Here is a 57,671-nt window from a genome sequence, read left to right as displayed (position 1 = left end):
TGAGGTAATCTTTCACAATTTAATGCTGGTATATGGAGGGCTGGTTGTTAGTAGAATGGATACAGTGCTTTTAAAATCATATGAAGTTAATGATCTCCGGATGTCATTATTTGCAAACAGCGTTAACTCAAGATTTAAAGGTTCGTACGATGGAACTTCCAGTCCGTTTAATGGTTTAGCCACTGATGAGATGTACCTAATAAGATCGGAGTGTAAAGCAAGATTAGGTGATGTATCAGGTGCAATGGCCGATCTTAATGCTCTACTTGTAAAAAGATGGAAAACCGGATTATTTGTTCCGGTTGTAGCTAATTCTACAGATGAAGCTTTGGTAAAGATATTAAGTGAACGAAGAAAAGAATTATGTTTTAGAGGGTTGAGATGGACCGACCTCAAAAGATTAAACAGGGAGCCTAAATTTGCCAAAACCCTAACCCGTGTGGTGGATACCCAGGTGTATACTTTACCGCCGAACGATCCGAGATATGTATTGCCAATCCCATTAACAGAAATCAGGATTAGCGGAATTGAACAAAATCCCAGATAGCATTATAGTTGTGAGCCGTCATCCTGTTTTATCTGACCTATTTCTAAATAAAATTTAACCAGACATGTATCGATTCTTGAAAAATGTTTTGATTTTGATTGTTTTGATTGTCTGTACTTTTTTAAATGTAAAAGCTCAGAAAAATAAGGTAATTATTTCAGGAAAGTTTATTGGTAATAATAATTCAGCCGACTCACTTACGCTTTGTTATTGGGATAACGTTATATCCAATCAAAAAAAAGATTTTACCATTAAACGGCAGTATAGTAGTAAAGTGGTCAATCATTCATTTAGTTTTGAAATTGACAGCATTTATGATTTGTCCTATATTACAATTGGGAGAAATAAATTCAGGGGTGTACCTATTCCTCTATTAGACTTAATGATAGTTTCGCCCGGCGACAATGTTCATGTGGAAATAGGTGCAGCTGAGATAAATGAGCAGGAGAAACAATGGCTTACTGATGATAATGGGGAAAAGCTTTGTACTAATTGTGATATGTTTAGATTCTCTGGTAAATCGGCCGCTACTTATTCAGTTCAATACCAGTTGTGGGAGGAAACAAAAAGGTTGCAAGCAATTTGGGATACTACTTCTATTGCTAATAGCCGTGTCAGAGACCTGGTGGAACAATCGAGGAGATTGTATAGTAATATGAATTATGTTTTAACAGGAGGATTAAAATATTTGGAAATATTAAGACACTCTGTCTCTTCAAGCGTTTTCGGATTATTGACAGCTGATCTGCAGGGACGAATACAGGAGCTTTATTTTAGAGGAATGAATTATCATTTGAAGTTCACTAAACGGATGGGCGCTGCCAACGAGGTGTACCTTTTTCGCGATGAATATAACAGCATAAGAGATAATTTTAAAGTTATTGAAAGGCCTGAGGTACAGGCGAAATCAAATATATTGCCCTCTACTATTTTATTTAAGTTAGCCTTGGAAAGTACCCTTTTTGAAGAAAATGACATTTATAGTTTGATAAAAGATAAATATAGCGGGATATTGCAGGAGCGGTTGCTTACTAGTTATTTACTCAATAATACTAATCTTCCGAAAATTGATAGTTTGTTGGGAGAAGCTGTATTATTAGTGAATGATAAGAGATATAAGGAGGTGTTGTCTTCTACTCTGGAAAATCAGAAGATTGGCAGTGGTTTTTTCAATTATCCGCTTTTGGATACTTCTGGGAAAGTTTTTCAACTCTCTTGTTTAAAGGGTAAGATAATTTTTATAGATTTTTGGTTTACAGGCTGTGGTGGTTGTATGCAATACTATAAACAACATGTTTCGAAGGCGGAAAATAAATTTGAAAATAACGAAGACGTGGTATTTGTAACTATATCGATTGATGGGAATAAAGATAAATGGTTGCAAGGATTGCGTAGCGGTGAATATACTTCAGCCAAAGCAATTAACCTTTATACAAATGGGCAGGGAGTGGCTCATCCTATCATTAAACGGTTAAACATTATCGCATATCCTTTTTCAATAATTCTCGATAGAGAAGGTAAATTACTGATAAGTGATAGTGAAAAACTTAGAAAAGGTGGGGTTGAGAAATTAATTCTTACCATCAATGAGGCAATAAGCAAGCGATAAAAGCCATTGATCATCGATCAATGGCTTTACATATAATTAGAAACTACTATTGGTAGCTGCCATTTGTGTCATGGCTAACAAAAGTGCCAGTTGGTTGGCTATTAACTGCAGGAGCACTTATTTGATTCCAAGAAGCCAAACAAGTTTTTGTTGAACTGCTAAGACACTCTCCACCATCGTTGGGTTGAAACTTATAATCGGCTGGATTTGTGCTGCGATCAACTCCAGATACTCTTGTGAACTGATAGTTAGTGCTAGGTGAAGTTTTGAAAGCGCTAGCTGCTACAATCACTACAGCAAGGATAGCTGCTGTCATTTGCATCTTTTTCATAAAATAAAATTTGTTAATAAAGTTAATGATTACTTACTCTTTTATACAGGTTTTCAGTTGCCCCTGATATGCGCATATTTCTATTAAAATATTTTCATCTAAGCTAAATTTTGTGTCGGTGTATTTCTTTGATAGGGGAGTCGATCGGTATCGTGGGCTTTGTCTTTTCTCATTATAATAATTCCAAAGATCGCAATGCAGACGAAAAATAAATTTAAGATCGAATGCTGTGTCCAAGTTAAGTTTTTAATTATTCCTCCACAAGAGCATGGAACTTTATCAAAAACCTTAAATAAAACCAATGTTGTATAGATCGTGAATAATGACATTAAAATTAGTGAGCCATATAAGCCTTTGAGCCGGGTTTTATTAAAAATCAGCATTACAGCTAAACCTATTTCAACCGCTGGTACCGCCCAAACCAATATACCTGATAACCATTTCGGGAATGGTTGGTTGTTCATGTCATATATGAAGCCTTTGAAATCCGTAAACTTGCTCAGGCTAGCATATAAAAATAAGAATACAAGAGCTGATGAAAATATATTTACGAGCTGTTCTTTTTTCATGAATTAGTATTTAATGATCTATAACTTATGATTATTCGTCAATGTATTCGCCATCAGTAGCAATCGATTGAAATTTGGCAGTAATGTCTGGATGTGCGTATAAGTTGGGAATAGTATTTTGTGACCAATAAGCCGCGCAGGTTATATTTACCGCGGCAGTACAAGAGCCATACGGAGCATAATAATAATCATTTGGATTCGTCGATCGTGGCGGTCCTGTTACTTTGTGAAAGATAAAATGCGATTTCTTATTGAAACTGCTTGTGATTATTATAAACAGAATAGCCATGCATGCCGATAAAATTGAGATCTCTGATATTTTAAATTTCTTCATATGCAATATTTATGTGTTGCTGGAATGCCTATACGTACACTACCAAGAATCAAACGAGTTAAAGTTTATCTAGTACCAGCAGAGTCTGAATAGGAGAAATTATATTGTCGTATTTTTTATGGTCGGTCTTGTCTTTTTGGGGTGTGAGTCCTTTTAATCTGTATGCAAGATAACTCACCATCTTTATCGCATTTGCACTTTTTTTTACCATTTTCTCACTTTTTATTTGTGTAGGTATCACCGTTATAAAATAGCATGTTGCTTTTGCTTACTGCAGGGTGCCTTAATTAAAGAAAAAAGGCAGCACAGCAAGCCACTGTTAAAAACCTTCTATAATAGATCAGGAAAGGCCGTTGTAGTTGTTACCTGGTACCAGAATCCCATTGCCGGGCCCTGGGGTTCAGAATGTTTCCCTGTTGTCAGGTTGCCTGAATTAATTTCCCGGTAACTGGTAACCGATAACTCAACATTCATCTTAGCGTATCTTCGGTTTCAACCGCTTCTTCAAATATCTGATGCAATTTACACTCCCTTATTTTCGCTGTTTGCATTTTTTTTATACAAAATCACACTTTTACTTCTTCTGTTTGCACGCCTTGGTTGAAATGCCTGTGCGTACTGGGTTTCGTGCGATGACGCGTTCAACGTTATTATAAAAAGGTTAGTCACGCAATGTGTTTTGTATAACTGTGCATCACCGTGCATCAGCAATGTTTACTGTATAACTGCTGCAGGCAAACGTACTGTTCACTGGCAACCGGTCAACGAGTTAACTCGTCAACAAGTCAACTCGTCAACTACCATCAACCTGCCTGCAACAGTTCATTAACATCAATAAATAACGAAGTAAAACTTCAACTAACATGCTTCCTGCAACGGCAGGGGCACATAACGGCTTCGCCATTGTCCGGGAGTAATGCCATGTACATCTTTAAACGCCCGTACAAACGAACTTTGCGCACTGTAACCGCATTTCGCGGTTATCTCCTGCATGGTCAGGTCATCCTGCATTAGCAGATTGGCCGCGGCCTCCAGGCGTTTCCTTATCTCGTATTCCTTGATACGGGTGCCGAATAACTGCCTGAATCCCTGGTGCAGCAAATTGATACCAATTTGTGAATGTGTCTGGTGAATGAGCGTTGAGATCGTTTTAATTTCCAGCGGATGCTGATCGATGTAGTCTTTAATGGATTGAATAGCTTCCAGATAAGGTCTCCTCAAACGTTTCTGGTTCATAAGATAATTTTAAGATAAAGGTTTATATTGATGCATATTGTACACTGATGCATGAGATCCGTACACGTATACCATTGTAAATACCAGTTGCATTATGTTTGCCGGGACGGATAAAAATTTCGCAGGGGAGGAGTCGCTATTACCAAATGTAATTTTTTTTTCCGGAACGCTCAAGGTCAATTTTTAAACAAAACATTAAATCTGGTCCTGTACTACATGGATATGCTTCACCGGTATATTTAAATTTATCATTTTCAATAAAGTAATCCACGGCCGTTTTCGGTAAAACATTATTGCACATTTTCACGTTTTGCATTTTCTGCAATTACCGTTAGTCCTTTTTCGCAGTTTTGTTTTGTAATTGCCTGAGTGAATGTTGCAACAGTGTAGATCAACAGGAAAAGAAAAGCATTGCTTTATTCCAAACAGTAGCTTATTGATTTGTGCCGTACACATACTATTGGCCTTTGTAATGCGAATCGCATTTCTTGTAACTTCTACTGTGCCCACGATAATGAGTTTAATTGATTAAAGAAACAGGTATCCGGGTGTTTTGAAATGACCATGGTCAATAAAACACATTCTGGTAAGAGAAGCGATATTGGAATTTGGTATAATTTATACCTTTGTGTTGGAAAGAAAGTGAAAATAGTATAGTAGTTTACATTTTTACCGGTTAGAGTAAGCTAATTGTAAAGGTTTACAATTTGTTGTCCGATCAATGCGGTTGGCCGCTTTTTTTGATCGGGATCAAGTGAATTTAGCTCTAAGGTCGAAACTTAATGTGTTGTCGTTTTGAATTATAAATCTAATGGATCATAACCTGGCTCAAAGACTTAAGGCGTTCCGGGAAAGAACAAAAATTAAAATGCCTGCCATTGCCCTTCTTACCGGCATAGCAAAGGAAACCTTATACAAATGGGAAAAGGGAACCAAACCCAGTGATCTAAACGATTATTTCAGGTTAAAAGCGTACCTCGATGAAATGGAGAACAAATTCCATGAGGAGCAGCTTGAAAGGGATACTCAAAAACCCGCTACGCTCAGGTTGCCGCTGAACCTGAACCTGTTGCCTGTTCCTCAAACTGATGGCAAAGCTGCTGCCGGTACCATTACCTTTTTTAATGATGAACCTGAACTTATTGTCGACCGCATCAATGCACCTTTTCTGGGGCCTGTAGATGGCGTTATTGAAGTAACGGGTGAAAGCATGGCGCCTACCTTCGGCAATGGCTGCCGTATAGGCATTATCAGGCTGAACGACTCAAGAATACTTAACTGGGGGCTGCATTACTACATAATTGATAAAAACTGGCAGGGAATCATTCGTCGGGTATACAAAGGCGAAACAGAGAACAGTCTCCTGCTTGTTTCAGACAATCCCAATCAACACCTCTTTCCGCCAATTCAGCGTACCTGGGAGCAAATTGAAGCTGTATTTAAAATAATTGCCGGCATATTAAGATATTAAAATATATAATATTTTCTTAAAGCGGCGTTATTCCTGCCTTTTTAGCCGTTTTATATAATTTTTTTTTACTTCAGTTTAGTACAGCAAGATTGCTTAATTGTTTTAAGTAATAGAAAAATCAAACATATGGTTAACTGCTACCATTGCTCTGGTAAAGTGTAAGTGCGTTCTTCCTTTATTACAATTGTAATGTGATTAATAAAACAGGTTCAATGAAAATTTTGAACCTGTTTTATTCATTAGAGCCGGAAAGTGGAAAATAGTATAAAATCACCTGTAGGGTATGGATTGTGAAATAGCTTATTCTGAAATAACCCTTTTTGTATAATTTCTTAACGTTTTTCTACTTCCAGGATCTCTTCGTCGGGCAAGCCGGTTACTTCTCTAATTACCTGTAAAGCAGCTGCTTTAGTAAGGTTATCGCTGTTCTTCTGAATGTATCTGGCTATGGTAAACTCTGTACAGCCAAGAACATCCATCAAGCGGCGGCGGGTAACTGGATTGTTGATCGCCTTTAATGCTTTTTGGCTGAGTTTCATTATTTCTTAATTTGGTACAGTAATTTTGCTACATAAAGATAATGGAAAATGTTCCATTTTATATAAAACATTAGTGTAATTCTTTACTTCTTTTCACTTAATTGATTGATATCAATGGAAATTGGCAAAAGGTTAAAGGAGTTCCGGAAAAAGAAGAAAATTAAGATGCCTGCCATTGCAGCAGCTACCGGTATTTCTAAAGAAAACCTGTACAAGTGGGAGAAAGGTACAAAGCCCAGCGACTTTGGATTATATAACAAGCTGGTTGAGTATCTCAATGAAATGGAGAATGTGCCCGACCAGGTTTCTGAAGATCCAAAATTGAATGGTAACAGAAAAACAAGATCATCTGCTGCCGCTTTTTTAACCGGTATTTTTCTTGCGCAGGATGAAGAACCATTATTGTTGTTCGATAACAATATTGCTCCCGGCAACATTGTAACCATAAGCGAACAACCTGTTCTCATTACAGCACGTATAGAGGCGCCCGTTATCGGTGATGTTGATGGCGTTATACCGGTTACCGGCGATAGCATGGAACCAAAATTCCGAAGCGGCAACTGGATCGCCATAAAAAAACTACGCTTCACAAAGATCCTCAATGCCGGCTTCTTTTATTATATAGTCGACAAAAACCTCAAAGGCATCATAAGAAGGGTAAGGCCCGGCGGCGAAAATAACAGCATCATTCTCTCTGCCGAAAACGCAAATGATTATCCTGAAACCACCCGAAAAATGGATGATATACTGGCCATCTTCAGCATAGAAGCCGTAATATTCAAATAAGTGCTTTTTCTCATTTGTACAACCCCTATCTGGCGCTGCATTTTCCTCATATCGGTCTGCCTTAGTAGTTACATAATGCTCCGCTACAGGTAAACCTGTAACAACATTTTATTGAATCGTCATATACAGGAATAACCACCATTCCGCACGTTATTTTGTATTGCTACCATCCAAATCTTATTATATGAATAAAACTATTCTTGTAGTTGACGACTCCGATTTCGTAGTGCAAATGCTCCGGTTCACCCTCGAACAGGAAGGATATACCACCCTGGCCGGCATCGATGGGGAAGATGCCTTAAAACATTTCGACGGCCAGCATATCGATATGGTAATAACCGATCTGAATATGCCAAAGCTCGACGGACTGGGCCTTATCAATTCCATTCGCCTGAATGCCGGTTACCAGCACATTCCCATCGTATTATTCGATTCCTATCATTTGAACGATGCCGACTACCTGAAAAGCACGGGCGCTAACGCATTGATGTCGAAAGATATGATGGGCGAACAATTGATCCCTACCGTTAAACAATGGATCGGGTAATTGCAAAAAAAAGCTCTCCCACCTTTAACTCCCACACAGGGGAGGGCAGGAGAGCCGGCCTTCGCAAACAACCTTTGATTGTAACACTAGTTTTTCAATGGTATCGAAACGTTACCCGGTGTATTGAAATCAAGTTCATTCTGGGGAACATCCCAATAATCCATATAGTTATACTCCATAAAACACGGAGTAGGTATTGAACCGGTTTGTGGCGGCGTTAATAAATTGCCGGGAATGATCACAATGGCATTGGCCCTGCCTCCGCCTTGTGAAGCCGGTTTGGTTACACCCCAGCGCCGTGCATCGTAAAAAGCGGTTCCCCACAAAAAGAGCGCTACCCTTCTTTCCCGTCTGAACTCTTCCAGCGCCGCGTCAGCATTTAAACCCGTGCCCGCTACATGCGCAAGCCCTGAGTTTTGAAAATCCCTAACGGCATCAACCAGTTGCAAACCGGCTTCTATGCTTCCGGTGCGTATCAATGCTTCCGCCTTCATCAACTGGTTTTCTTCATAGCTGCACACCAACGGCACCAGGCCCCTGTTATCGCCGGTTGCATACAGTCCGCCATCTTCAATGAATACCGGGTTCCAGCGGGTACCAAACTGCAGGCCGCGGCCCCGTTCATTTACTTTTGGTACTGAAAAAGGAACAAACCCTTTTTGCAAGCGGGTATCATTGGGTTTGAACTCCTGTATAAACCGCTCGCTCACAAACGTGAACTGATTTACTTCGCCAATAAATGCATAAGGATGAAAGAAACCCAGCGATACGTCATTGGCTCCGCTGGGGTCCATACCAAACCGGAAGATCACATCTGTAGCCTGTATGCCCTGGTTGGCTAGTGTAATTATTTGCTGCCACTGGGCGGCCGTCATTTCAGTGATCTTTGTATTGGCCATCAGGTTGCGTGCCTGTAATGAATATACCTGCCGCTTCCACATAGCCGGCGTTACTATCTTCTTGTTGTCGTTAAAAGATGCAACAATGGCCTGCATAATATTGGTATACTCTGCTGATTCAGTAACGGCGTTCAGGGTTGTCAAGCATTCGTTCAGCACCTTGTCGGCCTCTGCAAGAATGGCGGTATGGTCAACAAATTCGCCATTGGTGACGCCGGCCTTTGTGGGTATTACGCCTGCCAGGTACATAGAGCCTATGCGTGAGAATGCATATCCCTTCCACCATAAGGCCCATGCTTTGAACGTATTCTTTTTATTTTCCGCATCACCGGATAAAACCAATTCCGGGTTGTCCAATGCTTCCAGTAATTGATTGGCCTGTGCTATGATGTAATAATTCACCGCCCATTCATACTGAAATGCATTCAGTTCGCCGGCGCCGCGTGAATCAAAACCCTGCAGCTGTGTTTTTTGATCAACGCCATTGGGGTTGGTTATTACCGTGCCGTTTGGCAGGGTGATCCTGAATACCTGGTCAACCCAGCGGAAGCCGTAATTGCCATAAGGGCAATACGCCTCATCGCCCATAATGCTGTGGTTGGTAAGGGCAATATGGAAAATATTGGTATTGCCTTCATCGGGCACATTGGCCATCATTTTTTGCAGAATGCCCAATGAAAAATTCTTCAACCCCGCTTCGGTTATCAGTGATAGTTCGGGTGTTGGTTTATTGGGATCATTCAGTTCGAGGGATGATTTCCTGCAGGCTCCCCCGGCTATAATTATAATCAGAATATATATAAGATGTCGTTTCATAAAAATCAGATTTACGTTAGAATTGAAGGTTTACGCCAAGCTGAAATGAACGCAGGTTGGGAATGGAAAAATAATCAGCTCCAATATTCGATCCTGCGCCTACAGAACGGTTACCCTGGCTGTCCTGGGCCGATGTGGCTTCGGGATCAAGTCCTTCGTAATCTGTGATGGTTAACAGGTTCCTGCCTGAAGCGGTAATGGCAATGCCCTTTACCCATGGTACGTTCAATGCGCTGCCTAACTGGTAGGTAAATGTGAGGTCGCGCATTCTCCAGAACGAACCATCTTCTACAAACCATCCTGTACGCTGAACGCTATTGTATAAACTGTTATAGAAATTTACAAAAGCGCCTGTTTGTCCGTTGACGGTGATCGACTTGTCGAAATCCTTTTGCAGTCTGTCGCGGTACATCCATTGTTTGGTCAGGTTGTAGATCTCATTGCCACGGTACCAGTCCCACTGCATGGAAATATTCAATTTGTTCCAAAGCGTAACATTGTTGATGAACGACATGGTAAAATCAGGATAAGCATTGCCCGAGATAGCCTGGTCGGTTGCATCGGTAAGCCGTACCCGCTTGGTGGTTTTGTTCACGACAACACCGTTTACCACTTCGTAATCTCCGGCTTCGTTTTCCGGGATGTACCTTGTTTTATCGGCAGTGCGGGTTTGATCGATGCTTGTCAGTGGATTTTGCGTGTAAAAATTACCCAGCGATTCGCCTTCTTTTACAATGAACAATCCGTTTACAAAATCGCGGCCATTGGCTACTTTATCAACTTTTGTTTTGAACGTACCGAACCGGACACCCAACTGCCAGTCGACGTTTTTGTTGGTATACATAGAAGCGTCTAAACTAACATCTGCACCTTTTACGGTCAATTCAATCAGGTTGTCCCTTATCTGCTGGGCGCCGCTTGAAGGCGGCAGGTCTACGTATTGAATATTGTTCCTGTTGTTCTTGTTCCAGTAAGTGAACGACAGGCTTATCCTGTTTAACCACTCTTTTGCCGATGGGGTAATGATGATATCGGTTCCAACTTCCAGTTCGCGCACTTCCTGCACTCTCAGGTTCCGGTTACCCAAAATGTTCGGCAGATACAACCCTACACCTTCGCCTAATTGTATCGAGCCCAGTGTTGTCTGGCGCGAATAATATTCGCCGTCAAATTCATTGGGTGGAATACCGGCGGCGCCATAAGCTGCCCTTATTTTCCATTCGGTTAGCCGGGTTACATCCAGCAGTTCTACCGGCCGGAAATAAACCGTTCCGCGGCCGAAGGTGAATGGTTCACTCTGGTCGCCGAATTGGGAGTTATAGTCTGAGCGGAAACCGCCGGTAACGCCGAATAAGTTGCCGAAGTCGATGGTTTGATTTACCAGGTAGCCGAACGTAATGTATTCAAACCGGCCGTCGCCGCTGGTTTTTAGTGCTGCTGCGGAAATATTCGTGGGCGGATATTGCGGCAGGTTCAACCCCTGTGAAAAGAAGGAATTGTATTCGAGTTTGCGCCAGTCGTATGAAAGTTGGGTAGTGGTGGTAATGGGCACATCTATTTTAAAGTCTTTCCTGAAATCCGTTCTGAAATATACGGTCGACAGTGCATTCTGATAAGTTGATTTCGCATAATCGTTCCGTATGCTGCCCTGTGCGGTATTTCCCCAGAAACCCAACGCCACCTGTGGCGCCGCTTCCTGGTTTTTGTACAGGTCCTGGAACTCCGAATTCCATAATTCTATTCCATACTTGAAATCAAGTTCCAAAAAGCGCGGGAACTTGTAGTTCAGGTTGCTGTTATTGATAATGCGGGTATCCTTGCTGTAGCGCGAATGCCAGTCTTTTTCCGACAATACGTTCACCTGGTTTTCATCCCTTGGCCGCACAACGGTTAAACTGGTGCCGGGGTAGGTCGATGTAAAATCTATCCACGGATACGAGTTGATCATTTCAAACCGGTTGTTATTCGTGCCTTCAAACAAGGCGTCTACATTATACTTTATACGCGAGGTTACGTTGTAAGTGCCCGAAATCAGGTCTTCATCCTGCAGTATTACCTGTGTACTGTTGCGGGCGGTAAAACCTTTGAATATTTCAAAGCCAAGGTTGGCCGACATATTCGTACGCCTGAACCGGTTGGCCAGTACATTCTCCTGGTTAAGATGCGTAAGCGTAAATGAATAATCTGTTTTGTTTCCGCCGCCTGATATACCTAGTGAATTGGTGGTTGAAACAGCCGTTTGATACGCCTGCTCGAGGTGGTTGTACATGGCGAGGTTCGACGGATAGGTTTTGTCATTCTTCAAATCGAAATCGGTATTGAAATCGTCTTCCGCCGGTTCGGGCCACATGCCTAAACTGTCGGGCCTTAAAATATCACCGTTACGATCGAGGATATTCCCGTTGGCATCCTGGGTGAAGTGATGGTATTTGGCGCTTAAGGTTTTGTCTTTACCAAGTATAACCTTGTCGATACTTACTTTCGACAGCAGGCTTATACTTATTGCCTTATTGCGGCTGCCCTTTTTCGTGAATATCTGTATAACGCCATTGGCGCCCTGTGCGCCATACAGCATACCGGCTGCCGGCCCTTTGGCGATCTCTACCTTTTCTACATTCGCTACATCGAGCCCGTTTATATCGGTTACCTGTACACCATCGACCAATATAATGGGGTTCGATGAACCGAGGGAATTGATACCGCGTAAAATGATATTGGCCTTTTGCCCCGGTTCACCCGAAGTGGTTTGTATTTGTGCACCGGCCACTTTACCTATCAATGCCTGATCAATAGAAATAATAGCCGATTTGGCAAGGTCTTTATTGCCAACACTGGCAACGTCTATCGACAGCTTTTTCTTTTCCGTAGCAACACCCGTACCGGTCACTACGATCTCGCTAAGCGCTTTTATTTCTGTTATTAACTGTACATCGAGTACTGTGCGGTTTCGAATGCTCATTTCTGTGGCTTCATAGCCTACACCCGAAAATACAAGGATGGCATTTTCGGGAGCGTTTAATTTAAACGATCCGTCGGCAGCCGTGGTGGTGCCCGATAGGGTGCCCTTGATGGTTACAGATATGCCCTGTAAGGGTGCGCCGCTGGCGTCGGTAATTTTTCCGGTAACTGATTTTGTTTGCGCAAAGGCCGTAAGCAGTATACTGGTTGTTATAAGAAGTGCTAACAGTTTCTTCATAGTCTCATGTTATAGGTTTAAAAAACAAGTATCCCCTGCAATGAAAAAGCGGTGAGAATAGCTTTCCCATTACTTAAGCCCTGTTATTTTCCGGGTATGATTGCGATGGGCAGGATTGAAATGGAAGTTGTTTGTATTAGGCCCTAATACCTGATTAGTGAAGTTGGAATACTTTTAGACTAATAGATTTTCTGCTCGTGTTAGCGAAGGTCTTCGTTAATATGACAAACAGTTGTTCGCAACTGCTGCATTTATGGCAGTCGTGTTGAGCGTGATCAGGAAAATAAATGAGAACTCAGGCGGGATATAATTGCTGCAGGTACTTTACCGAGGTGGTAATAAGTTTGGCAAGTACTTCAATATTAATGTCCTGCAGCTTCTTTATGTATACGCAGCCCACACCGCTGCGGTGTTTGCCCAGTTGTTGCAGTAATTTTTCTCTTTCAGTAAAATCCTGGTACAGGTAAAGGGAGATCTCTTTAGCGCGGGGCGAGAAGCCGACCAATGGCGCATCGCCTTCCCGCCCGCTGGCATATTTATAATGGTATGTTCCAAAACCTACTATAGAAGGGCCCCACATCCTGGCTTCAAAACCACTGTGTTTTTGCATCAATGCTTTCAACTGAAAGCAATCGTTGCGTTTGGTTTCATCGGCAACGGCATTCAGAAAATCATCAACGCTGTTTTGTGTTTCGGTTGTTTTGTTGGTTGATTTAGCCACTTTTGATTTTTGTTGAAGATAAATCAAAAATAGGAATAACGGCTATTGGCTGGTGGTAAATGCCCGCCCGGATGAACCGTTCGGACGGGGCTGGTGTCACTTTCTTCGAAACCCGAGTTTATATTATGCTGCCTGTATTCCCCACCAGCCACTTGCCGGTAACCACTCGCCTTTATATATAACTCAACCACCACTTCGTTCTGTTCATTCGTTTGTATGCATCATACCGTTTGCACAACGGGTACACGCCAATGATCATGATGATCCATAATAAAAAAACAAACACCAGGCTGTAACCATAGCCCTGCAGTTGCGTGTTCATGCTAACCCAGCCCGTGAGCACCATATCGCTCCATTGGTAACCCGAAACAGCCGCCGCGATGACCGCCAGAAAGTGAATCAGATAAATGTGCAATATATAAAAGAACATAGGCACCCGGCCAAAGACAACAAACTTTTCGGTAAGCCGGTTCAGCGGTTTTTCTGCAAATGCGAGGAACAACAGGGCCGGTCCTAACGTCATCAACGTATATAATAAGGAAGGCGGGTACTTCGTCGTATTCAGAAACGATAAAAATGTAAACACTGGTGTTTTTTGTGACGACCAGGGCCGCGGATCGCCGTATGCATTTATAAATCGAATGATAACGAACAGGGCAACTGCGCTCAGCCCCAGCCAAAGCAGTGCCTTTTTTCTTTTTACGTTATCATATGTTGGCAGGTACAGCTGGCCAAACGCATAACCGGTAAGCATAATGCCTATCCATGGGGTTACCGGGTAGCCAAGCATAACCGAGAACGGCTTCATAAAAAAGATATGTTGTTTGTGCAGAACGGCCATCAGGAACGAAGTAGGCTGTTCGCCTGGTGTTTGCGCCAGGTCGAGCAGGTTATGACCGAAGATGAGCGCAAGCCCTGTAACTAATATTATTGTCAGCGGCAGGTAAATAAGGGCAGACAGTACCATCATACTAACGCCCAACGCCCAGATAACCTGTAAGATCAGTACGGGGTACTGCGGGTTGAAGGTCCAGCCGAGGGTAATGATCAGTACCTCGGCAATCACCAGCCAAAGCCCTCTTGTAAAGAGAAAAATGGATAATTCCTTTTTAGTCTTTTTTGTTCCGTTCAAAAATGCGGATGTTCCGGCGAGGAATGTAAATACCGGGGCGCAAAAATGGGTGATCCACCGGGTAAAAAATAAAGGAACATCGGTTCGCGAAAGATCGGTAGGATCGAACTGGAAAGCGCCGGCATGAAAATAATCACGCACATGATCGAGCGCCATAATGATCATAACGATGCCCCGCAGCATATCTATGGAATGAATACGTTTGCTTTTCACCGGGGTGGCCGGCAAAGCTGTTGGTTGTATGTTCATAATGGTTAATATGTATGATTGCGAAGAGGGTGGAACCGGGAATCTCTTCGGGATAGTGTTCTGTAAAGATAGTTTTAGTTAGAATAAAATTCAGAAAAAATTATACACTTTAGAATATTGTTCGTTGTGAATGGTCGATAGGGAATGATTACCGGTTACCGGTTACCCTGATCCCGGGCCTAATACGGAATGCCCGCGAACTGATAACCAGCCCATTGCCAAATCACGATTGTCGAATTATTGCTTACCTGCGCAATCCAGCGCTAAATTGTACGTTACTAAGTCATTAAAACCAATTGGCAATTGACAATTGGCAGGTGCCGCCGATAGTCGGGCGCTCTGCATAACGGCAATCTTTGTCTATTGCCTGTTGTCTATTGCCAATTGATTTGTCTATTGAATTAAAAATCCAACCTTGTGAGAAGACTAGTACCCTTTTTAGCCCTGGCCTTTGGCCTTAAGCAGGCAACAGCCCAGACGAGCCATGTAAGCGATACTGGAAAGTTAGTAGCGCAAAAGGATAATATCATTACGGCCAGTACGATCATCAAGATCGAGAACCTGGGCGTTAACATCAACTCCGATCTGGGAGAGTTGCGACCGACCGTGTCGGCAGATGGCAATCTGTTATTTTTTATTTGTGAGAACCATCCGGCCAATACCAAGTATAATTCTGTGCCCAATTCACAGGACATCTGGTATTCCGAACGCGATTCAAATGGTGTATGGCAGGAAGCCCGCCATTTAAAATATCCCCTCAATACATCTCAGTATAATGCCGTGTATTGGATCTCGCCCGATAAGAACCGCATTTTGATCCGCGGTGCTTTTGGTAACGGCGGCGCCTACTTCGGAAAAGGCGTAAGTCTTTGTACGCGCCAGGCCGATGGCCGTTGGGGCGAACCCGAAATGCTGTATATAAAAAAATACAACAAATACGACCGCGGACAGGTTTCAGGAGCTACCCTTTCACCAGATATGAAAGCGTTGGTATTGTATATGTCGCCCGATCCCGGCAGCCCTAACAACGACCTCTTTGTTTGTTTCCGCGAACCGGATGGCAGTTGGACGGAGCCCAAGAGCCTCGGTAAACAGATTAATTTCCCCGGTAATGAAATGACGCCCTATATAGCGTCTGATGGCGTTACCATGTATTTTAGCAGCGACAAACCTGGTGGTATAGGTGATAACGACATTTATATGACCAAGCGGCTCGATAAAACCTGGACCAAATGGAGCACGCCGGTAAACCTCGGTGAGCCTATCAATACCGAAGGCTGGGATGCCTTTTTTACCCTCGATGCCGGTGGTGAATATGCGTATCTCACCAGCAATAAAGATACCTATGGCGAAAGCGATATCGTTCGCGTAAAACTGTTAGAGCGTGAAAAGCCAGACCCGGTGATCCTGGTGAGCGGCAACGTGTATAACGCCAAAACAAAAGAACCGCTCAGCGCTTCGCTTATCTATGAAACGCTGCCCGATGGGGTAGAAGCGGGTAATGGAATTTCCAACCCAACTGATGGCGCTTTCAAAATTGTGCTGCCTTACGATAAGAACTACAGTATTCGCGCCAGCGCCGATAAATTCTTCGCCATTTCCGAAAACCTGAACCTCGACTCCATGATTAAGGCAGGTTATAAAGAGATACATAAAGACCTGTACCTGGTGCCCATCGAGATCGGACAGGTGGTTCGCCTTAACAACGTATTCTTCGACTTCGATAAATGGGACCTGCGCCCTGAATCGTTTGTTGAACTCGACCGCGTAGTGAAATTGTTGAAAGAGAATCCGAAGATAGAAATTGAAATGAGCGCGCACACCGACAGCAAAGGTTCAGACGAGTATAACTTCAGGCTCTCTGACAACCGTGCCAGATCGGTTATGGAGTACATCCTGTCTAAAGGCATAGACGCAGGCAGAATTACTTCGAAAGGTTATGGTGAAAGCATGCCGGTATCTGAGAACGAAACCGATGAGGGCAGGCAGCTGAACCGCCGCGTGGAGTTTAAGATCTTGAAGAACTAGTATAACCAATGTGCCAGTTAGCCAATTGGCTAACTGGCTGATGAAGGTGGGTTGTTCGCCAACAGGCGGATGCCTCACCTTTTCTTATGTAATGTGGAGCCCCGCCTGCTGTGCGGGAAAGAATATACCCGCCATATTTACGATAAGTGAAAAATGCAAATCATTGATTATCATTCGGAGGATGCTGATGCTGCGACCGTTTTGTAATTACAAATGGGTCAATTAAAATCACGTAAGAGTCTGTTCAATAAACTGTGCAAAGCATATAATTAGAAGCATGGTTGCTGAACCCGGGATGGTGCGGGTTACCGGTATAATTAATGATCATTATCTTTATCCGCGACGATTGTTAAAAATCAATAGCTTGCTAACTAACTGCTAAAAGTACGGGTGTTCATGCGCACTGACCACACATTAAATCCTGATAGCAATGATGCACTGATGCTTGTCATAAAAGACGATGGAGCTGCCTTTGAACAATTCTTCAAACAACACTTCGCATCCTTATGTGCCTGGTGCCGGCATAAATACGGCTTCGATACCGACATCGCCAAAGAAGTGGTGCATACCGCTTTTATAAAATTATGGAAGAACCGCGGTGCGTTATCCCCCGATATGCCCATAAAGGCCTTTCTGCACAAGGTGATCATGAATACCAGTCATGATATTCTCCGGCATGCCAAAGTGCGGGAGCGGTTCGAACGGTTCGTGCAGCAGCGGCATGAAAGCGAGACCTCAACCCCACAGCAGAACTTCGAAGCCAAAAAATTAAAGGCCGATATCGACAGCGCCGTGTCGGAACTGCCCGATCAGATGCGCACCATTTTTGAACTGAGCCGGTACGGGGGATTGAAGTATGCCGAAATAGCACGGCAGCTGAATGTTTCGGTAAACACCGTGGAAACGCAAATGAGCCGCGCTTTGAAAAAATTACGCATAAAACTCGCCGGCTACCTCACACTTTTTTTCATAATAATGATTATCAATAAAATAATACCGTAAAAATATTTTGTGCGCTTGTCACGGTAAGTGTTTGTTCAACCGTAATATTATCAGAACATGAGCAACAGCGAGCAATTAGACGATTTAATTACGCGACATTTTTGCAACGAACTGAACAGCGATGAGCAGGCCGCACTGTTGCAATGGTTAAGTGCCAGTGAGGAAAACAGGCAATATTATGAAGCATTGAAAAACACCTGGCAGTTGATGAACGACAAACAGGCTCCCGATGAAATAAATGCAGCAGCAGAGTGGGCTTACTTTCAAAAAATTGTGGAACAGGATGCCCCGCGCTGGAGCGGGAGTGAAAGAGATTATACCGGTGAATCACGAAAAAAAGGTACTGTTCGCCGTATATTGATAGCTACGGCTGCAGCCGCTTCCGTATTATTGATCATTGCCATTGGCTTTAAGTGGCGCGATACAGAGAAAAGGAATGGTCATGTTGCAGTGGCGACCGTTGAAAAAAATAAAACAGCAAACGTTGTAACCCGGTATGAGATCAATACCACCAACAAAGCAAAACGATTTGTTTTGCCAGATAGCTCGGTAGTAATGCTCGACCCCCTGAGCGAAATAAAATGGAGCGAACCTTTCCCCGGTAACAAACGGGATATTGTGCTGAAAGGAAGGGCGCGGTTTATCGTGGCAAAAGATAAAACAAGGCCCTTTACCGTTATCAGTGGCCGGCTGGCAACCACCGCGCTGGGAACGGAATTTTCGGTAACGGCATTTGAACGCCACGAATTCATTACCGTACAATTATATGAAGGCAGGGTAGTGGTGAAAGAAACGGACGGCATCGATGCAAAAATGAAAAGGGATTTCTTCCTGGCGCCGGGCGAAGAGTTGCTGTATAGCAATAAACAGTATACGGCCAGTGTGCGACGGTTCACCTTAAATAATGAAGTTGCCAAAAAAGAAGTTCAGGAAGAACACGAGGCGCCGGAACCTTCTGTGCCTGCCGATAAAGGTTCCTGGTACATGTTCAATAACCAGCCGCTGGCGCAGGTGTTTAAGCAACTCGAAGAAATGTACGGTGTTGAAATAAGGTATTCGAAAACCGATCTTGAAAAAATGTATTTCATTGGGAAATTCAGTAAAACGGATTCAGTTGATAATATATTAAAGCAAATCGCAACGCTTAATAACCTAACGGTAACAAGGCAGAACAGTACTTATATTATAAGCAAATAGTTTAATCGGTCATGCGCCTTTGAATTGCCTGAAGCGTTACCGGCCTAAAGCCCAAAGCTTAAGGCATAAAGTAAAGGCAAAAAATGGAATTGCTTTAGGCTTTTGGCCTTCAGCTTTCGGCCTGTATTCTTTTTACACAAAACGATACGCCATATGAGATTTAATGTATTTAAGTCGGGGCCATGCTATGCCCTTATCCTGCTACTTCATCTCCTGCTCTCCCAACTGCTGTATGCACAGGAAAATTCAAGTATTGTAAAAGGAATTGTTCAAAACGCCAATGGTGATGCCCTGCCGGGTGTTTCGGTCATCATCCGCAACACCGCAAATAATTTCACTTCGGGCACCAGTACCGATAGCGCCGGTATATTTACATTCACCCGCATCCCGGCCGGTGGCCCGTATAAGTTCACCTTTTCCATTGTAGGGTATGAAAGCCAAACCCTCTCAGGCTATAATATAAAGAACGATATCACGCTTTCGCTCGTGGTTAAAATGAAAGACGTGGCCGGTTCGCTCGACCAGGTGATCGTAATAGGTTATGGTTCGCAACGCAAACGGGCGGTTACCGGTTCGGTAGTATCGGTATCGGCAGAACAGTTCAAAGACCGCTCATCGAGCAACGTGGCGCAATCCATTGAAGGAACGGTGCCCGGTGTAAATATCTCTACCACGCAGGGCGCGCCGGGATTTGGCCCCACCATTCGGGTAAGAGGCATCAATTCTATTACAGCCGGTACAAACCCCTTATATGTGGTTGATGGTATGGCCATGGAAAATTTCGACCTGAATATCATCAATGCTCAGGACATTCAATCTATTGAAATACTAAAAGACGCGGCCTCTGCGGCTATTTATGGATCGCGTGGCGCAAATGGCGTAATTATCGTTACCACCAAACTGGGCAAGGCCGGTAAACCACAGGTAAACCTGGCGTATGAACTGGGTTTGCAGAAAGTGAACCGCAAGGTCGATCTTATGGATGCCCAGCAATGGATCAAATATTATATCGATGCGCGCAACAATGCCTGGGTAGCATCGGGCCCCGGCCGGTCGGCAGCCGACCCCAACAGCGCCCGCGGCGGCAGTAAGACCTACCTGATACCGCCCGACTTTTTAACCAACCCGCAACAGTTCGGCAAAGGTACCGACTGGCAGGATGTGATTTTCAGAACCGCACAGTCGCAAAACATACAGGCATCAGTAAGCGGCGGAACCGACAGGGCGCAATACCTTTTCTCTGCGGGCTTTCTCGACCAGGACGCCGTAGTGATCGATAATTTCTACAAAAGGCTTTCGCTGCGTATGAACATCAGGCAAAAGATCACCGGGAAAGTGACCGCCGGTTTAAACTTTTCGTTTACCGGTATGCACAGCCGCATAGATGGCGTGGAAGGTAAATCGGATGTGGTAAGCCTTGCCTTGCAAAGCGATCCTATCTTTCCCGTGTATAACGAAAATGGTAATCTCGGTTTCCTCGATCCCAACAGTACCTGGAACCGGTTCACCGCTTATGGCGTACAGTTATGGCATCCGTATTCCATGATAAAGTATGCCGATAAACTGAACAAGGCCTATAATACCATTGCCGGTGCTTATATAGAATATAAACCTGTAAAAGACCTTACCTTCAAAAGCAGCGCCAATGCCATACTCACGCAACGCAACTACAACTGGTTCTGGCAAACCAATGCCGGTTATGGATACAGTACCTTATTACCTGCAGAAGGCCGGTACAACACCTATAGTAACCTGAACTGGCTGAGTGAGAACTCGCTTTCGTATGATAAAGCATTCGGCGATCATACCATTGGCGCCATAGTGGCTTATACCGCGCAAAAGCAACGGGGCGATACTTCGCAACAGCGCTCAACCAATTATCCCAACGACCTGGTGCAAACCCTCAATGCGGCCGGTACCTATAGCTTAAGTACGACCACAGCCGGTGAATGGGCGTTATTGTCGTGGTTGTCGCGTGTAAGCTACAGCTACAGGAACCGGTATTTTTTGAACGGAACCATCAGGCGCGACGGCAGCTCGCGGTTCGGCCAGGATTCACGCTGGGGTTATTTTCCTTCCTTATCGCTGGGCTGGCTCCTCTCCGATGAGTCGTTCATGCAGAACGTATCGGCCATCAATAGTTTGAAATTGCGCGTAAGCTATGGTTCAACCGGTAATAACCAGATCCCGAATTATGGTCCCATCAGTTTGCTCGATGGTTCAAAATACGTGTACAGCGATAATGTGGTGAATGGCATTAGAGTAACCACTATTCCCAATCCTGACCTGAAATGGGAAAAAACAAACCAGTTCAATGTAGGGCTCGATGTAGCCGCGTTGAACAACCGCCTGAACATAACCGCAGAATTTTATAATTCCACCACAAAGGACCTGCTGCTGAATGTACCGGTTCCGATTCTCACCGGCTTCGCAACCCAGTTGACCAATATTGGCAAGGTGCGTAACCGCGGCGTGGAACTGGCCATTTCTTCAAAGAACAGTGTGAACAGCGATCTTAAATGGAGCACCGATTTCAATATTGCTGCCAACAGGAATAAAGTGCTGCAATTAGGGCCTAACAATGCACCCGTGATCGTGGAAGAGTGGGGCAGCCGTTTTGTAACAGAGGTAGGCCAGCCCATCAGTAATTTTGTGGGTTATATTTTCGACGGGGTATATAATAACCAGAATGAAATTGATAAAGGCCCTAAATATCCATCCGGTGTAATAGTAACACCCGGCGATCCCATAGTGCGCGATGTAACCGGTGATGGAAAGATAGATGCCGGCGACAGAACGGTATTGGGTAATGCCCAACCCGATTTTACGGCCGGCCTTGTGAACACACTTAATTACAAAAACTTCGAGTTCTCCTTTATGTTGCACGGGGTGTTTGGTAACGAGATCGTGAACCAGCAAACCCGCTATAACAAATACTGGAACGACAGCCGCAATGCCTATGCTTCCATCGGCAACTACTGGAAGTCTGAACAGGAGCCCGGTGATGGAAAAACATTCAAACCCAATGCCGAGTACAAAGGTATGCAAACCCAGTTCTCCAGTTTCTGGGTAGAGGATGGCACGTTTGTAAGAATAAAAAATGTTCGTTTATCATATACTTTACCAAAGGCGGTCACCAACAAATTATCGTTCCGAACCATGCGCGTATACGTAAATGCCGAGAACGTGCATGTGTTCAGTAAATACGTTGGGTACGATCCGGAGAACAGCATCTATTCAACCGGAACCGATGCCGCAACCGCCAATACGACCTTCCCGCCCGGATTGATGGTGGGCGCCGATTACGGCAGTTATCCCATTCCCATTACGGTTACCTTCGGGATAAAGGTAGATCTTTAAAAATTTAACCATGGCACGGTTTTAAAAAATGCTTAATTATGAAAACGAAATTCATTCTATTTATATTCTTCATAGCAGCGATAGCAGCCGGTTGTAAGAGATCTTTCCTTGAGCTGGCGCCGGTATCGAACAGCAATGCCAGCAATTTCTTTAAAACAAAAAGCGATTTCGATCTGGCGGTCAATAATGCCTATTCCACCTTATATACCATGTATGGGCCAACCGGGTTGATTTCGTATTGCGGCGAACTGATGAGTGACAATGCCACCATCTTCCAGGTAGCAGGTTCGGGCAGTATAACGGTGGGCGACAGGTGGGCATTCAGGGACTATACCCTCAACCCGGCCAACAATGTAGTGAACCAGCTTTGGAACGACTCGTATACTTCCATGTATAACCTGAATATTGTACTGGAAAAAATACAGGCTGCCACCCTCGACGATGCATACAAAACACAGGTAATGGCAGAAATGCGGTTCCTGCGTGGCCTGTATTATTTCTATATGGTACAGGCCTGGGGCGATGTGCCGCTGGTGACAAAACCTATTACATCGGCCGAAGCTTTTATCACGAACCGCACACCTAAAGCGGAGGTATATAATCAGGTTGTAGATGACCTGAAGTATGCCGGTGACCATTTAACCGCACCCGACAAAGTGCCGGCAGCAGGCCGCGCATCGAATGGTGCAGCATGGACCCTGCTGGGAAAAGTATATTTAACCATGGGTAATAAAGGCGCAGCCATGCAGGTATTACAACAGGTATACAATTCGTATAATGGCAACCAGTATAACCTGTTGCCCGAATTCGGTTCATTATGGGGCGCTACGCCGGCGCAGAAAAATACAAAAGAATCGATCTTCGAAATACAGTATAAGGGCGGCGCCAATAATCCTGCCAGCATCTACTGGCCGGCCTTTTCGCCATTCGAGAATTTTGCCATAACCCGTTTTGGCGGTGGTATGAACCAGGTAACCGATGACCTGTACAATGAATATGAAGCGGGCGATAAAAGAAGGGATACGTCATTTGAGCTGGGTTATTTCAAAGGCGGTAACTGGATCTCTATCAAGTTCCAGAAAAAATGGAAAGACATCGATGCACCCATCGTGAATGCAGCGGAATCGTGCAACAACAACTTCATGGTATTGCGATATGCCGATGTATTGTTGATGCTAACGGAAGTTACCGGCGATCCGCAATACCTGAACCGGGTACGCACCCGGGCCGGGTTGCCCGCATATGGAACGCCTTCTTACCCTTCTGCCAAATATCCCACGCTCGAACTGGCTATAGAACATGAGCGGCGGATGGAGTTTGCAATGGAGTTCCATCGCTGGTTCGATCTGAAGCGTACCGGCCGGGCGGTGGCCGTATTGACCGCTAAGGGCAAACCGGTAAATGAAGACAAATTGTTATTGCCTGTTCCGCAGTTTGCAAGAGACCAGAACCCCGACCTCGGACAAAACAAAGGATATTAAGCACGGCCAAACTATGAGATCGATCATAAAATACCTGCTCTGCATGGCAATGACAGCAGGTGTAAAATCAGCCATGGCACAACAGTATAACATAGTTGACTATGGCGCCAAAAGCGACACGGGCAAATTAAGTACCGAAGCCATTAATAATGCCATCGCAGCGTGTAGCAGTAAAGGCGGCGGAAAAGTAGTGATCCCCGCAGGTAATTACAAAAGCGGCACCATTGTGCTGAAAAGTAATGTAGAGCTGCATTTTGAGAGCGGAGCGGTTTTGTATGCCAGCATCGATACGAATGATATCACCCGGCAGGCACAACCGGCGTACCGGTCGCAGAAAGACCCGGGTGGGTGGTATGCATTGTTATACGCAGAGGGAGAAACAAATATTCGCATAACCGGTTACGGAACGATAGATGGGCAGGGGGCCAGGCAGGTGCCACGGTCACCTTCGGGTGGCGACCTCGATGGCAGGCCTAGAAATCTTTTGCTGATCTCGTGCAGTAACGTGCTGGTAGATGGTATTAGCATGCTGAATTCGGGTATCTGGAATCAGCATTACCTGAATTGTGAAGATGTACAGATAAGTAATATCAGGGTGTATAACCACTGCAACCGTAATAACGACGGGTTGGATATAGACGGTTGCCGCCGGGTAGTGGTAGCGAATTGTATCATCGATTCAGACGATGACGCCATTGTGTTGAAAAGTACGGGAAAAGCGGGTTGTGAAAATGTGGTGATCACCAATTGCATTGCAAGCAGTTTTACCAATGCCATCAAATGCGGTACGGAATCGACAGGCGGGTTCAGGAATATCAATATCGGTAACTGTGTCGTAAAGCGATCGATAAGTAAAGTGCCGCCCGTTTTTGGCAGAACAAATATTGGAATCAGCGGTATTTCACTGGAGATTGTCGATGGCGGCATAATGGAAGGCGTGCAGGTACATGATATTGTGATAGAAGAAACGGAATGCCCGGTGTATGTTCGGTTGGGCAACCGGGCGCGTAAACATATTCCCGACGCGCCTGCCCCGCCATTGGGAATTATGCGGAATGTAAGCATTTCGAACATAACGGCATATAATACGGGCAATTATACGGCGTCGGTAACAGGAGTGCCCGGCGCAAAGATCGAAAATATTTCGTTGAGCCACCTTCGCCTGGTGAACAGGGGTGGCCTGAAGCCAGGCGATTTTATTGCAAAGATCGACAGTGTAGCGGAAGATGAAAAAGGATATCCCGAACCAACCGTTTGGAAGAACTTGCCCGTGTATGGCCTGTTTATACGCCATGTAAAAAATATTTCAGTCACAGATCTTTCGTTGGTTAATATGCAGTCAGACCCACGGCCGGCTTTTGCTGCTATTGATATCGATCACCTGGTAATGACGCGGGTGAAGGTTGAAGGTAGCAGCAACCTGCCCGTGTTGCTGGTAAAAAGCGTTAAAAAGCTGGAAGCTGACAAGGTTAATGTCGTGGCGCAATAATTGCGGCGATATGGTAAAGAACAGATGTATAATTTATCCAACGCTAACGATCTCAGTGCGTTGATCGATGCTGCAGGTGACCGCCTGGTGGTAATGCTTGGAGAAGCTTCGCATGGAACGCACGAATACTACACCTGGCGTTCAGCCATTACAAAAAGATTGATTGAGGAATATGACTTTGATTTTATTGCAGTGGAAGGCGACTGGCCCGATTGCTATAAAATAAACCGTTACATAAAGGGATATAAAGATGCCGGTGATAATATCCGCGACGTATTGCAGGTGTTTGATCGCTGGCCAACCTGGATGTGGGCTAACTGGGAAGTAGCTGCACTGGCCGAATGGTTACGCGAGCACAACAGTCATAAAAGTATCGAAAAAAAGATCGGCTTTTATGGCCTCGACGTTTACAGCCTGTGGGATTCAATGGACACCATGTTGAAATACCTCGATAAAGAAGATCCTGCCGCATCCGCCGCCGTTAAAAAAGCCATCCATTGTTTTGAACCGTTCAGGGAACGCGAGCAATCCTATGCTTATTCATTAAGAGAGCATAATTGCCGCGATACGGTATTGTCGCTGTTGAAAGAAGTGCGCATGAAAGCGCAATACCTCAATGGCGACCGTGAAGCGGCGTTCAATACCGAACAGAACGCATTGATAGCGGTGAATGCCGAAAAGTATTACAGCAGCCTGATCGGGTTCGATAATGAAAGCTGGAACATCAGGGATACCCATATGATGGAAACGCTGGAGCGGTTAAGGTATTTTCACGGGTTGGATTCAAAAGGTATTGTGTGGGAACATAACACGCATATCGGCGACGCCAGGGCAACGGATATGTTGCATGCAGGTATGATCAATATAGGGGAACTGGGCAGAAAACAATATGGCGATGATGATGTATACCTGGTTGGTTTTGGCAGTTATGAAGGAACCGTGATAGCAGGCGAAGCATGGGGCGCGCCAATGGAAGAAATGGATGTGCCGCCGGCCAGAAAAGGAAGCATAGAGGAGGAACTGCACCGGCGGGGCAAAAATAACCGCTATATGCTTTTCGAAGAAGAGATCGAGGCGCTGTATGATGAAGAAATTGATCATCGAGCTATTGGCGTGGTGTATGACCCCGGCAGGGAAAAATATGGTAACTATGTGTCAACGATAATGAGCCAGCGGTACGATGCATTCATTTATCTCGATACAACAAAGGCCTTGCACCCCTTGCATTTACCAACTGGTAATACCATGCCTGATACATTTCCGTTTGGGGTGTAGCAGCGGCAAAACGCAAAACGCCGAACGCAAATACCCTAAACAGGTCTATTTTGCATTCAGCGTTTTTTTTGCGTTCTGCATTCTGCATTTTGCATTTAGCGTTTTGCGTTCAGCGTTTGGCGTTCATTTACGCTGCCTCCGCATTCAAAGCCGGAGCCGCAGGAAAATCAACAGGGATCTTAGTAGCGGCATACAGGTAATTGGTAATGGTTTTGTCACCGATCAATAAGATGGCGTCAACGAGGTGCTCGTTCGTATAACCGGCTTCAAAAAAGTTATTCAATAACTGCGTATCGGCTTTGCCGAAATTCTCAACAAAACTTTTTGCAAGGGCAGCCAGTGCATTGTATTTATGATCGAATGAAACGGCGCCTGATCTTATTTCCAGTATTTGCTGATCTGTAAATCCATTTAATTTAGCAATAGCGGTATGGGCTGCCAAACAGTAATCACATTCGTTTACCTGACTTGTTACCAGGTTCACCACTTCTTTTTCTTTTGAAGTAAGTGAAGAGGGAGCGCCTGACAGGGCGAGGTAAGCACCCAATCCGTTTTGTGAATAAGCCATGGTTGCAAACAGGTTGGGTACTTTACCCAGTTTCTTTTTCAGGGTATCGAAAATGGCCTGGTTATTTGCTGATACTTCTTCTCTGGTTGGAACTGTGAACGTTTTCATTTTATTTATTTTTTTTGATTTGCTTGTCGTTATTGACGATGTAAAATTGCAAATCAAATGGCTGCCTGAGAATAGACACATTTCCCGAAAACTTGTGATTTTTTCCCTAAACCCGGTTTTTTCCTTATTTCACCCTGCTTTTTATATTTAAATAAACAATAGCGCCGAGCATGATGGCCATACCCACCCATTGAATGCCGTGAATGGGTTCGTTCAGTAACAGCGAGGCGCATATAATGGCCACCGGCATTTCGGCTACCATCAGTACCGAGCTGATGGAAGCGCCTACGTTGGGTATGCCTTTGGCAAATAAAAGCGGGGGAATAATGGTGCCGAACAAAGCCAGCAGGCCCGTCCATTTAAAAAAGGAAAAGCTGAGCGGAATACCGTGGCTTAACTGGCAGCAGTTTACAAGAAAGATCGCGATTGCTGCACCCGTGACCATAATGGCGCTTCTTTTTATGGTTGGTATTTCTTTACCGGCCTTGCTATTGGCAACTATGTAAAATGCATAAAATAGCGCAGATGCAAGGGCTACCGAAATACCGGTAAGTGATAGGGATTTGATAGAACCCGGTCCGCCTGAAGCCATAACGGTAGCGCCCAATATACAGACGATCGCGATCAGCAGCATGGCGCCCGGCGCATTTTTCAGCAGGTACCAGTCGAGCAGCACGGTCATCCACGTAAATTGCATAAGTGCAATGATGGCAACGGATGCCGGTATGTATTGAACCGATAAATAATAAAGAAATGTTGTTAAACCTATCGTTGCACCTGTAAGTAATAACAAAAGAATGCTTTTTCCGGAAAGGGGCGATGGCTGTTCGTGGCCGCAACTTCTTTTTTCGTGTATTATCACCATTGCCCAAAGCACCAGTGCGCCCATAAGCGCCTGAACAAATGAAACCTGCGCTGCATTAAATCCTTCCTTGTATGAGAGTTTGGCTAATGTGGAGAGTATACCGTAGCTGCATGCCCCGGTAAACACCATGAGAATATATTTAGACATTGTCTATTCGTTGTTTTGAATGTTGTAAGAGAAATAAATGCAGGTGAGAACAGACAAAACAACTGAGGCCCTGTTACAAGCTGTAAATGGGAAACTTTATTGCAATAATTGCAAATGGAATAATTTAACCGACAGTTTTTTTGCCTGTTAAATTACGGGCGGGGGAAGAATTGAATAACATTTCAGGTCCATACGTGTAAATTGGTAAAGTAAAAATAAGGAAAAAAGCTTACCGTGTAAAAAGGGGTGTGCTATTTACCGTTCCGGTTACGGGAAGGCGAATAGCACACCCTTTCTTGCCTGGCCCCGGGGACCTTTCTTTCGATCTTATATCAATTACATGTTATTTGTATTAAGGATATGCAGGAGAAGGTTGCTGGTTGCCCACATCGAACATTTCTTCAATGGCCCGGGCTGAATCAAGGTGTTTTTTCAGCACCGGTATAGATTCTTGAATAAAGCTTCTCAATGCAGGGTCTTTACAATCTTTGGCTGCCTTTTCAAACTCGTTCAGATCTTTTTTGTGATCGTTAACCATCATTCGCATATACGTTCTGTCAAATTCCCCCTTTTCCTTTTTGTTCAGTCTTTCTATGTTATTCGCGGCCTCGTCGCTCAATGCCTGCGGTAATGTAATATTCTTGGCCGTTGCAATTCTTTTCAGTTCTTCATTCAGCTTCATATGATCAGCGATCATCATCGTTGCAAAATTTTTAACCCGTGCATTGACTGCATGTGTTTTTGCCAAACCGCCCAGCTGAACTTCCATCATACTGCCATTGGCGGCTTCAACGGCAAAGTCGGCATCAACTCTGTCTACAGCCATAGTGGGCCCGGCTTCATCATCACTCATTGCGGTATTACTGTCGCGGGGCAAATTATCTCTGTTTGCTTCTTTGGCAATGCTAACGCTGTCCTCGTCGTTCTGATTGTTTTTACATGCCATTGCGCCGGCAATAAGCAGTAAAAAAAATAAGTGTCTCATAGTTTTACTATTTAAAAATTATCAAAATAGCATTACGATCTTCCTTACATATACCTCAAATGACAGGCCATATGAATGGCGGAACGATGTTCCGCTGGCAGGTTAATTGATGCAGCTATTATAAAAATAGCATTGTATGAAAAAGAATGAAAGCATGCCATCAACAAGTCCTAAAGTGCAAAAAGACAGGCATATGAGACCGGAAAATAAAGACAATCTCGATAGTAGAAAGAACGAAGAACAGGACGTAAAGGGGGATGATGTTACGCATAATAAAAAGGATCACAGGAATGAAAAGCCCGGTCAGCATAAAAAGCATTGAGCCGTATAGGACGGCGGAAAATTCGCCCCGTATTGAGTAATCGTAGCAATTAATAAAAAGTTTATTTGTTAAGGCAGTTGTCCGGTATAAATCCAGATGACTGCCTGCTTTTATTATTTGAGTTGTTTGCTTTCAAATGTAAGCCTGTCGGTTTTGTACCAGTTGCATGGGACATGGTGGTGAACAAATGTCTCAACAAGTATTAACCCGGTTTTTAGGAGGATCCTGTTAGATGCAGTGTTGTTACAATCGGCAATAGCGTATACTTGATTAGCATATAGCTCGTTAAATGCGTAAGTGAGTGAAGCCGCTGCTGCTTCCGATGCATAACCTTTACCCCAATATTTTTTGGAAAGCCGGTAACCGAGATCGAGGTAGTTGATGTGGTTATTGGTTGGTTCAGTAATTAGTTTTAGTCCGGCCCAGCCAACGAATGTATTTGTATTTTTTTCAATGACCGCCCAGCGGCCGATACCATTGTCGATATATTGCTGCCGGATGAACTGAATGGCATTTGCCGCCTGTTCTTTTTGCTGCAGTGGTTGGCTGCCTAAATAAATATGAACATCCGGATCGGAGTCCATTTCAAAAAAACCGTCAACATCAGCAGGCACCAGTTCCCGCAGCCTTAATCTTTCTGTTTCGGCATACACTTTCATGGCGGCAAAGTTACCAGAATTCATTTGATCTGCCGGTTTTTATGACGCAAGCTTTTGCCCGGCCCGTGAATCGGTTGAAACGGCTACCCGGTAATTCAGCGCAGCTGTGGTGCCACAGGTAACATCAACGGTAACGCCGGTGATGCCCGCCGCCATATCAGACGAAAGGAACACCGCTACATTGGCTATATCGGCCATTGGGGGCATTCTTTTCAACATGGTATCGGCTTTCATTTTTGTAAGTATCACCTCCATTTCTTCGGGGGCCTGCGCCATCGCCTCTTTAAATACCCGGGAGTCGGGTGAACCGCCGGAGCGCATATTTACGACACGAACGCCATAAGCGCCTAGTTCTGAAGCCAGGTTTTGCGCCAGCGTTTCAATGGCAACACATGCCGGTGCAAACCCACCTGTATAGGGGTAGCCAATACCACCCGGTGTAGCCGTTAACGACAATATAACGCCGGAGCCCTGGTTCATCATCACTCTGCCGGCGGCAATTGCTGTTATAAACCGGGTTTGCATCATATGGGTAATGGGATCCAGAAAGTCTTTGGTTGACATAGTAGTCAATGGAATATTCTGAACCACATCAATACCGGTGGCATTGAACGATATATCTACCAGGCCTGCGCGCTGCACCATATCTTCCAGGTGACGCTGTACGGCATCTTCATCCATTGCGTCTACTAGCGTTACTTCAGCTTTGCCCCCTGCAGCACGGATCTCACCGGCGATTTTCTCCAGCGGCCCGGCATTGCGGCCCGTAAGGAAAAGAGTAGCGCCGGCGTTGGCAAGCGCTTTGGCAACGGCGCCGCCTAAGGAACCGCCCGCGCCATAGATGACGGCGTTTTTTTGTTGAAGCATGGTGGTAGGTTTTGACTGATTGTTGTAAACCTACAATATAACCGGCTAACCGGCAGGGCAGATCCCGACAATCGCAGGGTGATATTGCGACAAATTGTATTTTTGCAGGCTGGTAAAAGAAAGAATATGAACGGTCAATATAGAAAAGATATTTATCCTGGTCTGGAGGTGGCGATCATCCTAAAAAAAGATCAGCGGAACGGTAAACTCACTTTATGGGGTAGTAAAAGACCTGCTCACCTCTGCTGCCTATCACTCAAGAGGGATAAAAGTGCGGCTGGAAGACGGGCAGGTTGGCCGCGTGGCAGAAATAGATGTGGTTGATCCTGATGGCGAAGATTAACGGCCGGGGGTATTTGCAGCTTGAACCGTCTTTTCTGAATGTGATCTTATATCACTCAAAAAGCACTAAACAGACTGTAATAAATACCCTATTTTTCGCCCATTATTGTCAAACCCTCTATTATGAAAAAAAGTTATCCTGTACTCAAAACGGTAATGTCAGCCGCATTGCTGTTCATATTTGTTTTGCAGGCTTGTAAAAAAGATAAAGATAACGGCGCCGGCGATCCATTGGGTAATGACCCAACAAAACAAAAGCTGGAAGAATTTACTACCAATACGGTGCTCAATATGCGCCTGGCGCTGGATAATTACTTCGATGTTACCGGTGTAACAGGGCGCGAGATCTACCGGTTTTCACCCACGGAACAACGTTATACAACCGATCTGCTGGGCAGTGGTAGTGTTGAGTTAAGCAATAGCCGGTTTTATATTACCGGCCCCTGGCAGGCCCGGTATAAAGTGATAAAGGAATGCCTGCAATTGATAAGAGGAGCCGGCAGATCTACCACCATCACGGATGCAGAACGCAGGGGTTTTGCCGGTGTTGCAAAAACTATTATCGCTCATGAATTGCTGATGAACCTGAACCTGACGGGCGCCAATGGAATATACATCAACCTGGCTGGTGACAACCCTTCTTCGGGATCGGTAGTACCACAGGCGGCTGCACTCGATTCCATCGCCCGTTTGCTCGATGAAGGAAAAGCCGCGCTTACAGGTGCTGCCTTACCGCCATTGCCTTCGGGGTTCGATGAGTACAGCGATGCGCCGGGATTTATAAAATTCAACCGTGCGCTTGCTGCACGGGTGGCTGTTTACCGGGAACAATGGACGGCCGCATTGAGCGCATTGAACGAATCGTTTTTTGATTTGAATGGCAATTTTAATGCTGGTCCCAAACATGCGTTTGCCACCTTTCAGGGCGATATCCTGAACCCGCTCTTTATTAAGAGAAATGAAACCGGCAATGTACGGTTAGCCCATCCGTCTTTTGCATCGAATATTTCTGCCGGTGATAACAGGCTTGCCAAAGCACCGCTACGAACCAGTTCAAAAACCCAGGATGGATTGATTTCCGATCGCGACGTATGGATATATCCGGTGAATGTAACCAGCATACCTGTTATCCGCAATGAAGAGTTGATATTGATCTATGCAGAAGCTAAGATCCGGAACAACAGTTTGGTTGACGGTATTGTTGCCCTTAACAAGATCAGGACAAGCCACAACCTGACCACCTATGCCGGGGGCATCAGCCAGGCTGCGTTGATAAACGATCTGCTGTACCAGCGCCGTTACTCGCTGGCGTTCGAAGGGCATTACTGGGTTGATATGCGCCGGTATTCAAGGCTAAATTCATTGCCTGTTGACCGGCCGGGTGATGATGTATGGGAAAAAATGCCGATACCTGCCGCAAGGTAAATCGTTGCAGAGGCCGTCTCAAACCGATGGCGGCCTTTTCTTGTCAACAGGTTGTAGATTATGCCAGTAGTTCATTTACTGATTTATATAGTTCCGCTTTTGTGAACGGTTTTTTGAGGAATACATCGGCGCCATTTTCAATAGCAACGTCACTTGCGGCAGCGTCTACACCGGAGATCATAATAACTTTTGCAGCAGGATGTTGACTTTTAATATGGCCGATGAAGTCGATACCAAATCCGTCGGGTAAACGATTATCGAGCAATACCAGGGATGGTTTTTCCTGTTGCAGGAATTCTTCCGCTTTGGCCAGGCTTTGAACATGCTCCACTTCCATTCCTTTTCCATCGAGCAAAATGTTTATTAACAGGCAAAGATCGCCTTCATCTTCAATGATCAGGGCCTTTTTGGGGACAGCTTTTGCAGTTTTAGTTTTCATAAAAAAGAATGTGGTTTGTTTTGCTGACAATTAAAAAAGCGTGCCAGGCTGTAACAAGAACGGGGATCCTGCGTCAAATGGGTTGAGCTGAAAACTAAAACGGGCAACACCGCCTGAAAGAATTAGTAAAACTTAGCATATGAAGAAAATATTTATTGCTTTTATGTCGCTGGCTTTTTTGTGCGTTTCCTGTGCAGGTTTTGGGCAGAACCAGGCAGCGCAACTGGATACATTGATGCAGGCTTATACTTCACTGAATAAATTCAACGGTACCTTACTGGTAACAAAGAATGGAAAAGTGCTGCTCAATAAAGGCTATGGTTATCGCAATTTGGCCAACCGTGTATTACATGATAAGAACTCGGTCTTTCAGATAGGTTCGGTTACCAAACAATTTACTACCACTATTATTCTAAAATTACAGGCAGAAAAAAAACTAAGCGTTCAGGACCCCATCAGTAAATATTTTCCACAATACCCAAAGGGTGACAGCATCACTATTGAGAACCTGATGTTGCATACCTCGGGCATTTATAATTATACGAACGACAGAACGTTTATGCAGAATGAGGTAACGAAACCTGCCAATATGGAAAAAATGATGGCTATGTTCAAAGATAATCCGCTTGGTTTTACACCCGGTAAAGGCTGGTCATATTCAAACAGCGCTTATTTATTGCTGGGTTATATTATTGAGTCGGTAACAAAAAAACCTTATGAGCAGATTGTGCATGATTACATCTTTAAGCCGTTGAAAATGACACATAGTGGTTTCGATTTCACGCATCTTCAGGATAAATATAAATCAACCGGTTATTTTGCGGTAACCGAAAAAGATACTATTCCTTCGACGATCGTCGATTCTTCGGTTTCTTTTTCAGCCGGCGCTATCTATTCAACTACAGAAGACCTGTTGCGCTGGCACCAGGGACTGCTTAAGAACATTGTACTTACTAACGCGCAGCAGGAAAAAGCATATACACCTGTAAAAAACCATTACGGGTATGGCTGGAGTATCGACAGCGTTTATGGAAAAAGAGTGCTTTCACATGGCGGCGGTATTCACGGGTTTACCTCCAATTTTTCCCGTTTGCCTGCTGATGATGTATGCATTGTATTGTTGTCGAATGCCTCTTCAGGCGGTTTAAGTAAGATCACGAACGACATATATGCCATCCTGTACAACAAACCGTATGAAGTGCCGAGGGCCAGAAAAGCGATTGTACTGGCTGAGGACAAGCTAAAGCAATACATTGGCGAGTATACGATCAACGAACGATTGAACCTGGTAATCGAATTGAAAGGCAGTGAGCTGATCGCAACGCCAACCAATCAACGCCCGGCAGTATTGCATCCTGAAAAAGAGGACAATTTCTTTGTAAAAGAACCGGATATTCAGCTCAAGTTTACCAGGAACGATAAACAGGAGATAGATGGGTTTATTCTGTTTCAGAACGGTGCCGAAGTAAAATGCCCGAAGATCAAATAGCAATTCGCTGAAACCGCATACATACAAAGCCCCATAGTTGGGGCTTTTTTTATGTGATTATTCTCCCTCCCCTAAATGCCTTATAACCCGGCACGGATTGCCGGCAGCAAATACATCGGCCGGAATATCGCGGGTAACCACACTGCCGGCGCCGATCACACTGCGGTCGCCAATAGTTACACCCGGGCAAATCACCGCACTTCCGCCCACCCAAACATCTTCACCAATGGTAATTGGTTTGGCAAACTCGAGACCAGAAGCCCTCTCCCTGTGATCGACAGGATGTGTGGCCGTATAGATCTGTACATTGGGGCCGAACAAAGTGCGGCTGCCAATGGTAACAAACGTTACATCGAGTACCACACAATTGAAATTGAAAAATACTTTATCGCCCAGTTGTATATTATACCCGTAGTCGCAATAAAATGGCGGCTGCAGCCAAAGCCCTTTTCCTGCATTGGGAATAAGCTCCTGCAGTATGCGCGCGCGCTCCGCTGGCTGATCTTCCCCTGAATCGTTCAATTCTTTGATGAGCAGCCGGGCCTTGAGCCTTTCTTCGGAAAGTTGCGGGTCAAGGGCGTCATACAACTCACCGGCAAGCATTTTTTCTTTTTCTGTTCTCATGCATTTTCAGCCGTAAAAATCATGCCTGTATTACGGTTAACATTTATTTAAGTAATACAACGGTTTTTTTTCGACTAATTCAGGATATTGCCGCAATATCTTCTGCATAAAGCTGTTATTGCAGCAGCATTAAACACCATTTAATTATGAGTTCCCAAACCCCTGTTTATATTACAGCCGCCGGCGCTTATTTGCCCGGGGCGCCCGTTTCAAATGAAGAAGTAGAAGAATATCTCGGTTTCCTGTTTGGAAAACCTTCCCGCACCAGGCAGAAAATGCTCAAACAAAACGGAATTACCTCCCGCTATTACGCCATCGATAAAAACCAGCAAACCACGCATACCGTAAGCGGCATGACGGCCGCTGCCATTCATAGCTGTTTACAAAAAGCAGATAAAGCGAAAAATGAGATCCGGTTCTTATCCGCGGCTACTACGCAGGGCGATCTGCCGGTGCCCGGTTTTGCCAGTATGGTGCATGGCGATGCACAATTGGCCCAATGTGAAGTGGCCAGTCACCAGAGTGTATGCGCTGCCGGTATGATGGCTATAAAGAATGCATGGCTGCATATAAAAGCAGGCGAGGCCGTTAACGCCATTGCCTGTGCCGGTGAGTTGCCAAGCCGTATGTTTAAAGCAAAGCGGTTTGAACAACAGGCGCTGGTAAAGGAAAAAAATACCCTTGACCTTGAAACCGATTTTCTGCGCTGGATGTTGTCAGACGGAGCCGGCGCCCTGTTACTCGAGAACAAACCCTCGCGTAAACAGTTGAGTTTACAAATTGACTGGATAGACCTTCGCTCGAATGCCCATTTGTACGATGTGTGCATGTATGCCGGCACCAACAAGAACAATGGCCATTCAACCGGAAGCTGGATGAATTACAATTCATTCAGCGAGGCTGATAATGATTCTGCCATCAACCTGAAACAGGACCTTAAACTGGTTCAGCATATCGTTCCGCTGGGCGTGCAACATTTCTTTAACCTGATCGATGAAGGACGTATTGACCCTAACCAGCTTGATTGGTTGCTGTGTCACTATTCATCCGAATATTTCAAACCGCAGATCGTAGACCTGATGCAAAAAGGCGGCTGCACCATACCACCCGAAAAATGGTTCACGAATTTGCATACCAAGGGGAATGTGGGCGCTGCTTCCATATTTCTGATGCTGGAAGAGATGCTGTATTCGGGTAAACTCCGGGCCGGACAAAAACTTCTATGTATGGTGCCCGAGAGCGGCCGGTTTATCACTTCCTTTATGCAGTTGACGGTTGTTGCGCCTGAAGATGCTGCGCCTGCAGTTTCAATAAGTACAACCGATGCAATAGAAGCGCCGGTAATTCGCACGGCGGGGCAGCCTGTACAGGAATGGCTGGTGCGGCAGCTTACATCGGTATGGGTAGATTTTGAATCGGAATTGCGCCAGGTTCCCATTGTAAAAAAGATATACAATGGTTCGCTTACCCTCGAAGATTATAAATTATTACTCGTCAATCTGCGGCAGCAGGTAATTGACGGCTCACAATGGATAGCGCGGGCCGCTTCGAATATTACTATCGAATATTTCGATATCCGTTCCGCATTTATTACCCACTCACGCGATGAGCACCGCGATTACCAGATCCTCGAAAAAAATTATCTTGCCTGTGGCGGTACATATGAAGAATTACAAAGAGGCGAAAAGAATATTGGCAGCGAAGCGCTAAGCGCGTTTATGTTCCATAAGGCCAGTCAGCCCAATCCTTTCGATCTGTTGGGCGGCATGTTTATCATAGAAGGTTTGGGTAACAGGCTGGCCGGTAAATGGGGCCGCGCCATACAGGAGCAACTGCGGCTGCACGACGATCAGGTGTCGTTTTTTATCTATCACGAAACCAGCGACGCCAACGATAACCATTTTGAGCGTTTTGAAAAAGCGATACAGAGTGACCTGTTACAGGAAGCAATAGCTGCGCGCATTGTAAAGACAGCTAAAATAACCGCCCGGTTGTATAAAATGCAATTGCATGAGTTAGGCAATTATTGATAGTGAACAACCGTTATTCCAAAACAAATTTTTATGCTACATAAACGCGAATACTTTGAGAACCTGGAAAACAATCCCAGAGACCCCAGTCACTGGCACGCCCTGTTCCTCGATAAAAGCATTCCGTTCAGCCCGGATGCCAAAGCGGCTTTCCTATATGACTCGAGCCGGAAAACAAAACAATTCCTGTACCCTTTTGTAAGGGTGTTCGCACGGTTGGGAATTATGCTGTTACAGATCTTCAAAGCCCTGTTACCGAATGCGATCAATGCGCCGAAAATGCTGCATAGAAGCCTGTATGTGGGGATGAAATATTTTATAACCCCCGAAGCCAATTATCTCATCCTACGCCATTTTGTGCTTGGCTCGGAAGTGTTGCGGTTTATAAAAGATAATGTGAAGAATATTGAGGATATTCCCATGCATCCGTTAAAACCCATGGACCTGAACGCGGTAAAAGACAACCTCTTCCTGCAGCATGATCTCAATTTGTATAATTTCATCATCAACCTCAATAATGCGATGAAAAAAAGCGGGATAGCCATTCAGATGGTGGAAAATCCCGATTTCAGCGCTATTACCACAGACGACAGCTTTCCCTTTGCGCCTTTCCGTGATCGCTGGACCAATTGCCTCGATCTTTCAAACGCCATTGAAATATTCACCCCGGTGTACCAGTTCTTTTTAACCGATAATGATTTCTGGCGTGCCTCGAATTCATTACAGCTCGATGAAGTAATTGGCCTGTACGCAGCCACTATTTTGAATTGTCCGGAAAAGCTGGTAGCCCTGAACAATAAACATCCGATGATCCCGCTGCCTACCACTTCGGCTGCATTCAGGCTTACGTTGCATGGCTTGTCAACCGAAGTATTGCATGCCTTGCTGGTACAAAAGAAACTTGAAGCGCAAAGATCAAACTAATTTATACTGTAATGACCATCTCCTTGACTGAACTGTCGGGGAAATCATTGTGATCGACCGGTATCTGCCGGCAGCAGGCAATGGTATGCTTTTTTTGTTTTTTACCGCATCCCAAAAGCGAGCATATTTATCGGAACGCTGCTTTTAATGCAGTTACTTTAATGGAGTTGGAAAAAAGCATAAAGACTTCAGCGGCCTGAAGCCTTTACGGTCTATCATGCGGTCATATGCCTGCTTTTAGTTGGTAGCTTCTCTAAGCCGTCTTTCCAGTTTGGCAGAAGGAATGTAGATCTGGAAACCAACGGACAATAACAGGTTGCTGGAAGTTGCTCTTTCGCCAAATCCGACAATCCCATTGTATTTTATAAGCGCTTCCAAACCCACGTTAGGTGTGAGGAAGTAGGTCCAGCCTGGTCCAAAACCAAGGCCCAGTCCATTGGTGTTCTCACCGGAAGCAGGATTGGTGCCTTCGATGCCTGCGTTTGCTTCAACGAAGAAACGGGAATTGCGAACTACATTTATATCCTTGCTAAGATAATAGCGGCCCAGTAATCCCAGCCCATAGTCGATGCTTTCGCCGGCTCCCTTCGAAGTAACCAATCCGAACTTCAAATATCCGCCTACAGCAAGGTTATCGGTAAAGAAGTAGGCCAGTTTCGGATCGAGGAAAATGGAAAAGTTGCTTCCTTCATTTAATCCAAGATTGAAATCGGCAATATCGGCGCCCACCATTACATTTCCTGCCTGGATCTGCGATTTTGCCTCAATAATGACTGACTGCAAAACAATCATTAGCGTAAATAATTTTTTCATAACGTTTTAGTTAACCAATGCATAAAAATCGTACCTGTGAATAAGTAGTAGTTTAGCAATAGTGATGTGTTTCGTATATGGAATAAAATACCACGTAACCGGTATGGTGCGCAAGTTTTACCTCATGCCACGCTTAATGACGCAGCGCCAGCGATGTCTAACCAACGGCATTACAGGAAAAGAATGCAAGACAATCATATTCTTTAAAATTGCTTTGCATCAATATATTTGCGATCAAATTATCAATACCTGACCATGCGAACCATAATAACTACAGTGGCTGCCGTTTTTGCCGTAACAGTGTTTTCGGGTACCTCGTTTATTCCATCAACCCAAAGCGATAAGGCAGATACTCTCAGGAACAACCTGTACACGGTAGGCGTAGGCGCCGGGCTGATAGGCGGTTTATACGATGGCAATTATTCTTACAGGCTGTTAAAGCAACACGGGAATTTCGGGCTGGGCGCTCCTGACAAACTCGATGGTGAATTGGTAGTATTCCAGGGAAAGGTTTATCAAACCCAATACACGGGGAAAACATTTCAGGTAGATGATAAGCAACTGACGCCGTTTGCGATGGTCAGTTTTTTTCATCCGGAGAAAAAGCTCACTATTCACAACGTAAACAAGGAGTCGTTGTTTCATTTGCTCGACAGCGTTCTTACCAATGTGAACGGACTTTATTCCATTCATATCAATGGAAAATTCAGTTATATAAAAACCAGAGCTTTTCCGCCGGTAAAAGCGCATGATCATACGCCGCTGGCGGCGATGCTGCACCTGCAACGTTTTTTTGAGTTCAATAATGCTAATGGCGATCTCATTGGTTACCGGTTGCCTGCATACATGGATAATACCAATATCTCGGGGTATCATTTTCATTATTTGTCGGCCCAAAAAGATGCCGGCGGCCATATCATCGATCTGAAAGCAGATGAGATCACCATTGAAATTGACCAGCTCGATAGTTATACGGTACATGTGCCGCATAACGCCGATTTTGAACAGTTCGATTTTAAAAAGAACCGCGCAGAAGATATCAAAAGCGTAGAGCGGGGCCAGAAAGAGCGATAAGGATGTTTATAAATAACAAAACTCCGTACCGGCATCGTGCCGGTACGGAGTTTTCTTTTGTACGATCAATGACCTTTTAGTGTTTATCCTTTGCCACCTGTCCGTCTGCGGAGTATAAAACTTTCGTTTCCGGATTACCGTCCAGTTTTACCAGGTAGTAGGCAGAACCATCTTTGTCAACCCTGTATACATCATCAATAGTTCTGTCGGCATAGGTAGTCTTTACAGCTGTTGCTACTGCATTGGGAAGCTCAGATGTTCTGATCTTCATTCCTTTTGCCATCAATTTACCATCGGTGCCGTATTTGGCAAAATGGTCTAAACCGTTTACTTCAAATTCTACTTTGTATTTGCCGTCCTTCATTTTCCATTCAATATCCTTAGCATTGGGAAATTCAGTTTTAAAGCTTGTTTGAATGGCAGGCGGCAGGTCTTTTTCTTTTAAATTATCCTGAGCGTATGAGCCCAGCATACAACCCGCGGTTAGCAGGCAAACAAAAATCATCTTTTTCATACGCATATTTTTCAATCAGGTCACAAATAGTAAGCCAGTAAACTTAATAAAGTGATGATAATTTTGGACATATTGCGAATCAATTGTTTTTGATAAGTTTACAGAAGAAATGATCCGGTTATAATGGAGGTTTAGTTCAAAGCACCACCAGCCGGTATAAACATTGATGAATTATTTCCGCCCATAAAAAAATTACTCAATATGTACAAGTTAATTTGTTTAGCTATTTGTTTTGCAGTAACGGCCATTGCTTGTAATGACAGCGATCCTGCTGCAACCGACAGTTCAAATGCAGGGTCAGCGAACACAGGTGATACATTGGGATCGCCGGTGGAAACTGAAAAGCCTAATGCCGACTATAAGCCTGCCTTTGCAGGCCAGACCCGCATTGGCGGGGTAACCACGAAAGCTCCGTATGAAGCGGTTGTTTTGACGTCTGATCTTAAAAATCCATGGGGTATTACCGTTATGCCCGATGGCCGGTTCCTGATAACACAAAAAGGAGGCACCATGCGCATTGTAACTGCTGATGGCAAAGCTGGTAATCCAATTTCCGGCATCCCGGAAGTAAACAGCAAGGGGCAGGGCGGATTGCTGGGATTGACACTCGATCCTTCTTTCAGTAGTAATAGAATGGTGTATTGGGTGTTTTCAGAAAATACAAAGGGTGGCAACCTTACCAGCGTAGCAAAAGGTAAGCTTTCAACAGATGAACAGCGCATCGAAAATGCAACGGTTATATACCGCGCTACACCAGCCCATAACAGCAACCTGCATTATGGCGGCAGGATCCTGTTCGATAAAACCGGTAACCTGGTGGTAAGTACCGGCGAGCGCTCCGATATTGAAACAAGACCGCAGGCACAGTCGCTCAATTCAGGACTGGGCAAGATCATTCGCATAACCACGAACGGCCAGCCGGCAAGCGGAAATCCTTTTGCCGGTCAGAATAATGCAAGACCGGAGATCTATTCATATGGCCATCGCAACGTGCAGGGCCTGGCTTGGCATCCCGAAACCGGCGATCTTTGGGAAAATGAATTCGGGCCAAGAGGCGGCGATGAAGTGAACCTTATACGTGCCGGAAAGAACTATGGCTGGCCCACAATTACCTACGGTATCGAATACGCCGGCGGCAAAGTGGGTGAAGGTATAACCCAACAGGATGGCCTCGAGCAGCCCGTTTATTACTGGGACCCCGTAGTATCGCCAAGCGGTATGACATTTTACAGTGGCGACAGCATGACGGAGTGGAAGAATAACCTGTTCATTGCCGCATTGAACAAACCACATATTGTGCGCCTGGTTATAAAGGATAACAAAGTAACAGGGGAAGAGCGGTTACTGGAAAAGGAAAGCCAGCGGTTCAGGGATATCACTATGGGCATAGATGGAGCGTTGTATGCCGTAACAGATGCAGGGCGTATGTACAGGATCGGGAAGAAGAAATAAACTTTGCTCAAATATTTATAAATCACACACAGGAACTCCGTCCTAACGGGGCATCCGAACGGGCATCTGGCCAAAACTCCATAAATATTTCAGATGAAAAGTGTAACCATTTTCTGCGGCTCAAGTTTTGGATTTGATGAAATTTATAAAGATCAGGCAAATTTATTGGGACAGGTATTGGCGAAGAAAGGGATCAGGTTGGTGTATGGCGGCGCAAAAGTTGGATTGATGGGTGCGGTGGCAGATGGGGCCTTAAGTGAAGGCGGAGAAGTAATAGGCGTATTGCCCAAATTCCTGCAGGAAAAAGAACTGGCCCATGAAGGTTTGACGGAACTCATTCTGGTAGGCAGTATGCACGAACGCAAACTTAAAATGAACGATTTATGTGAAGGCGTAATTGCATTGCCGGGTGGGTTTGGAACAATGGAAGAATTATTTGAGATGTTGACGTGGGCGCAACTGGGGCTGCACGAAAAACCGGTGGCACTTTTAAATATAAACGGTTATTATGACTGTATCAACGTATTGACGAAAACCATGGTTGACAGTGGTTTTTTGAAAAACGTGAACAGGGATATGCTGCTGGTGAGCGATAACATCGAAAACCTGTTACATCAAATGGCAGTTTACAAAGCCCCTGAAGTAGGCAAATGGATAACAAAAAAGGGGTTGACCTGACATCTTAAACGTATTCAGAATTCGCGGCTGCATTTTGAAAAAATGATCAAACCGGTTAATATTGCTGTTCCCAACTTTATAAATGCATGATGCAGAACTTGAGAAATTTGATCCTGCTTATGAGCCTGAGTATGCCGGCCTTTACACAGCAAACCGTATCGCCGGGCGTTTCCAGCGAATTGGCAGTACATCGCCGGGCAGAGATTGCTGATCTTCGCTACCACCTCGATTTTAAGATACCTGCATTGAAAAGCGAAAGCATCAGTGCCACGGAAACCATTTACCTCAGTCTGAAAGCCAACGTCCAGCCGTTACAACTCGATTTCAAACAGGATGTGGGGCATATACATACATTGACCGTTAACGGCAAAACGATCACACCAAAGCTCGAAAGCGAACATGTTGTGATTTCGCCATCACATTTGCGTAAAGGTAAAAACACTATCAACCTGCAATTCACGGCCGGTGACGCAGCCCTGAACCGCAATGCGGATTACCTGTATGCACTGTTTGTACCGGATAGGGCCCGCACCTTATTTCCCTGCTTCGACCAGCCCGATCTTAAAGCACGTTTTACGTTGACATTACGGGTGCCATCCGGTTGGAAAGCACTGGCGAACGGCAGGCTGAAAGACAGTGTCACAAACGGTTCGCAAACCGTTTATAACTTTGCCGAATCGGACCTGTTGCCAACTTACCTGTTCTCTTTTACCGCGGGCGTGTATGCTCATGCGCAAAAACAAATTGGGCAATACAATGCGGAATTTATCTACCGTGAAGCTGACCCGGGCAGCAATGTAGATTCCGTTTTCAAGGGCCATGAAGAGGCACTTCAGTATCTCGAAGAGTGGACGGGGATCCGTTATCCCTTTCAAAAAGTAGGATTTGCTGCTATTCCTGATTTTCAGTTCGGTGGTATGGAGCATCCCGGCGAAGTACAATACAAAGCAGTAGCGCTGTTTTTGAAAGAACCAACAAAAGATCAGCTTATTGCCCGTACCAGCCTTATCTCGCACGAAACGGCGCACATGTGGTTTGGCGATCTGGTAACCATGCAATGGTTCAATGATGTATGGATGAAAGAGGTGTTTGCCAATTTCATGGCAGATAAAGTGGTGGAAAAACTGATGGGAAGCGAAACCTTCAATCTGAAGTTTCTGCAAGACCACTATCCGGCCGCTTATGGTGTAGATCGCACGCCCGGTGCGAATCCCATTCGCCAGCAACTCGAAAATCTGCAGGATGCCGGTTCTATGTACGGTAATATCATTTATCACAAAGCGCCCATCATGATGCGGCAGATGGAATTGCTGATGGGGAAAGAAAACTTCCGGAAAGGCGTACAGGAATACCTTCATAAATATTCATATGGCAATGCAACCTGGAATGATCTTGTGAAGATCCTCGCAAAATATAGTAAGAATGATCTGGTGAGCTGGAACAGGGTATGGGTGAATCAACCGGGCCGCCCTGTATTCGATTATACAATCCGCTACAAAGGTGACAAAATTGATAAACTCAATATAACGCAACGACCCGAATCAGGAGATGCGCGTATTTGGCCGCAGGTTTTTAACATAGCACTGGTGTATGCAGATAGTGTTCGCACCATTACCGTGAACATGAACACCGCCAGCTTGCAACTGAAAGCTGCCACAGGTTTATTGAAGCCGCTGTTTATTTTGTTCAATGCAGATGGCATGGGCTACGGGCTGTTCCCGGCTGATAAAACCGTGCATGAACAAATTTTCAATTTGAAAAGCGCAGTGAGCCGCGCTGCCGCATATGTGAATATATATGAGAATGTACTCTCGGGCCGGTATATGTCACCGGCCGGATTGCTTACACTGCTTACCAAAGGTTTGATCCTTGAAACAGAGGAAACCAACCTCAAATTGCTTACCGGTTACATGGCTGGTATTTACTGGTCGTTCATTACCCCTCAGGAGCGCCAGGCATTTGCAGCTCAAATAGAAGATGCTTTGTGGAAGGCGATGGAAATACAAACGCAACCCAATAATAAAAAGTTATTGTTCAAGACATACCAGAGCGTATATGAAAGCAGTAATGCTGCGAAACGAATGTATGATGTATGGAAGGAACAACAGCCGCCGGCAGGTATGAAGCTGGCGGAAGAAGATTATATTTCGCTGGCGCTAACCATTGCATTGAAAAACGATACGGCGCATGCTGTAATAGCCCGTCAGCGCGACCGGTTGAAAGATGCAGATAAAAAGGCGCGGCTTGATTTTCTGATGCCGGCTTTGTCGGCCAGCGTTGCTGAACGGGACAGTTTTTTTGCCGGCCTGGCCGATCGCAGGAACAGGGCAAAGGAAGCCTGGGTGGTCACTGCATTGGCGTACCTTCATCATCCCCTGCGCCAGTCTACATCTTACAAATATCTGCCGCAAAGTCTCGAGCTGGTAGAAGAGATCCAGCGCACCGGAGATATTTTTTTCCCGCAAAACTGGCTGAGCGCGGTTTTCGGCGCCTATCAAACCAAAGATGCCTGGCAGGTAGTACAACAATTCCTGCAAAAACATCCGGATTTTAACCCCAGGCTGAAAGCAAAAATTCTGCAGGCTACCGATAACCTCTATCGCGCGCAGAAGCTGGCGGAAAAATAAAATTATAAAGCCTGAGTTCGGTACAGTACCAGACTCAGGCCTTTTAAATGATGCTCTCTCTTGTCAATGACTGATGATCTCTCTTGTCAATGACTGATGATCACCTTCCGGGTAATCCACAGGCTTCATCTTTACATTAGCTTTTTTGTCCGGTACCTGCCTTTTGCGCAGATCTTTCACGATAAGCTCTATACACCTGTTTTCGGTAAGGCTGATCGGCAAATAGGCTGGATTGGAGGATTCAGCCGGTGGGCAGATAGAGGCCGGATTTTAAGGAAGGCTTACAGTCAATTTTATCTTTATTTTTTATTTTAATCAGGGCAGCTGGCTTCAATATTGATTAGGTATATGTATGAAAAGCATCTCATTATTATCACTTATCGCCTTGCTGTTGGCGGGTTCTGTACAGGCTCAGCAGCCGACAGGCAGTTTAGATATAAAATTTATCAAAAATATCTTTCAACCCGGCGATTCATTACTTGTGACAGTGGATTATAAAGATGGCGGTGGCCAATTACTGAACCAATCCCTGGCAACACTGGAGCTGGTCATTGAAGACGAAGAGGGCCGGCGCACCCGCCTCCGCTGGCCGGTGATCGAAGGGCGGGCTTCCGGTAAAATATTCTTACCCGATTCGTTGCCCCTCGGCAAATACACGTTGCTGGCGGGCTTACAGCAACGATTTTTCGAAGTAATTGGACAGATAAAAGACGCCAGGAACATCGGCAGTATACAAGCGATGCTGCTCACCAAAACTGGCGACTGGGACGAGCAGAAAGTTACTGTGGCGCCGGACGGCACCTTCGCTATCCGTAACTGGCTGTTTGAAGACAATGCATTGTTAGCTTTCCAGCGAACAAACGACAATGACCAGCCGCTGAATATCAGTATCAGTAGTCAACTTGATTCCAGCTATGAATCCCTGGCCGTTGCAGGCCGGCCCTTTTACATAGGTAATCCGCCAGCAGCGGTGCGGCCAACCCTGAACAAGCCTGTTGAAACCCCGGAAGCGCTTTTTGCAGACCGCGGTACTACGCTGCCGGCGGTCATTGTGAGGAGTACCGCCAAAACCCGGGCGCAGCAATTTAATGATGAGTATGTCAGCGGTTTATTCAGGTCAGGAGACGAGCGGTTGATTAGTATTATGGATGACCCCGGTGCGATTGGTTTTCCCAATGTTTTCAGCTACTTGCAAGGCAGGGTTGCCGGGTTGCAAATAACTCCAACAGGCGCTGCCAGGTGGCGTGGTGGCGGGGTAATGTTCTTTCAGGATGAAGTAAGGGTGTCTGCCCAACAGATCGCCAATATACCCATGACAGACATTGCAATTGTAAAAGCGTATCCCCCACCTTTCATCGGTGCCTTTGGTGGCGGCGCCGCGATTGCTGTTTATACCCGTCGGGGTGGCGAAGTCAATTACCTACCCCCCAACAGGCAGGTGTTTAAAGTACGCGGCTACACGCCATCAGCAATAGCGTTGGACATGAATAAGCTACGTTTGTAATTATAGGATCAGGATCATTTTTTTCTGCCACTAAACCGATTAATACAAGAGCTGATCGCTTTTGACCGTTTGTTCGATTACATGTTACCTGATTAAATTACTTTGAATCTAAGGTATCTTAGGCACACCCAGTTCCCTCAATTTGGCCATTACCGTCAAATTACCTTTTAAAGGAATGTGATATTTCTGCAATATGTCACCGCATTTTCTGCTACATTAATACGGAGCTCCTTGTCTTGTTCGGCCCGTACCGGGTATTTTTTGCCTCACACTTTTTAACGCTAAATGGAATTAGTTAGTAAAAATTGGTTAAAAATTGGTTAAATTCTGCTTAATGCTATCGTGACGTTAGGGTTAACTTTAGGCTTAACCAAAATAACTGCTCTGATGAAAAAGCTCTTTTTATCATGTGTAATGCTATGCCTGGTGTTCTACGTGCAGGCTCAGCAGGTTATAATCACAGGGGTCGTTACTGATCCGGGAAATATACCAATTCCAAATGCCAGCGTAAAAATCAGAGGTACCGACAAGGGAACTACTACCAACGACAAGGGTTTCTTTTCTCTTCCAACGTCCATCAATGCAGTGCTGGAAATATCTTCGGTGGGTTATGCTTCCCAAACCTTCAGGGTCACCAACGATAAGCCGCTTTCCCTTAAGCTGGCTGAATCGAACAGCAACCTGGCGGAAACGGTGATCATTGGTTATCAAAAAGTGACCCGTAAGAAGAATACCGCTGCGGTTTCCAGTATTTCGGGGAGGGAACTGGCGAACCTGCCGGCCTCCAGTTTTGACCAGCTATTGCAGGGCCGGCTTTCCGGTGTAAACGTACAAAACTTCAGTGGTGCGCCAGGCGCCTCGCCTACAGTGAGTGTACGGGGAAGCTCATTGCTCAGTTCGGCTTACGATGAAAATAACGTGCTCAATAGTCCTTTATATGTGGTAGACGGCGTGCCCCAGCCTACCGAAACCTATGTAGGGCCTGGCACAGGCACCGGTCTTAACTATCTCGGTGGGGTAAATCCCAATGATATCGAATCTATCGACGTATTGAAAGACGCTTCGGCAGCTGCTATTTATGGTTCCCGCGCCGCCAATGGCGTTATTCTCGTTACCACTAAGAAAGGCAGGACGGGCGCTCCCAAAGTGATCTTATCGGGCTATGCCGGTATTGTGCAACGCCCCAAACTCCGTGACGTTACGCTCGGTGCAGAAGAAAGAAGAGCCAAACTGGCCATCCTGCAGCAACAACTGGATTATAACCAGGAGAGGGGATTACCAGCACTCATTACAGACAGCCTGAATCCTGCTTTCAATGGCAATACCGACTGGCAGGACATGTTCTATCAACCCGGTAATGTAAAGAGTGCCGATCTGAGCCTTAGCGGCGCCAGTGAAGGGGGGGCCACCTACCGCTTCAGCACGAGCTACTACGATGAAAAAGGTATCGTCAAAGCTACCGGCTTTAAAAGATATACTATGCGACTGAACTTGGGCGCCCGTGCACTGGGTGGTAAACTAGACATTAATCCCATCATCAACTACTCGCGTACCGACAAAGCCCGTGGCAATGGCGATGGCAACAGTCCCATCAGCCTTGGTGCCAGTAATATGCCATCATCCCTTTTTAACCTCGACTCAAATAAAAAGGCGTTCCTGCTGGGGCAATACGATGACAACCTCGACAATAACATTTCCAACCAGTTAAGCTTTACGTTGAACCTAAGCTACGCCATCAATAACCACCTGAGAATTACGTCGCTCACTTCTTATATCTATAAGAATTCGCGCCGCGATTTTAACCGAACCAATGAATTGCAGAATGGTAATGGTAATTATTCTTTTGCCTTCTCCGACAATGAGATCAACATCCTGTCGTCCAATTACATGAGCTATGTAAATACTTTTGGCAAACATAACCTTAGCGTAGTAGCCGGCCAGGAATTCACCTACGATCAATATCAAAACACCCACGCATCGGGATTTGGCGGCGCCTCCGATCAGATCCAGGTAGTGCAGGGCTTCCAGCAATTGAAAATAGGCGCGTATTCCGATTACCAGGCTTATGGCTTATTGTCGTACTATGGGCGTATGGCGTATGATTTCGATGGCAAATACCTGCTTTCGGGCAGTATACGTACCGATGGTTCGTCCCGTTTTGGTGAAAACAACAAATGGGGCTTCTTTCCGTCTGTATCGGCGGCATGGATCCTGACCGAAGAGTCATGGATGAAAGATGTGGCGAATACGTTCTCCATGATCAAGCTTCGCGCAAGCCTTGGAACTTCCGGCGCCCTGCCTACTGAAAACTACCTGCAATACAACCTGTATAATGTAAATGCCGGCGGATTTAATGGTAATGGCGGCGCAGGCACCTACAATGCTATCACCGCAATTACACCCAACTTCTACAATGGCGCCGCCCAGAAAGGATTGAGCTGGGAGAAATCAAAGCAATGGAATATAGGCGCCGACATAGAAGTGTTGAATGGCAAATATTCCGCCTCGCTCGACTTCTACAATAAAGAAAATTCTTTTGGCCTGTTCTCCGTTATACTGCCTGTGACATCGGGCTACGATGTGGCCAAAACCAATTCGATAGGGGTGCGGAATGCCGGAGCGGAATTAACCCTGGCAGCCAACATCCTTCCCCAAAAGAGCCAGCTCAAATGGTTCAGCCGGCTCAATATCTCCTATAACAAGAATACCATCATGAACCTGCCCAATGGCGGCCGCGACCTGGTATTGAGTGGCGACCGTTTCGATAAATCGCACATCCTTTCCGTTGGGAGCCCTGTAAATGCATTCTACCTGTACAAAACGCTTGGCGTATATCGTACTGATAAGGATGTTCCCATCAATCCTTATACAGGCACCCGCTTCAGGAATCCCAATGGCGAGTACCGCGCGGGCGACTTCCAGTTTGCCGATCTCGATGGCGATTATCTCATCGACGTATTCAACGATGGCCTCAACCCCGATAAAATTCCTATTGGCGATCCCAATCCAAAGATCACCGGCGGCTTTACGAACAATTTCACCTGGAAGAACTTTTCCCTTGGCGTTTTCTGCACTTTTACCTTCGACCGCGATGTGCTGAACCTGTTCAAAGCCGACCGCTTCTCCAACTCCACCGATGGCGATCCGTATAATAACTTTGTACGATACTCCATTCCCGATCTCAATAAGATCAATATATGGCGCGAACCAGGTGATAATGCGCAATATGCCAAATACGACCTTGGCACTTATCGCTACTATTATACCTCAGCCCAGACCTTCTTTCTTGAAAAAGGCGATTACTTCAGGATCAAAAGCGTTACGCTGGGCTATCAACTTCCCCACAACTTCCTTAGCAGGTTCAAGATCGACCGGTTCAAGGTATTTGGCGTTGTCGACAATCTGGCGATCTTCCAGCGGTCGAATGACCTGCCCGATGCCGAAGCTGTTAATTCATACGGTGAATACAACGGTGCAGGATATCCTATTCCGAAAAAATTCACCCTGGGCCTGGAAGTTCAATTCTAATGTGACCGCATAAATAGAAAAAGTATGGAACGCAAATTATCAATATATACCATTCTACTACTGTCAGTATGCATTGTTACGGGCAGTGCGTGCAAAAAGATCCTGGAACAAACACCGAAGAACTCTACCTACGATGAGGTGTTCTGGAAGTCGGGCCGCGATTATCAATCGGCCATGGCCGGCAATTATTCCCTGCTGCGGAATGCGCTGACCAATAAAAGCAACCGCTACTACATGTATGGCGATGCGGTTGCCAAGAATTATTTCACCATCGATTATAACGGCGATGGGCTGGACGGCATTCAAAATGGCGATTTTACATTCAAGTACAATGTACAAAGCCTGGGCGACTGGTCGATGTTCTTTAAGACCATTACCATGAGCAACCTTATCATCAGCAAAATAGATCAGGCAACCGACGAAGAACTTTCTGACATAGATAACATCGCGGAATTTAGAAGGAAGATAAAAGGGCAGGCGCTGTTTATCCGCGCATTCACTTATTTTCAAATGACGCGCGTTTGGGGCGACGTACCCCTCGTTATCGAAGCATACGAAGATCCGATAACGGCGCCCCAACTGCCGCGAACTTCAGCCGTCGACGTACAAAAGCAGATCGAAAAGGATTGTAGGGAAGCCGCAGCCCTGCTGAATTGGGGTTATTCCGTAAAATCGGAAAGAGCGGTCATGGCTAATAAAGGTTCTGTTTATGCACTGCTGACACACCTGTACCTGTGGCGCGCCACCATGACCGATCTTAACTCAAAAGTACCGGCACAAGACGATGTGCACAATGCCGATACTACCCTTACCAGGCTACTGGCCGAGGGCGGATATTCCTATACCGATACGGCTAATTATTATATGACCTTTGTCGGCCGCAGCAACACCGCCACTTCACCGGAAGGCATTTTCCAGCTGTACATGGACGATAGAACGCAGGAAGGCTCCAATGCCCACATCGGCCTCGAATTCCTGCGCGGCGCCGAATACGTGTCTTACTTCGGCAACAACGCACGCTTTTGGGTGCCCAGTTCCTACTTCAACAACAATTACCAGTTCTGGTACTGGGACGGCAGCCAATGGACGCGCCCTCTCGACACCATTGATATCCGTTACCGCAAAAACTTCGATTATGTGAACAGTTCCGAACCCATGTGCCGTAAATACAGCAATGTAGTATACCGGAATCCCGGGCAAAATCTCGACGCCTATCTAAGCAATGATATGGTCATCTTCCGCTACTCAGATATGAAATTGCTGCAGGCAGAGATCGCCCTTTATAAAAATGACCTCAATACGGCCATACAGGTGATCAATGAATCGCGGCAACGCAATGGCTCAAATTCTGCTAACCGGGTCGATGATACGTATACCCGCGACGACCTGATGTATGAATACGTCGTGGAGCGCGGAAAGGAGATGTACCTCGAAGGTCATATCTTCTTCGACCTGCTTAGAACGAGGATGTATCCCAACTTTGTTGACTGGCTTTCTGAAGGCCGCTTTGCAAGAGGTGGTTTTTATTGGCCGGTAAGCCCCTCGCTGTTCAAGGAGAACAGGTTCCTGGTACAAACTTCTTACTGGCTGGGCAAGATCTGATCATCGTGCTTAACTTAATTATCTTTTTATTATGAAAAATATTTTAGTATCACTACTTATACTCGTCGTGGCCGGCAGTCTTGGATCCTGCAACAAAAACAGCTATAAAGTAGATGGCGGCACACATAACCCCAAGGTGGATATGACCACCTACGATTACCTGAAGTCGAAATCCCAGTTCTCTTCCCTGGTGCATTTGATAGACAGGGCCGGACTGAAAGAGACCGTCAATGGCGACATCACCTTCTTTGCCTGCACCAACTATAGTGTGGATGAGTTTGTAAGGGCACGATACAACAGAAGGGCCATCGAGCTGAATGATGAAAATATCATTTACACGCTCGACAGTCTTCCATTGCAGGAAGTGAAGGACTCACTGAAGATGTATATGTTCAATGGCGACCTGGGCCGCGATCACCTGACGGTAGAAGGCAACTTCTATCAAAACCTGCTGGGTCCTATTCCCAATGCATCGTTTTACATCAATCTCAGGCGAACACAGGATTACGGCAGTTACATCGACCATGTAGACTACATCCGTTTTACCAAAGTGATTGGCACACGCGACGAAACAGAGCGCGATCAAACCACCATCCCGGCAAAAGACAGGGACATGGGATATGATTGTCAAACCACCGGTATTATTACCAACACCGGCACCATCCATGTGATGAGCAACTATCACCGGTTGTTCTTCAATACCGAACCCCTGCCTTAATGAGAATATACATTATCATTATTCTTTTACAAGCAAGACAATACACCATGAGAAAAATAATTAACTTCCTGCTGGTTCTTATAATAACCGGCATGGCCTGTAAAAAAATACAGGAAGGTTTTTTGAGCGATACCATGCGTTATATCGATAAGAATATCTATTGCCTGCGCGGTTTGCCACTGGTGCAATCCCAGCGGATAGATATCGATGGCTCTACGCCGCCCATCACCTTTGAAATGCAGCATCTGCGCGATGAGAACGGAAATCCTGCGCCGAAGGAGTTTTTCGAAGAATATGAAGTGCTCGTGTTCAAGTCGGGGATGACTTTCGATATCAAAACCGACACCACCGTGGCCGAACTGAATAAGAAAAGGGAAAAGAGAATTGTAGCGCCTATGGAGTTCAATCCCGTGAGCGGGCAGATCAGTTTCAACCGCGGCTCTGTAAACATTCCTTTGGGCAAATATACCTTCGACCTGCAGGCGACCAATGTAAATGGCACCAAACAGTTTCCTTCATTCGGCACTATCAATATTGTAGACCCGCTTCCCGAAGATATCTTCCTGCAGGAAGACAATGTTTCCAATGCCTTTAACGAATCAACCGGTATTTTTACGGCACACAAAACCCCAAAGCTGAGCTTTACCAAACTGTCTAACGACGGCGCCCGGATTATTCTGAAGATCACCGACAAGAACGGCGCCCCCTTCAATCCCCAGGCCGGCGAGATCATCCGGCGTGGCGACCGCCCCACTTTCGAAAACTATGCCCGGTTCACGCCCGTGCAATTTACCGATACGGCTATGATCTGCGACTTTGAAGTAGCGCCTTTTCCGTTGGCAAAATATATAGATGCCACTACCGACTGGGGACACCTGATCTATTACCGCATACCCAGCAATTTTGCTATTATAGATGGTTTTACACCGGGCTTGTATTCAGTTAATCCCCGCTTTGCCTTTACCCTGAAAATGGAAGGCACGTATATCATCGAGCTAAGGCTGACAGACGTCACCCGTACACAATGAGCATAGGATCAGCTATCCGAACTCTTTGTCGTCTTTAGGAAATGCATCCTGCCAAAAGCGGGATGCATTTTTTTGAAGGCTGCTGTTCTGTTAAGGAGGCAAACAAAAAGGGTCGTTTATAATGCGATCCTTAATATTCAGTATGGCACTCTCTTAAAAGACATTCTATTGTTCTCAAGATCTTGATTGCTATATGAAGGTAAAAGTATAGTTAGTCTGTTTTTATTATAAGATAATAATTGCAAGATGATTTGGTGTGTTTCTTTATCGGTCTTTTCCTTCTTACTATTAAGTATCAATGTGTCCCCGTTGCAAGAATACGTTCCAGAAAACTGTTCATCGGGATCGTTTACAGTTCCCTTCCAGCTAAACGTTTTGTCTTTATTCAACGTAAAGCTGATAATCCCATTCATTCTAAGCAAAACTTCCTTCAGGAGGAAGTCTTACGAGGATTCTTTCAGAATTGGAAGAGAGCGGATTCATAAGAAAGTATCTCGCATATGGAAATAAGGAAATAAATAGCCTATATCAATTGATCGATTTTTATTCACTTTTTTATCTACGTTTTATTAAAGAGTAGTATTCTGGACGATAATAATTGGATTAATAGTCTTGATAGTCCGGCACAACGTGCATGGAGCGGTTATCATTTGAACAAATTTGTTTGGCTCACACAAACAAATAAAGCAGGCATTGGGTATAAGCGGTGTTCAAACCACAACATCTGCATGGATAAGTAACAGCGAACCTAGAGCGCAGATAGATTTGCTTATTGACAGGCGTGATCATGTAATCAACGTTTGTGAAATGAAATTTTCTCTTAATGGTTTTACAATAGATAAGAGGTATGCAGAGGAACTCGGAAATAAGATCGGCGTTTTTACGTCAGAAATAAAAAAGCGTAAATCTATCTATTTAACAATGATCACAACGTTTGGGGTGACTAAAAACCAGTATTCGATGTCACTGGTGCAGAATGATTTAACGATGGATGTGTTGTTTGAGTAAAATTCCATCTAAAATAATAATATCGTTACCTTAAACCTTGCCAATTCCAACCCTTAAGATTAAAGTCGATTACTACAATAACGAAGAAAAAGAAAACATTGAAAAAAACTTTCCAAATGATTTTGAACTTATAGAAGCTGTCGAAGGAAAAACAATTGAAATTCCATACGAGGATTTTAAGGTCTATTCTGTTTTTAGATATCAGTATGATAATGATTTTTCAGCTGAGCCATCAACAAGAAGATTACTTCTTAATTGTGTTATAAATAAACGTTATCAGGATTTTATAAATACACTTTTGGCAAGTGACAGAAATACACGTTTACGAGAAGAAAGTAATTACCTTTTATTTCAAATGTCTATGAATGTAATGACTACCAGTTCGGGCATGTGCGGGCGAAATATCTAACCGGTTATTAGCAGATTTGATTGTTTTTGACGATTTATACGCTTAATAATCAGTTGATTTCCAAAGAAGTCCGAAATTTATTACATTTGTTTCAGTATATTACTTTTTAACTATGGACGGATTAACTGTTATATCTGAAAGCATCGGGTACTTATATAAACTTTCAAATAAAACTCCCATATTGTTAGATGATGTGCAAAAGGAGTTCAGGGCCGACTTGCAAAGTTTCATTATAGGAGAAACACTCACTATGCAGAATGGACAAATTGTTATAGGTAATAATTTATATAACAAATGGTTGGAGAAAATTGGTACAAAGGGGTTTGATTATGAAATAGATTTTAAAAAATGAGTATTGCTGAGAAGCTTACGTTTATCGAAATTCTTAAAGGCAAAATAGATCAGTTAAAGCCACGAAAGGATTGGGATGACGCTTTTTTTAGAAAAGTAAAGATTGATTTTACTTACACTTCAAATAAATTAGAAGGTAATACACTCACCTACGGTCAAACAATTAAATTACTTCGGGATTTTGTAGCTCCCAGAAATGTGGCTTCAGGCGAGGTGTTAGATATGATCAATCACCAAAGGATACTTGATGCTGTATTTATCAATTACAAATCACAAAGTATCTCTGAAGAAAATATAAAAGGACTTCACAGAGAACTAATGAAAGATACTGCTCAATGGGCGGACTATGGTCTTTATAGTCCTGGTGAATACAAGTCATTTGAAAACATGACTGTAAGGTCAACCGGTAAAATACATATGTACCTACCTCCTGACCAGGTGACAGAAGCAATGGAGCAACTAATCCGGGAAGTAAATGAGTTTTTAAAAAACACAGACATAAACAATATAGATAAACACCCGCTAACTATTGCCACTTATTTCCATCAGCAGTTTTTGAATAAAATACATCCTTTTAGTGATGGCAACGGGCGAATAGGGCGAATGTTTGTTAATCTTATTTTGCTAAAACATGGATACCCTCCTATTTTCATTAAAGAGATCAATAAAGATGAGTACCTGCGGCGTTTTGAACTATCTGACAATGACATGAACCCAATGTTGAATTATATGGCGGATAGATTGACAGAGAGTTTGGAAGAGAAGCTGGCGTTTATGAAAGGACAAGGATAAATACTGTCTACCCAAAAGAATAAATGTCATACGAATATTTTTGCAAAATAACTCGGATCAAGGTTCCCTGAAAAATTCTAAAGCAAGTATTGTATTAATATTTGCAAATTATAGATAATTCGCAATTTCTGCATATGTATGCTATACGATGATAAATTTTTAAATAATGACTTCGCCTCTTTTAGATAGAATTACTATTCAGCCTGAGCCAATGGGAGGCAAGCCCACGATACGTGGATTACGTTTTCCTGTAAGTGATATTCTGGAGCTTCTGTCCAGTGGTCTTTCTGAAGCTGAAATCCTTGAGCAACATCCTATTCTTGAAAAACAGGATATTGCTGCATCTCTTCTGTATGCTTCACTGAAAATTAAAAATACGGTAGTCATTTATGCAGTCTAATGCATCTTATCGATCTATATAACACGGAAATCCCCGGCGTTTCAATACTGTTCAGACAAATCTCCAGTCGTCTGGTCAAAGGATTGATAAAAGAGAGGCAATTGGTATTTTGACCGAATGTAACGGATGTAATTTATTCCTTCGGTTTCAACCCGATGACGTTGGGTGACGATTACTAATTTATTTGCCCGATTCTGGCGGCTCCAGTGTGCATATTCCATCAGTTGCCCGATAGCGGCTCGTATGGATTGAATTAAAGTGTTATAGGTTTTAATCTCGTAGAAAATAATACCATCTTTAGCATTGACTACGATGTCAATCGCTCTACCCAGAAAGTTGGCTGGATGATTGCGTTCGACATTAGTGTTGCCGTAAAGGCCGCATAGTTTGCACATAAGTCTAAGACTAATTTCCTCATGCATTTGAGGCATTTCAATAGGTTCAGGACTCAGGCGGGTGATCATGGGCAGTCTATCATTCGGCTCTTGAATATGCTGATTTGTACAAGTAAATATAAAAGAACCTTCAGTTGGATGACCCACCTCTAATATAAGGAGCGCCCTAT

48 protein-coding genes and 1 pseudogene (1 of these 49 running past the window's edge) are annotated in these 57,671 nt (G+C 44.6%); 31 read left to right on the top strand and 18 right to left on the bottom strand.

The genetic code is table 11. The features are described 5' to 3' along the window. Both A4R26_RS25495 and A4R26_RS25490 read left to right on the top strand, forming a co-directional pair. A protein-coding gene (locus A4R26_RS25495; RefSeq protein WP_081169358.1) for a RagB/SusD family nutrient uptake outer membrane protein crosses the window boundary here: on the top strand, positions 1 to 547 show its 3' end. It extends 821 nt beyond the left edge of the window; 547 of the gene's 1,368 nt are visible here — the last part of the coding sequence; the start codon falls outside the window, past its left edge; it ends in the stop codon at positions 545 to 547. Positions 548 to 611: 64 nt separating this feature from the next. Beyond that, complete coding sequence (locus A4R26_RS25490; protein WP_081169357.1) at positions 612 to 2,156, top strand: TlpA family protein disulfide reductase; 1,545 nt, start codon at positions 612 to 614, stop codon at positions 2,154 to 2,156. A gap of 46 nt (positions 2,157 to 2,202) precedes the next feature. Here A4R26_RS25490 and A4R26_RS25485 read toward each other — a convergent pair whose 3' ends face one another. The 3 genes from A4R26_RS25485 to A4R26_RS25470 form a co-directional block, all read right to left on the bottom strand. Beyond that, on the bottom strand, positions 2,203 to 2,487 hold the full coding sequence (locus A4R26_RS25485) for a hypothetical protein (protein ID WP_081169356.1): 285 nt from the start codon (positions 2,485 to 2,487) through the stop codon (positions 2,203 to 2,205). A gap of 98 nt (positions 2,488 to 2,585) precedes the next feature. Next, the gene (locus tag A4R26_RS25480) at positions 2,586 to 3,056 is read right to left on the bottom strand and encodes a DoxX family protein (RefSeq protein ID WP_081169355.1); all 471 of its coding nucleotides are present in this window, start codon (positions 3,054 to 3,056) and stop codon (positions 2,586 to 2,588) included. A gap of 1,192 nt (positions 3,057 to 4,248) precedes the next feature. Then, on the bottom strand, positions 4,249 to 4,626 hold the full coding sequence (locus A4R26_RS25470) for a helix-turn-helix domain-containing protein (RefSeq protein WP_081169353.1): 378 nt from the start codon (positions 4,624 to 4,626) through the stop codon (positions 4,249 to 4,251). A gap of 811 nt (positions 4,627 to 5,437) precedes the next feature. On the opposite strand from A4R26_RS25470, the gene A4R26_RS25465 reads away from it, so the two are divergent. Further along, a complete protein-coding gene (locus tag A4R26_RS25465; RefSeq protein ID WP_081169352.1) occupies positions 5,438 to 6,097 on the top strand; it encodes a LexA family transcriptional regulator in 660 nt (219 codons plus the stop codon). A 332-nt stretch (positions 6,098 to 6,429) separates the two neighbouring features. Here A4R26_RS25465 and A4R26_RS25460 read toward each other — a convergent pair whose 3' ends face one another. Further along, on the bottom strand, positions 6,430 to 6,636 hold the full coding sequence (locus A4R26_RS25460) for a hypothetical protein (RefSeq protein ID WP_081169351.1): 207 nt from the start codon (positions 6,634 to 6,636) through the stop codon (positions 6,430 to 6,432). A gap of 114 nt (positions 6,637 to 6,750) precedes the next feature. On the opposite strand from A4R26_RS25460, the gene A4R26_RS25455 reads away from it, so the two are divergent. Then, positions 6,751 to 7,422 (top strand): XRE family transcriptional regulator, encoded by a 672-nt coding sequence (locus tag A4R26_RS25455; RefSeq protein WP_081169350.1) that lies wholly within the window; start codon positions 6,751 to 6,753, stop codon positions 7,420 to 7,422. A 184-nt stretch (positions 7,423 to 7,606) separates the two neighbouring features. Continuing rightward, complete coding sequence (locus A4R26_RS25450) at positions 7,607 to 7,969, top strand: response regulator (protein WP_081169349.1); 363 nt, start codon at positions 7,607 to 7,609, stop codon at positions 7,967 to 7,969. Between the two features lie 86 nt (positions 7,970 to 8,055). On the opposite strand, the gene A4R26_RS25445 is transcribed toward A4R26_RS25450, so the two are convergent. The 4 genes from A4R26_RS25445 to A4R26_RS25430 form a co-directional block, all read right to left on the bottom strand. Next, positions 8,056 to 9,684 carry a RagB/SusD family nutrient uptake outer membrane protein gene (locus A4R26_RS25445; RefSeq protein WP_081169348.1) on the bottom strand — a complete coding sequence of 543 codons (1,629 nt, stop codon included), beginning with the start codon at positions 9,682 to 9,684 and terminating at the stop codon, positions 8,056 to 8,058. A 16-nt stretch (positions 9,685 to 9,700) separates the two neighbouring features. Continuing rightward, positions 9,701 to 12,880, bottom strand: coding sequence for a SusC/RagA family TonB-linked outer membrane protein (locus tag A4R26_RS25440; protein WP_081169347.1), 3,180 nt, complete (start codon positions 12,878 to 12,880; stop codon positions 9,701 to 9,703). Between the two features lie 295 nt (positions 12,881 to 13,175). Continuing rightward, complete coding sequence (locus tag A4R26_RS25435; protein ID WP_081169346.1) at positions 13,176 to 13,601, bottom strand: DUF1801 domain-containing protein; 426 nt, start codon at positions 13,599 to 13,601, stop codon at positions 13,176 to 13,178. Between the two features lie 172 nt (positions 13,602 to 13,773). Next, the gene (locus A4R26_RS25430; RefSeq protein WP_081169345.1) at positions 13,774 to 14,982 is read right to left on the bottom strand and encodes an acetyltransferase domain-containing protein; all 1,209 of its coding nucleotides are present in this window, start codon (positions 14,980 to 14,982) and stop codon (positions 13,774 to 13,776) included. 417 nt (positions 14,983 to 15,399) lie between these two features. Between A4R26_RS25430 and A4R26_RS25425 the strand changes: the two genes are divergently transcribed. The 7 genes from A4R26_RS25425 to A4R26_RS25395 all read left to right on the top strand — a co-directional run bounded on the left by A4R26_RS25425 (position 15,400) and on the right by A4R26_RS25395 (position 26,814). Beyond that, a complete protein-coding gene (locus tag A4R26_RS25425) occupies positions 15,400 to 17,010 on the top strand; it encodes an OmpA family protein (RefSeq protein WP_081169344.1) in 1,611 nt (536 codons plus the stop codon). A gap of 396 nt (positions 17,011 to 17,406) precedes the next feature. After that, the gene (locus tag A4R26_RS25420; protein ID WP_081169343.1) at positions 17,407 to 18,012 is read left to right on the top strand and encodes an RNA polymerase sigma-70 factor; all 606 of its coding nucleotides are present in this window, start codon (positions 17,407 to 17,409) and stop codon (positions 18,010 to 18,012) included. Positions 18,013 to 18,069: 57 nt separating this feature from the next. Continuing rightward, positions 18,070 to 19,209, top strand: a complete 1,140-nt coding sequence (locus A4R26_RS25415) for a FecR domain-containing protein (RefSeq protein ID WP_081169342.1) — start codon at positions 18,070 to 18,072, stop codon at positions 19,207 to 19,209. A gap of 153 nt (positions 19,210 to 19,362) precedes the next feature. Beyond that, positions 19,363 to 22,569: a SusC/RagA family TonB-linked outer membrane protein gene (locus tag A4R26_RS25410; protein ID WP_081169341.1), complete on the top strand. Its 3,207-nt coding sequence runs from the start codon at positions 19,363 to 19,365 to the stop codon at positions 22,567 to 22,569. Between the two features lie 38 nt (positions 22,570 to 22,607). Beyond that, on the top strand, positions 22,608 to 24,050 hold the full coding sequence (locus A4R26_RS25405; protein ID WP_081169340.1) for a RagB/SusD family nutrient uptake outer membrane protein: 1,443 nt from the start codon (positions 22,608 to 22,610) through the stop codon (positions 24,048 to 24,050). 13 nt (positions 24,051 to 24,063) lie between these two features. Beyond that, entirely contained in the window at positions 24,064 to 25,539 is a 1,476-nt protein-coding gene (locus A4R26_RS25400; protein ID WP_107685901.1) for a glycoside hydrolase family 28 protein, read from the top strand. Positions 25,540 to 25,563: 24 nt separating this feature from the next. Next, positions 25,564 to 26,814 carry an erythromycin esterase family protein gene (locus tag A4R26_RS25395; RefSeq protein ID WP_081169338.1) on the top strand — a complete coding sequence of 417 codons (1,251 nt, stop codon included), beginning with the start codon at positions 25,564 to 25,566 and terminating at the stop codon, positions 26,812 to 26,814. A 127-nt stretch (positions 26,815 to 26,941) separates the two neighbouring features. On the opposite strand, the gene A4R26_RS25390 is transcribed toward A4R26_RS25395, so the two are convergent. The 3 genes from A4R26_RS25390 to A4R26_RS25380 all read right to left on the bottom strand — a co-directional run bounded on the left by A4R26_RS25390 (position 26,942) and on the right by A4R26_RS25380 (position 29,487). Continuing rightward, positions 26,942 to 27,490 carry a carboxymuconolactone decarboxylase family protein gene (locus A4R26_RS25390; protein WP_081169337.1) on the bottom strand — a complete coding sequence of 183 codons (549 nt, stop codon included), beginning with the start codon at positions 27,488 to 27,490 and terminating at the stop codon, positions 26,942 to 26,944. A 124-nt stretch (positions 27,491 to 27,614) separates the two neighbouring features. Further along, positions 27,615 to 28,502, bottom strand: a complete 888-nt coding sequence (locus A4R26_RS25385; protein WP_081169336.1) for an EamA family transporter — start codon at positions 28,500 to 28,502, stop codon at positions 27,615 to 27,617. Positions 28,503 to 28,854: 352 nt separating this feature from the next. Then, on the bottom strand, positions 28,855 to 29,487 hold the full coding sequence (locus A4R26_RS25380; protein ID WP_081169335.1) for a DUF4142 domain-containing protein: 633 nt from the start codon (positions 29,485 to 29,487) through the stop codon (positions 28,855 to 28,857). Between the two features lie 136 nt (positions 29,488 to 29,623). On the opposite strand from A4R26_RS25380, the gene A4R26_RS25375 reads away from it, so the two are divergent. Beyond that, positions 29,624 to 29,809 (top strand): hypothetical protein, encoded by a 186-nt coding sequence (locus A4R26_RS25375; RefSeq protein WP_081169334.1) that lies wholly within the window; start codon positions 29,624 to 29,626, stop codon positions 29,807 to 29,809. A gap of 113 nt (positions 29,810 to 29,922) precedes the next feature. Here the strand turns inward: A4R26_RS25375 and A4R26_RS25370 are convergent, their stop codons facing one another. Both A4R26_RS25370 and A4R26_RS25365 read right to left on the bottom strand, forming a co-directional pair. Further along, on the bottom strand, positions 29,923 to 30,492 hold the full coding sequence (locus tag A4R26_RS25370; RefSeq protein WP_242675015.1) for a GNAT family N-acetyltransferase: 570 nt from the start codon (positions 30,490 to 30,492) through the stop codon (positions 29,923 to 29,925). Between the two features lie 15 nt (positions 30,493 to 30,507). Continuing rightward, positions 30,508 to 31,335, bottom strand: a complete 828-nt coding sequence (locus tag A4R26_RS25365; RefSeq protein WP_081169333.1) for an SDR family NAD(P)-dependent oxidoreductase — start codon at positions 31,333 to 31,335, stop codon at positions 30,508 to 30,510. Between the two features lie 126 nt (positions 31,336 to 31,461). On the opposite strand from A4R26_RS25365, the pseudogene A4R26_RS35980 reads away from it, so the two are divergent. From A4R26_RS35980 to A4R26_RS25355, 3 genes and pseudogenes are all read left to right on the top strand, one after another. After that, positions 31,462 to 31,509, top strand: a pseudogene (locus A4R26_RS35980) (YwbE family protein); the annotation flags it as partial. Positions 31,510 to 31,525: 16 nt separating this feature from the next. Next, a complete protein-coding gene (locus A4R26_RS25360; RefSeq protein WP_341350292.1) occupies positions 31,526 to 31,678 on the top strand; it encodes a DUF2196 domain-containing protein in 153 nt (50 codons plus the stop codon). Between the two features lie 122 nt (positions 31,679 to 31,800). Beyond that, positions 31,801 to 33,102 carry a RagB/SusD family nutrient uptake outer membrane protein gene (locus A4R26_RS25355; protein ID WP_081169332.1) on the top strand — a complete coding sequence of 434 codons (1,302 nt, stop codon included), beginning with the start codon at positions 31,801 to 31,803 and terminating at the stop codon, positions 33,100 to 33,102. Between the two features lie 58 nt (positions 33,103 to 33,160). Here A4R26_RS25355 and A4R26_RS25350 read toward each other — a convergent pair whose 3' ends face one another. Then, positions 33,161 to 33,541, bottom strand: a complete 381-nt coding sequence (locus tag A4R26_RS25350; RefSeq protein WP_081169331.1) for a response regulator — start codon at positions 33,539 to 33,541, stop codon at positions 33,161 to 33,163. Positions 33,542 to 33,680: 139 nt separating this feature from the next. Between A4R26_RS25350 and A4R26_RS25345 the strand changes: the two genes are divergently transcribed. After that, complete coding sequence (locus A4R26_RS25345) at positions 33,681 to 35,030, top strand: serine hydrolase domain-containing protein (RefSeq protein ID WP_081169330.1); 1,350 nt, start codon at positions 33,681 to 33,683, stop codon at positions 35,028 to 35,030. A 57-nt stretch (positions 35,031 to 35,087) separates the two neighbouring features. Here A4R26_RS25345 and A4R26_RS25340 read toward each other — a convergent pair whose 3' ends face one another. Next, on the bottom strand, positions 35,088 to 35,654 hold the full coding sequence (locus A4R26_RS25340; protein ID WP_081169329.1) for a sugar O-acetyltransferase: 567 nt from the start codon (positions 35,652 to 35,654) through the stop codon (positions 35,088 to 35,090). 146 nt (positions 35,655 to 35,800) lie between these two features. On the opposite strand from A4R26_RS25340, the gene A4R26_RS25335 reads away from it, so the two are divergent. Beyond that, positions 35,801 to 37,684 carry a StlD/DarB family beta-ketosynthase gene (locus A4R26_RS25335; RefSeq protein ID WP_081169328.1) on the top strand — a complete coding sequence of 628 codons (1,884 nt, stop codon included), beginning with the start codon at positions 35,801 to 35,803 and terminating at the stop codon, positions 37,682 to 37,684. A 33-nt stretch (positions 37,685 to 37,717) separates the two neighbouring features. Beyond that, complete coding sequence (locus tag A4R26_RS25330) at positions 37,718 to 38,608, top strand: DUF6999 family protein (RefSeq protein ID WP_081169327.1); 891 nt, start codon at positions 37,718 to 37,720, stop codon at positions 38,606 to 38,608. Between the two features lie 237 nt (positions 38,609 to 38,845). On the opposite strand, the gene A4R26_RS25325 is transcribed toward A4R26_RS25330, so the two are convergent. Next, the gene (locus A4R26_RS25325) at positions 38,846 to 39,421 is read right to left on the bottom strand and encodes a putative outer membrane beta-barrel protein (protein ID WP_081169326.1); all 576 of its coding nucleotides are present in this window, start codon (positions 39,419 to 39,421) and stop codon (positions 38,846 to 38,848) included. Between the two features lie 255 nt (positions 39,422 to 39,676). Between A4R26_RS25325 and A4R26_RS25320 the strand changes: the two genes are divergently transcribed. After that, positions 39,677 to 40,495, top strand: a complete 819-nt coding sequence (locus tag A4R26_RS25320; RefSeq protein ID WP_081169325.1) for an acetolactate decarboxylase — start codon at positions 39,677 to 39,679, stop codon at positions 40,493 to 40,495. A gap of 76 nt (positions 40,496 to 40,571) precedes the next feature. Here the strand turns inward: A4R26_RS25320 and A4R26_RS25315 are convergent, their stop codons facing one another. Beyond that, a complete protein-coding gene (locus tag A4R26_RS25315) occupies positions 40,572 to 41,009 on the bottom strand; it encodes a PepSY-like domain-containing protein (protein WP_165760410.1) in 438 nt (145 codons plus the stop codon). Positions 41,010 to 41,210: 201 nt separating this feature from the next. Between A4R26_RS25315 and A4R26_RS25310 the strand changes: the two genes are divergently transcribed. From A4R26_RS25310 to A4R26_RS25245, 11 genes are all read left to right on the top strand, one after another. Continuing rightward, entirely contained in the window at positions 41,211 to 42,461 is a 1,251-nt protein-coding gene (locus tag A4R26_RS25310; protein WP_081169323.1) for a PQQ-dependent sugar dehydrogenase, read from the top strand. A gap of 93 nt (positions 42,462 to 42,554) precedes the next feature. After that, positions 42,555 to 43,139, top strand: coding sequence for an LOG family protein (locus tag A4R26_RS25305; protein WP_081169322.1), 585 nt, complete (start codon positions 42,555 to 42,557; stop codon positions 43,137 to 43,139). A gap of 86 nt (positions 43,140 to 43,225) precedes the next feature. Continuing rightward, the gene (locus A4R26_RS25300; RefSeq protein ID WP_242675014.1) at positions 43,226 to 45,766 is read left to right on the top strand and encodes a M1 family metallopeptidase; all 2,541 of its coding nucleotides are present in this window, start codon (positions 43,226 to 43,228) and stop codon (positions 45,764 to 45,766) included. Positions 45,767 to 46,118: 352 nt separating this feature from the next. Further along, positions 46,119 to 47,270, top strand: coding sequence for a hypothetical protein (locus A4R26_RS25295; protein ID WP_081169321.1), 1,152 nt, complete (start codon positions 46,119 to 46,121; stop codon positions 47,268 to 47,270). 387 nt (positions 47,271 to 47,657) lie between these two features. Next, positions 47,658 to 50,798, top strand: a complete 3,141-nt coding sequence (locus A4R26_RS25290; RefSeq protein WP_081169320.1) for a SusC/RagA family TonB-linked outer membrane protein — start codon at positions 47,658 to 47,660, stop codon at positions 50,796 to 50,798. A gap of 24 nt (positions 50,799 to 50,822) precedes the next feature. After that, the gene (locus A4R26_RS25285) at positions 50,823 to 52,400 is read left to right on the top strand and encodes a RagB/SusD family nutrient uptake outer membrane protein (protein ID WP_081169319.1); all 1,578 of its coding nucleotides are present in this window, start codon (positions 50,823 to 50,825) and stop codon (positions 52,398 to 52,400) included. 31 nt (positions 52,401 to 52,431) lie between these two features. Continuing rightward, complete coding sequence (locus tag A4R26_RS25280; protein WP_133054775.1) at positions 52,432 to 53,118, top strand: hypothetical protein; 687 nt, start codon at positions 52,432 to 52,434, stop codon at positions 53,116 to 53,118. 47 nt (positions 53,119 to 53,165) lie between these two features. Further along, on the top strand, positions 53,166 to 54,146 hold the full coding sequence (locus A4R26_RS25275; RefSeq protein WP_165760409.1) for a DUF5007 domain-containing protein: 981 nt from the start codon (positions 53,166 to 53,168) through the stop codon (positions 54,144 to 54,146). A 1,045-nt stretch (positions 54,147 to 55,191) separates the two neighbouring features. Then, complete coding sequence (locus tag A4R26_RS25260; RefSeq protein WP_081169315.1) at positions 55,192 to 55,563, top strand: hypothetical protein; 372 nt, start codon at positions 55,192 to 55,194, stop codon at positions 55,561 to 55,563. 348 nt (positions 55,564 to 55,911) lie between these two features. Beyond that, on the top strand, positions 55,912 to 56,706 hold the full coding sequence (locus A4R26_RS25250) for a Fic family protein (protein WP_081169313.1): 795 nt from the start codon (positions 55,912 to 55,914) through the stop codon (positions 56,704 to 56,706). A 166-nt stretch (positions 56,707 to 56,872) separates the two neighbouring features. Next, the gene (locus A4R26_RS25245) at positions 56,873 to 57,106 is read left to right on the top strand and encodes a DUF433 domain-containing protein (protein ID WP_081169312.1); all 234 of its coding nucleotides are present in this window, start codon (positions 56,873 to 56,875) and stop codon (positions 57,104 to 57,106) included. 41 nt (positions 57,107 to 57,147) lie between these two features. On the opposite strand, the gene A4R26_RS25240 is transcribed toward A4R26_RS25245, so the two are convergent. Then, positions 57,148 to 57,671 (bottom strand): hypothetical protein (locus A4R26_RS25240; RefSeq protein ID WP_165760408.1); only part of this gene is annotated, 524 nt, incomplete at its 5' end.

Source organism: Niastella populi (assembly GCF_002078015.1).
In the GTDB taxonomy this organism is placed as follows: Bacteria; Bacteroidota; Bacteroidia; order Chitinophagales; family Chitinophagaceae; genus Niastella; species Niastella populi.
The sequence above is the reverse complement of the archived record's forward strand: the minus strand, read 5'-3'. Positions and strand labels throughout refer to the sequence as shown.

What these genes read in the sequence shown, in the direction of transcription:
- A4R26_RS25420 (WP_081169343.1), top strand. Translation starts at nt 17,407, where the DNA reads ATGCGCACTGACCACACATTAAATCCTGATAGCAATGATGCACTGATG.
- A4R26_RS25335 (WP_081169328.1), top strand. Translation starts at nt 35,801, where the DNA reads ATGAGTTCCCAAACCCCTGTTTATATTACAGCCGCCGGCGCTTATTTG.
- A4R26_RS25410 (WP_081169341.1), top strand. Translation starts at nt 19,363, where the DNA reads ATGAGATTTAATGTATTTAAGTCGGGGCCATGCTATGCCCTTATCCTG.
- A4R26_RS25325 (WP_081169326.1), bottom strand. Translation starts at nt 39,421, where the DNA reads ATGAAAAAATTATTTACGCTAATGATTGTTTTGCAGTCAGTCATTATT.
- A4R26_RS25300 (WP_242675014.1), top strand. Translation starts at nt 43,226, where the DNA reads ATGATGCAGAACTTGAGAAATTTGATCCTGCTTATGAGCCTGAGTATG.
- A4R26_RS25305 (WP_081169322.1), top strand. Translation starts at nt 42,555, where the DNA reads ATGAAAAGTGTAACCATTTTCTGCGGCTCAAGTTTTGGATTTGATGAA.
- A4R26_RS25395 (WP_081169338.1), top strand. Translation starts at nt 25,564, where the DNA reads ATGTATAATTTATCCAACGCTAACGATCTCAGTGCGTTGATCGATGCT.
- A4R26_RS25275 (WP_165760409.1), top strand. Translation starts at nt 53,166, where the DNA reads ATGAGAAAAATAATTAACTTCCTGCTGGTTCTTATAATAACCGGCATG.
- A4R26_RS25485 (WP_081169356.1), bottom strand. Translation starts at nt 2,487, where the DNA reads ATGAAAAAGATGCAAATGACAGCAGCTATCCTTGCTGTAGTGATTGTA.
- A4R26_RS25350 (WP_081169331.1), bottom strand. Translation starts at nt 33,541, where the DNA reads ATGAAAACTAAAACTGCAAAAGCTGTCCCCAAAAAGGCCCTGATCATT.
- A4R26_RS25480 (WP_081169355.1), bottom strand. Translation starts at nt 3,056, where the DNA reads ATGAAAAAAGAACAGCTCGTAAATATATTTTCATCAGCTCTTGTATTC.
- A4R26_RS25465 (WP_081169352.1), top strand. Translation starts at nt 5,438, where the DNA reads ATGGATCATAACCTGGCTCAAAGACTTAAGGCGTTCCGGGAAAGAACA.
- A4R26_RS25455 (WP_081169350.1), top strand. Translation starts at nt 6,751, where the DNA reads ATGGAAATTGGCAAAAGGTTAAAGGAGTTCCGGAAAAAGAAGAAAATT.
- A4R26_RS25430 (WP_081169345.1), bottom strand. Translation starts at nt 14,982, where the DNA reads ATGAACATACAACCAACAGCTTTGCCGGCCACCCCGGTGAAAAGCAAA.
- A4R26_RS25460 (WP_081169351.1), bottom strand. Translation starts at nt 6,636, where the DNA reads ATGAAACTCAGCCAAAAAGCATTAAAGGCGATCAACAATCCAGTTACC.
- A4R26_RS25245 (WP_081169312.1), top strand. Translation starts at nt 56,873, where the DNA reads ATGACTTCGCCTCTTTTAGATAGAATTACTATTCAGCCTGAGCCAATG.
- A4R26_RS25370 (WP_242675015.1), bottom strand. Translation starts at nt 30,492, where the DNA reads ATGAATTCTGGTAACTTTGCCGCCATGAAAGTGTATGCCGAAACAGAA.
- A4R26_RS25445 (WP_081169348.1), bottom strand. Translation starts at nt 9,684, where the DNA reads ATGAAACGACATCTTATATATATTCTGATTATAATTATAGCCGGGGGA.
- A4R26_RS25340 (WP_081169329.1), bottom strand. Translation starts at nt 35,654, where the DNA reads ATGAGAACAGAAAAAGAAAAAATGCTTGCCGGTGAGTTGTATGACGCC.
- A4R26_RS25385 (WP_081169336.1), bottom strand. Translation starts at nt 28,502, where the DNA reads ATGTCTAAATATATTCTCATGGTGTTTACCGGGGCATGCAGCTACGGT.
- A4R26_RS25315 (WP_165760410.1), bottom strand. Translation starts at nt 41,009, where the DNA reads ATGAAAAAGATGATTTTTGTTTGCCTGCTAACCGCGGGTTGTATGCTG.
- A4R26_RS25415 (WP_081169342.1), top strand. Translation starts at nt 18,070, where the DNA reads ATGAGCAACAGCGAGCAATTAGACGATTTAATTACGCGACATTTTTGC.
- A4R26_RS25330 (WP_081169327.1), top strand. Translation starts at nt 37,718, where the DNA reads ATGCTACATAAACGCGAATACTTTGAGAACCTGGAAAACAATCCCAGA.
- A4R26_RS25285 (WP_081169319.1), top strand. Translation starts at nt 50,823, where the DNA reads ATGGAACGCAAATTATCAATATATACCATTCTACTACTGTCAGTATGC.
- A4R26_RS25400 (WP_107685901.1), top strand. Translation starts at nt 24,064, where the DNA reads ATGAGATCGATCATAAAATACCTGCTCTGCATGGCAATGACAGCAGGT.
- A4R26_RS25295 (WP_081169321.1), top strand. Translation starts at nt 46,119, where the DNA reads ATGAAAAGCATCTCATTATTATCACTTATCGCCTTGCTGTTGGCGGGT.
- A4R26_RS25250 (WP_081169313.1), top strand. Translation starts at nt 55,912, where the DNA reads ATGAGTATTGCTGAGAAGCTTACGTTTATCGAAATTCTTAAAGGCAAA.
- A4R26_RS25440 (WP_081169347.1), bottom strand. Translation starts at nt 12,880, where the DNA reads ATGAAGAAACTGTTAGCACTTCTTATAACAACCAGTATACTGCTTACG.
- A4R26_RS25320 (WP_081169325.1), top strand. Translation starts at nt 39,677, where the DNA reads ATGCGAACCATAATAACTACAGTGGCTGCCGTTTTTGCCGTAACAGTG.
- A4R26_RS25390 (WP_081169337.1), bottom strand. Translation starts at nt 27,490, where the DNA reads ATGAAAACGTTCACAGTTCCAACCAGAGAAGAAGTATCAGCAAATAAC.
- A4R26_RS25470 (WP_081169353.1), bottom strand. Translation starts at nt 4,626, where the DNA reads ATGAACCAGAAACGTTTGAGGAGACCTTATCTGGAAGCTATTCAATCC.
- A4R26_RS25365 (WP_081169333.1), bottom strand. Translation starts at nt 31,335, where the DNA reads ATGCTTCAACAAAAAAACGCCGTCATCTATGGCGCGGGCGGTTCCTTA.
- A4R26_RS25375 (WP_081169334.1), top strand. Translation starts at nt 29,624, where the DNA reads ATGAAAAAGAATGAAAGCATGCCATCAACAAGTCCTAAAGTGCAAAAA.
- A4R26_RS25450 (WP_081169349.1), top strand. Translation starts at nt 7,607, where the DNA reads ATGAATAAAACTATTCTTGTAGTTGACGACTCCGATTTCGTAGTGCAA.
- A4R26_RS25490 (WP_081169357.1), top strand. Translation starts at nt 612, where the DNA reads ATGTATCGATTCTTGAAAAATGTTTTGATTTTGATTGTTTTGATTGTC.
- A4R26_RS25280 (WP_133054775.1), top strand. Translation starts at nt 52,432, where the DNA reads ATGAAAAATATTTTAGTATCACTACTTATACTCGTCGTGGCCGGCAGT.
- A4R26_RS25380 (WP_081169335.1), bottom strand. Translation starts at nt 29,487, where the DNA reads ATGAGACACTTATTTTTTTTACTGCTTATTGCCGGCGCAATGGCATGT.
- A4R26_RS25355 (WP_081169332.1), top strand. Translation starts at nt 31,801, where the DNA reads ATGAAAAAAAGTTATCCTGTACTCAAAACGGTAATGTCAGCCGCATTG.
- A4R26_RS25290 (WP_081169320.1), top strand. Translation starts at nt 47,658, where the DNA reads ATGAAAAAGCTCTTTTTATCATGTGTAATGCTATGCCTGGTGTTCTAC.
- A4R26_RS25310 (WP_081169323.1), top strand. Translation starts at nt 41,211, where the DNA reads ATGTACAAGTTAATTTGTTTAGCTATTTGTTTTGCAGTAACGGCCATT.
- A4R26_RS25405 (WP_081169340.1), top strand. Translation starts at nt 22,608, where the DNA reads ATGAAAACGAAATTCATTCTATTTATATTCTTCATAGCAGCGATAGCA.
- A4R26_RS25345 (WP_081169330.1), top strand. Translation starts at nt 33,681, where the DNA reads ATGAAGAAAATATTTATTGCTTTTATGTCGCTGGCTTTTTTGTGCGTT.